Annotated in this window: 45 protein-coding genes, 3 tRNA genes and 2 pseudogenes (1 of these 50 running past the window's edge); 29 read left to right on the top strand and 21 right to left on the bottom strand. The window is 61.2% G+C overall.

Annotated features, from left to right (window positions below; translation table 11 throughout):
* A protein-coding gene (locus ACQ4WS_RS00250; protein WP_436472603.1) for an L-serine ammonia-lyase crosses the window boundary here: on the top strand, positions 1-360 show its final stretch. It extends 1,053 nt beyond the left edge of the window; 360 of the gene's 1,413 nt are visible here — the last part of the coding sequence; the start codon falls outside the window, past its left edge; it ends in the stop codon at positions 358-360.
* A gap of 59 nt (positions 361-419) precedes the next feature.
* On the opposite strand, the gene ACQ4WS_RS00245 is transcribed toward ACQ4WS_RS00250, so the two are convergent.
* Positions 420-1,160 carry an AAA family ATPase gene (locus ACQ4WS_RS00245; RefSeq protein WP_436472602.1) on the bottom strand — a complete coding sequence of 247 codons (741 nt, stop codon included), beginning with the start codon at positions 1,158-1,160 and terminating at the stop codon, positions 420-422.
* Between the two features lie 269 nt (positions 1,161-1,429).
* Here ACQ4WS_RS00245 and thrC point away from each other — a divergent pair, with 269 nt between their 5' ends.
* Genes thrC through moaD form a run of 3 tightly spaced genes read left to right on the top strand, consistent with a single transcriptional unit; the run spans position 1,430 to position 4,405 of the window.
* Positions 1,430-2,911, top strand: a complete 1,482-nt coding sequence (gene thrC, locus ACQ4WS_RS00240) for a threonine synthase (RefSeq protein ID WP_436472600.1) — start codon at positions 1,430-1,432, stop codon at positions 2,909-2,911.
* Positions 2,911-4,137, top strand: coding sequence for a molybdopterin molybdotransferase MoeA (locus ACQ4WS_RS00235; RefSeq protein WP_436472599.1), 1,227 nt, complete (start codon positions 2,911-2,913; stop codon positions 4,135-4,137). Before thrC ends, ACQ4WS_RS00235 begins: the two co-directional genes overlap by 1 nt.
* A gap of 10 nt (positions 4,138-4,147) precedes the next feature.
* Positions 4,148-4,405, top strand: coding sequence for a molybdopterin converting factor subunit 1 (gene moaD, locus ACQ4WS_RS00230; protein ID WP_436472597.1), 258 nt, complete (start codon positions 4,148-4,150; stop codon positions 4,403-4,405).
* 47 nt (positions 4,406-4,452) lie between these two features.
* Here the strand turns inward: moaD and ACQ4WS_RS00225 are convergent, their stop codons facing one another.
* The gene (locus ACQ4WS_RS00225; RefSeq protein ID WP_436472595.1) at positions 4,453-4,695 is read right to left on the bottom strand and encodes a hypothetical protein; all 243 of its coding nucleotides are present in this window, start codon (positions 4,693-4,695) and stop codon (positions 4,453-4,455) included.
* Between the two features lie 155 nt (positions 4,696-4,850).
* Here ACQ4WS_RS00225 and ACQ4WS_RS00220 point away from each other — a divergent pair, with 155 nt between their 5' ends.
* Positions 4,851-6,092, top strand: a complete 1,242-nt coding sequence (locus ACQ4WS_RS00220; RefSeq protein WP_436472594.1) for a TIGR03862 family flavoprotein — start codon at positions 4,851-4,853, stop codon at positions 6,090-6,092.
* 16 nt (positions 6,093-6,108) lie between these two features.
* On the opposite strand, the gene ACQ4WS_RS00215 is transcribed toward ACQ4WS_RS00220, so the two are convergent.
* The 6 genes from ACQ4WS_RS00215 to hpnC all read right to left on the bottom strand — a co-directional run bounded on the left by ACQ4WS_RS00215 (position 6,109) and on the right by hpnC (position 11,162).
* A complete protein-coding gene (locus ACQ4WS_RS00215) occupies positions 6,109-6,915 on the bottom strand; it encodes a head GIN domain-containing protein (RefSeq protein ID WP_436472593.1) in 807 nt (268 codons plus the stop codon).
* A 10-nt stretch (positions 6,916-6,925) separates the two neighbouring features.
* Positions 6,926-7,714, bottom strand: a complete 789-nt coding sequence (locus ACQ4WS_RS00210; RefSeq protein ID WP_436472591.1) for a DUF1700 domain-containing protein — start codon at positions 7,712-7,714, stop codon at positions 6,926-6,928.
* Positions 7,715-7,742: 28 nt separating this feature from the next.
* Positions 7,743-7,898 (bottom strand): hypothetical protein, encoded by a 156-nt coding sequence (locus ACQ4WS_RS00205; protein ID WP_436472589.1) that lies wholly within the window; start codon positions 7,896-7,898, stop codon positions 7,743-7,745.
* Positions 7,899-8,028: 130 nt separating this feature from the next.
* Positions 8,029-9,408: a hydroxysqualene dehydroxylase HpnE gene (gene hpnE, locus ACQ4WS_RS00200; protein WP_436472587.1), complete on the bottom strand. Its 1,380-nt coding sequence runs from the start codon at positions 9,406-9,408 to the stop codon at positions 8,029-8,031.
* Positions 9,401-10,234 (bottom strand): presqualene diphosphate synthase HpnD, encoded by an 834-nt coding sequence (hpnD, locus tag ACQ4WS_RS00195; RefSeq protein WP_436472585.1) that lies wholly within the window; start codon positions 10,232-10,234, stop codon positions 9,401-9,403. Before hpnD ends, hpnE begins: the two co-directional genes overlap by 8 nt.
* Before the next feature lie 46 nt (positions 10,235-10,280).
* Positions 10,281-11,162 carry a squalene synthase HpnC gene (gene hpnC, locus ACQ4WS_RS00190; RefSeq protein WP_436472583.1) on the bottom strand — a complete coding sequence of 294 codons (882 nt, stop codon included), beginning with the start codon at positions 11,160-11,162 and terminating at the stop codon, positions 10,281-10,283.
* Between the two features lie 291 nt (positions 11,163-11,453).
* Here hpnC and ACQ4WS_RS00185 point away from each other — a divergent pair, with 291 nt between their 5' ends.
* The 12 genes and pseudogenes from ACQ4WS_RS00185 to ACQ4WS_RS00130 all read left to right on the top strand — a co-directional run bounded on the left by ACQ4WS_RS00185 (position 11,454) and on the right by ACQ4WS_RS00130 (position 26,319).
* Complete coding sequence (locus ACQ4WS_RS00185; RefSeq protein WP_436472581.1) at positions 11,454-12,608, top strand: efflux RND transporter periplasmic adaptor subunit; 1,155 nt, start codon at positions 11,454-11,456, stop codon at positions 12,606-12,608.
* On the top strand, positions 12,605-15,706 hold the full coding sequence (locus ACQ4WS_RS00180) for an efflux RND transporter permease subunit (protein WP_436472579.1): 3,102 nt from the start codon (positions 12,605-12,607) through the stop codon (positions 15,704-15,706). Before ACQ4WS_RS00185 ends, ACQ4WS_RS00180 begins: the two co-directional genes overlap by 4 nt.
* Positions 15,707-15,715: 9 nt before the next feature.
* A pseudogene (locus tag ACQ4WS_RS00175) lies at positions 15,716-15,910 on the top strand (hypothetical protein); the annotation flags it as partial.
* A gap of 288 nt (positions 15,911-16,198) precedes the next feature.
* A tRNA-Leu gene (locus ACQ4WS_RS00170) sits at positions 16,199-16,281 on the top strand.
* A 724-nt stretch (positions 16,282-17,005) separates the two neighbouring features.
* Positions 17,006-18,346 (top strand): trigger factor, encoded by a 1,341-nt coding sequence (gene tig / locus ACQ4WS_RS00165; protein ID WP_071078369.1) that lies wholly within the window; start codon positions 17,006-17,008, stop codon positions 18,344-18,346.
* 82 nt (positions 18,347-18,428) lie between these two features.
* Positions 18,429-19,046 carry an ATP-dependent Clp endopeptidase proteolytic subunit ClpP gene (gene clpP, locus ACQ4WS_RS00160; protein WP_374106865.1) on the top strand — a complete coding sequence of 206 codons (618 nt, stop codon included), beginning with the start codon at positions 18,429-18,431 and terminating at the stop codon, positions 19,044-19,046.
* A gap of 200 nt (positions 19,047-19,246) precedes the next feature.
* Entirely contained in the window at positions 19,247-20,515 is a 1,269-nt protein-coding gene (gene clpX / locus ACQ4WS_RS00155) for an ATP-dependent Clp protease ATP-binding subunit ClpX (protein WP_010398446.1), read from the top strand.
* Positions 20,516-20,788: 273 nt separating this feature from the next.
* A complete protein-coding gene (lon, locus tag ACQ4WS_RS00150) occupies positions 20,789-23,200 on the top strand; it encodes an endopeptidase La (protein ID WP_436472576.1) in 2,412 nt (803 codons plus the stop codon).
* Between the two features lie 204 nt (positions 23,201-23,404).
* Positions 23,405-23,677 carry an HU family DNA-binding protein gene (locus ACQ4WS_RS00145; protein WP_010398442.1) on the top strand — a complete coding sequence of 91 codons (273 nt, stop codon included), beginning with the start codon at positions 23,405-23,407 and terminating at the stop codon, positions 23,675-23,677.
* Positions 23,678-23,802: 125 nt separating this feature from the next.
* Positions 23,803-23,879: transfer RNA gene (locus ACQ4WS_RS00140), tRNA-Asp, on the top strand.
* Between the two features lie 17 nt (positions 23,880-23,896).
* Positions 23,897-23,973, top strand: a tRNA-Asp gene (locus ACQ4WS_RS00135).
* A gap of 420 nt (positions 23,974-24,393) precedes the next feature.
* Positions 24,394-26,319: a SurA N-terminal domain-containing protein gene (locus ACQ4WS_RS00130; RefSeq protein WP_436472573.1), complete on the top strand. Its 1,926-nt coding sequence runs from the start codon at positions 24,394-24,396 to the stop codon at positions 26,317-26,319.
* 215 nt (positions 26,320-26,534) lie between these two features.
* Here ACQ4WS_RS00130 and ACQ4WS_RS00125 read toward each other — a convergent pair whose 3' ends face one another.
* Positions 26,535-27,224 carry an arylesterase gene (locus ACQ4WS_RS00125; RefSeq protein WP_436472571.1) on the bottom strand — a complete coding sequence of 230 codons (690 nt, stop codon included), beginning with the start codon at positions 27,222-27,224 and terminating at the stop codon, positions 26,535-26,537.
* Here ACQ4WS_RS00125 and ACQ4WS_RS00120 point away from each other — a divergent pair.
* A complete protein-coding gene (locus ACQ4WS_RS00120) occupies positions 27,223-27,975 on the top strand; it encodes an ABC transporter ATP-binding protein (protein WP_436472569.1) in 753 nt (250 codons plus the stop codon). The genes ACQ4WS_RS00125 and ACQ4WS_RS00120 overlap by 2 nt on opposite strands.
* A 119-nt stretch (positions 27,976-28,094) precedes the next feature.
* On the opposite strand, the gene ACQ4WS_RS00115 is transcribed toward ACQ4WS_RS00120, so the two are convergent.
* Positions 28,095-29,639: an NAD(P)H-hydrate dehydratase gene (locus tag ACQ4WS_RS00115; RefSeq protein WP_436472567.1), complete on the bottom strand. Its 1,545-nt coding sequence runs from the start codon at positions 29,637-29,639 to the stop codon at positions 28,095-28,097.
* Positions 29,640-29,771: 132 nt separating this feature from the next.
* On the opposite strand from ACQ4WS_RS00115, the gene ACQ4WS_RS00110 reads away from it, so the two are divergent.
* Positions 29,772-33,344: a hydantoinase B/oxoprolinase family protein gene (locus ACQ4WS_RS00110; protein WP_436472565.1), complete on the top strand. Its 3,573-nt coding sequence runs from the start codon at positions 29,772-29,774 to the stop codon at positions 33,342-33,344.
* Here the strand turns inward: ACQ4WS_RS00110 and ACQ4WS_RS00105 are convergent.
* Positions 33,326-34,282 (bottom strand): AraC family transcriptional regulator, encoded by a 957-nt coding sequence (locus tag ACQ4WS_RS00105; RefSeq protein WP_436472563.1) that lies wholly within the window; start codon positions 34,280-34,282, stop codon positions 33,326-33,328. The genes ACQ4WS_RS00110 and ACQ4WS_RS00105 overlap by 19 nt on opposite strands.
* A gap of 175 nt (positions 34,283-34,457) precedes the next feature.
* On the opposite strand from ACQ4WS_RS00105, the gene ACQ4WS_RS00100 reads away from it, so the two are divergent.
* Together ACQ4WS_RS00100 and ACQ4WS_RS00095 are read left to right on the top strand one after the other, a co-directional pair.
* Positions 34,458-35,510: an NAD(P)-dependent alcohol dehydrogenase gene (locus tag ACQ4WS_RS00100; RefSeq protein WP_436472562.1), complete on the top strand. Its 1,053-nt coding sequence runs from the start codon at positions 34,458-34,460 to the stop codon at positions 35,508-35,510.
* Positions 35,511-36,254: 744 nt separating this feature from the next.
* Complete coding sequence (locus ACQ4WS_RS00095; protein ID WP_436472560.1) at positions 36,255-36,557, top strand: HNH endonuclease; 303 nt, start codon at positions 36,255-36,257, stop codon at positions 36,555-36,557.
* A 371-nt stretch (positions 36,558-36,928) separates the two neighbouring features.
* Here the strand turns inward: ACQ4WS_RS00095 and ACQ4WS_RS00090 are convergent, their stop codons facing one another.
* A complete protein-coding gene (locus ACQ4WS_RS00090) occupies positions 36,929-38,554 on the bottom strand; it encodes a response regulator (RefSeq protein WP_436472558.1) in 1,626 nt (541 codons plus the stop codon).
* 348 nt (positions 38,555-38,902) lie between these two features.
* On the opposite strand from ACQ4WS_RS00090, the gene ACQ4WS_RS00085 reads away from it, so the two are divergent.
* A complete protein-coding gene (locus tag ACQ4WS_RS00085; protein ID WP_436472556.1) occupies positions 38,903-39,967 on the top strand; it encodes a GGDEF domain-containing protein in 1,065 nt (354 codons plus the stop codon).
* A 193-nt stretch (positions 39,968-40,160) separates the two neighbouring features.
* The gene (gene purL / locus ACQ4WS_RS00080) at positions 40,161-44,198 is read left to right on the top strand and encodes a phosphoribosylformylglycinamidine synthase (protein ID WP_436472554.1); all 4,038 of its coding nucleotides are present in this window, start codon (positions 40,161-40,163) and stop codon (positions 44,196-44,198) included.
* Between the two features lie 153 nt (positions 44,199-44,351).
* Here the strand turns inward: purL and ACQ4WS_RS00075 are convergent, their stop codons facing one another.
* Together ACQ4WS_RS00075 and ACQ4WS_RS00070 are read right to left on the bottom strand one after the other, a co-directional pair.
* Positions 44,352-45,380, bottom strand: coding sequence for a toll/interleukin-1 receptor domain-containing protein (locus tag ACQ4WS_RS00075; RefSeq protein ID WP_436472552.1), 1,029 nt, complete (start codon positions 45,378-45,380; stop codon positions 44,352-44,354).
* A 48-nt stretch (positions 45,381-45,428) separates the two neighbouring features.
* Positions 45,429-46,239 (bottom strand): annotated as a pseudogene (locus ACQ4WS_RS00070) (lipid II flippase Amj family protein).
* 323 nt (positions 46,240-46,562) lie between these two features.
* Between ACQ4WS_RS00070 and ACQ4WS_RS00065 the strand changes: the two are divergent.
* A complete protein-coding gene (locus tag ACQ4WS_RS00065) occupies positions 46,563-47,018 on the top strand; it encodes a tellurite resistance TerB family protein (RefSeq protein ID WP_070218685.1) in 456 nt (151 codons plus the stop codon).
* Positions 47,019-47,044: 26 nt separating this feature from the next.
* Here ACQ4WS_RS00065 and ACQ4WS_RS00060 read toward each other — a convergent pair whose 3' ends face one another.
* From ACQ4WS_RS00060 to ACQ4WS_RS00045, 4 genes are all read right to left on the bottom strand, one after another.
* The gene (locus ACQ4WS_RS00060; protein ID WP_436472550.1) at positions 47,045-47,572 is read right to left on the bottom strand and encodes a hypothetical protein; all 528 of its coding nucleotides are present in this window, start codon (positions 47,570-47,572) and stop codon (positions 47,045-47,047) included.
* Positions 47,573-47,635: 63 nt separating this feature from the next.
* Positions 47,636-48,028, bottom strand: a complete 393-nt coding sequence (locus tag ACQ4WS_RS00055) for a hypothetical protein (RefSeq protein ID WP_436472548.1) — start codon at positions 48,026-48,028, stop codon at positions 47,636-47,638.
* Between the two features lie 33 nt (positions 48,029-48,061).
* Positions 48,062-48,511, bottom strand: a complete 450-nt coding sequence (locus ACQ4WS_RS00050) for a hypothetical protein (RefSeq protein ID WP_436472546.1) — start codon at positions 48,509-48,511, stop codon at positions 48,062-48,064.
* A 186-nt stretch (positions 48,512-48,697) separates the two neighbouring features.
* Positions 48,698-49,438: a helix-turn-helix transcriptional regulator gene (locus ACQ4WS_RS00045; protein WP_436472544.1), complete on the bottom strand. Its 741-nt coding sequence runs from the start codon at positions 49,436-49,438 to the stop codon at positions 48,698-48,700.
* Between the two features lie 277 nt (positions 49,439-49,715).
* Here ACQ4WS_RS00045 and ACQ4WS_RS00040 point away from each other — a divergent pair, with 277 nt between their 5' ends.
* The 5 genes from ACQ4WS_RS00040 to ACQ4WS_RS00020 are packed head-to-tail and all read left to right on the top strand — an operon-like array spanning position 49,716 to position 56,225.
* Complete coding sequence (locus ACQ4WS_RS00040; protein WP_436472542.1) at positions 49,716-50,399, top strand: vWA domain-containing protein; 684 nt, start codon at positions 49,716-49,718, stop codon at positions 50,397-50,399.
* A gap of 14 nt (positions 50,400-50,413) precedes the next feature.
* Complete coding sequence (locus ACQ4WS_RS00035) at positions 50,414-51,172, top strand: PP2C family serine/threonine-protein phosphatase (protein WP_436472540.1); 759 nt, start codon at positions 50,414-50,416, stop codon at positions 51,170-51,172.
* Complete coding sequence (locus tag ACQ4WS_RS00030; RefSeq protein ID WP_436472538.1) at positions 51,169-53,511, top strand: hypothetical protein; 2,343 nt, start codon at positions 51,169-51,171, stop codon at positions 53,509-53,511. The genes ACQ4WS_RS00035 and ACQ4WS_RS00030 overlap by 4 nt, the downstream gene beginning before the upstream one ends.
* Before the next feature lie 9 nt (positions 53,512-53,520).
* Positions 53,521-54,867, top strand: a complete 1,347-nt coding sequence (locus tag ACQ4WS_RS00025; protein ID WP_436472536.1) for a toxin-antitoxin system YwqK family antitoxin — start codon at positions 53,521-53,523, stop codon at positions 54,865-54,867.
* Positions 54,852-56,225, top strand: a complete 1,374-nt coding sequence (locus tag ACQ4WS_RS00020) for a toxin-antitoxin system YwqK family antitoxin (protein ID WP_436472534.1) — start codon at positions 54,852-54,854, stop codon at positions 56,223-56,225. The genes ACQ4WS_RS00025 and ACQ4WS_RS00020 overlap by 16 nt, the downstream gene beginning before the upstream one ends.
* 258 nt (positions 56,226-56,483) lie before the next feature.
* Here ACQ4WS_RS00020 and ACQ4WS_RS00015 read toward each other — a convergent pair whose 3' ends face one another.
* From ACQ4WS_RS00015 to ACQ4WS_RS00005, 3 genes are all read right to left on the bottom strand, one after another.
* Complete coding sequence (locus ACQ4WS_RS00015; RefSeq protein WP_436472532.1) at positions 56,484-56,936, bottom strand: HAD domain-containing protein; 453 nt, start codon at positions 56,934-56,936, stop codon at positions 56,484-56,486.
* A gap of 118 nt (positions 56,937-57,054) precedes the next feature.
* Positions 57,055-57,477 (bottom strand): hypothetical protein, encoded by a 423-nt coding sequence (locus ACQ4WS_RS00010; protein WP_436472530.1) that lies wholly within the window; start codon positions 57,475-57,477, stop codon positions 57,055-57,057.
* Positions 57,450-57,671, bottom strand: a 222-nt coding sequence (locus tag ACQ4WS_RS00005) for a hypothetical protein (RefSeq protein ID WP_436472528.1), incomplete at its 5' end; no start/stop codon positions are given. The genes ACQ4WS_RS00010 and ACQ4WS_RS00005, both read right to left, overlap by 28 nt.

The raw sequence follows: 57,671 nt of genomic DNA, 5'->3' as shown, positions 1-57,671 counted from the left end.
GGCGAAGTGGGCGTGGCGTGCGCCATGGCGGCGGCCGGCCTGGTGGCGGCCTTGGGCGGCACGAATGAACAGATCGAGAACGCGGCCGAAATCGGTATCGAGCACCACCTGGGCATGACCTGCGACCCCATCGGCGGCCTGGTGCAGATCCCCTGTATCGAGCGCAATGGCATGGGCGCCGTGAAAGCGATTACGGCCGCCTCGCTGGCGCTGAAGGGCGATGGCACGCATTTCGTCAGCCTCGACGAAGTCATCGAAACCATGCGCCAGACGGGCGCGGACATGCAGGACAAGTACAAGGAAACGTCGCTGGGCGGCTTGGCCGTGCACGTGATCACCGTCAACCACGCCGCTTGCTAAGTGCCGGGGTCAGACCCGCCGGGTCTGACCCCAGATTTCCGCTGCGTCTTATTGCACCCTCACTCCTCCTCAAACAACTGCTCCAGCCTCCTGGGGTAGTTATTCAAGAAATCGCGCGTCACGGCGAAGTGCTCCGTGTCTTCATATGCCACTTCGTGGATGCCGCCACCCGTAAACATCAGGATTTTCGCGTTCGGGTAGGCCAGCAAGATGGGCGAATGGGTGGCGATGATCAGTTGCGAGTCGTCCTGCACCAACTGGTGGATCACGGATAGCGCCGCCATCTGGCGGCTGGGCGACAGGGCCGCCTCGGGCTCGTCCAGCAAATACAAGCCCTTGCCCCGCAGCTTGTTGATCAAGGTCGCCATGAACGCTTCGCCGTGCGATTGTGCGTGCAGCGACTTGCCGCCGTAGCTGGCCAGGTATTCGGGCATGTCGTCCATGTAGGTGGCGACGTTGAAAAAGCTTTCCGCGCGCAGGAAATAGCTGTCCGCGGGCTTCTTGTAGCTCTTGCTCAGGCGCAGATGCGCGTGCAAGCCCGATTCCTCGTCCGATGGCAGGGCGATGCGCACGTTGCGCGTGCCGCCATCCTTGCCGAAGCCCAGCGCCACGGCCAGCGCTTCCAGCATGGTCGACTTGCCGCTGCCATTTTCGCCCACGAAAAACGTCACATCGCGGTGGAAGTCCATCTGCACGAAGTCGCGGATGGCGGGGATGGTGAACGGATAGTGGTCCATGTCGACGATGGCGTCGGGGCGCAGCGCGGCGCTTTGCAAATACGGTTTTTTACTGATCGGCATGGCCGGTTTTCGACTCCATCAATAGTCATGGCAGGGACACTCGGCACAGTGTGGCGCAAATTGGCGGCGCGCGCCAGTGCGTACGCCGGCCATGTGCGCCTAGCTTGATCTCAGACTATTATGGCTTGTTTGATAATGCCCGGGCTCTCCAATTGTCACATCTTGAGCCGGCTGGCGCCACGCGATTCGCCTTGGACGGCGGCTGGCACTATAATATCCGCTGCCATTCATGATCAACCGCACTCAGCTCAACTGGACTCTTCAAATTTATGCACTACGTGTCTACCCGCGCTGATACAGCGCCATCGAATCTGCAGCAATTCTCCGACATCCTCCTGGGCGGCCTGGCCCCCGATGGCGGACTGTATCTCCCTGAACACTACCCGCAAGTCACTGGTGCCGAGCTCAATGCCTGGCGCACATTGTCGTATGCCGACCTGGCATTCGAAATCCTGAAGAAGTTCGCCACCGATATCCCGGCCGCGGACCTGAAGGCATTGACGGCGAAAACCTATACCAAGGCAGTCTACAAGAACGCCCGCGCCGGCGAAAACGCAGCCGACATCACGCCGCTGCGCGTACTCGAAGAAAACGTCGTCAAGGGCGGCCAGACCACCCTGATGCTGCAGGCGCTGTCGAACGGCCCGACCCTGGCCTTCAAGGACATGGCCATGCAGCTGCTGGGCAACCTGTTCGAATACACGCTCACCAAGCACGACGCCGAACTCAATATCTTCGGCGCCACGTCCGGCGACACGGGCAGCGCGGCCGAATACGCGATGCGCGGCAAGAAGGGCATCCGCGTCTTCATGTTGTCGCCGCACAAGAAAATGAGCGCCTTCCAGACGGCGCAGATGTTCAGCCTGCAAGACCCGAACATTGTTAACATCGCCATCGAAGGCGTGTTCGATGATTGCCAGGATATGGTGAAAGCCGTCTCGAACGATTTGCCGTTCAAGGCGAAACAGAAGATCGGCACCGTCAACTCCATCAACTGGGCAAGAGTCGTGGCGCAGGTCGTGTACTACTTCCGCGGCTACCTGGCGGCCACCACCAGCAACGAGCAAAAAGTGTCGTTCACGGTGCCGTCGGGCAACTTCGGCAATATCTGCGCCGGCCATATCGCCCGCATGATGGGCTTGCCGATCTCGAAACTGGTGGCGGCGACGAATGAAAATGACGTGCTCGATGAATTCTTCCGCACGGGCGTCTACCGCGTGCGCAAGTCGGCCGAAACGTACCACACGAGCAGCCCGTCGATGGATATCTCGAAAGCGTCGAACTTCGAGCGCTTCGTCTACGACCTGGTGGGCCGCGACAGTGACCGCGTGCGCGCCCTGTTCACGAAAGTGGAGACGCATGGCGGTTTTGATTTGTCCGGCAAGCCTGGCAGCGACGGCGACGAGTTCAAACTGGTGGCCAAATATGGCTTCAAGTCGGGCAAGTCCACGCACCAGGACCGCCTCGACACCATCCGCGACGTGGCCGACGACTACGGCATCACCATCGACACGCACACGGCCGACGGCATCAAGGTGGCGCGCGAGCACCTGGAGCCTAACGTGCCGATGATCGTGCTGGAAACGGCGCTGGCGGCCAAGTTCAACGAAACCATCCTGGAAGCGCTGGGCGTGGACGCGGAACGGCCAAGCGGCTTCGAGAACATCGAAGACTTGCCGCAGAAGTTCGTCGTGATGGATGCCGATGTCGAGAAAATGAAGGCGTATATCGCCGCCAACACGGGACTGTGATGACAGACGCCAGCACTGTACGCAAACCGATGCTGTCGGTGGCCGAGGCGCAAGCCTTCATGCTGGGCGCGGCGCGTCCGGTGACTGAGGTGGAACTGGTCGACACCATGCGCGCCAACGGCCGCGTGCTGGCGGCCGCGCAGACGTCGACCCTGAACGTGCCCGAGCGCGACAACACGCAGATGGATGGTTATTGCGTGCGCGCGCGCGATTGCGCCAGCGGCGCGGCCAGCCTGCCCGTGTCGCAGCGCATCGCGGCCGGCCACGTGGGCCAGCCTTTGCAACCGGGGACGGCGGCGCGCATCTTCACGGGCGCCTTGCTCCCGGACGGCGCCGATTGCGTGGTGATGCAGGAGCAGTGCACCGTGGCTGGCGGCATGGTGACGGTCAATCACGTGCCGCACGTGGGCGAATGGGTGCGCCGCCAGGGCGAGGATATCCGCGCCGGCGGCGAGATCCTGGGTGCGGGCCGGCGCCTGCGCAGCCAGGAAATGGGCCTGGCCGCTTCGGTGGGCCTGGCGCAAGTACCGGTGCTGCGCAAGCTGCGCGTGGCCGTCTTCTTTACGGGTGACGAGCTGGCCATGCCGGGTGAACCTCTGGCGCCGGGCGCCGTCTACAATTCGAACCGTTTCACCCTGCGCGGCCTGCTGGAAAATTTGGGTTGCGAGATCACGGACCTGGGCATCGTGCCAGACAGCCTGGAAGCGACGCGCGCCGTGCTGCGCCAGGCGGCCCAGGGCAATGATTTGATCATCACCTCGGGCGGCGTGTCCGTGGGCGAGGAAGACCATATCAAGCCGGCCGTGGAAGCGGAAGGGCGTCTGAACATGTGGCAGATCGCCGTCAAGCCGGGCAAACCGCTGGCGTTTGGCGAAGTGCAGGAGGCGTTCTTTGTCGGCTTGCCCGGCAATCCCGTGTCCAGCTTTGTCACCTTCCTGCTGTTCGTGCGCCCGTTCATTTTGCGCCTGCAGGGCGTGGCGGGCAGTCTGGCGCCGCGCAGTTACAAGCTGCCGGCCGCGTTTGAACGCCTGAAGGCGGACAGGCGCAACGAGTTCTTGCGCGCCAAGGTCAATGACGAGGGTGAACTGGAGCTGTACACCAACCAGAGTTCGGGCGTGCTGACGTCCACCGTGTGGGGCGATGGCTTGATCGATTGTCCGCCGGGCCTGTCGATTGCGCGCGGCGACATGCTGCGCTTTATCCCGTTTAACGAATTGCTGTACTAAGGAAGCCTTGATGAAGATCAATCTGCGTTTTTTCGCCAGCGTGCGCGAGCTGGTGGGCACTGGCCAGGAAGTGCTGGAAGTGGCCGCGCCACGGCTGACGGTGGGCGAGGTACGAACGCTCCTGATCGCCCGAGGCGGCAACTGGGAATATGCGCTGGCGCAGGGCCGCGCGCTGCGCATGGCGCATAATCAGGTGATGTGCGATGCCGATACCGTGATTGCGGAAGGCGACGAGGTGGCGTTCTTCCCGCCCGTGACGGGCGGCTGATCCGGCTAGCCCAATGAAACGGCCACTTCATCGAAGTGGCCGTTTTTTCATGACGACTTGGTTTTTGGTTTGCCGGCCGTGCTATCGCTGCAGGTGGCGCAGGCGACGGCTTTGCGGTAGCGCCAGTATTTCGAGCCGATGAAGATGGCCGACGCCACCAGCGACCAGGCCAGCGCGCTGAGGATGTCAGCCTGGCTGGGGGTGCCCTTGCTGTACTCGACCACCGTCAGGATGATGAATAAAATCGAGCTGGCCAGCAAATAACGGGAAATCCAGAATCCTGCACCCATGTGTTTCTCCTCTTGTCGTCTCGTTGTCTCGTGAAGTCAAAGTACTGATCGCTGCGGCATGTCCGCGCAGTATGCATCATTTTTCGGCATTCTTGCCATCTCCGGGCCTTATCTCGACTAAAATGCCGGGGTTTTCACCGTCTTTCCAGCTTGCCATGACCCATTCCAGCCTTCCTCCCTTTCACATCGCCGTCATCGGTGGCGGCCCTGCCGGCCTGATGGCCGCCCAGGTGGCCAGCGACCAGGGAGCCAGAGTGGAACTGTTTGACGCCATGCCGTCCGTCGGCCGCAAATTCCTGCTGGCCGGGCGCGGCGGCATGAATATCACGCATGCGGAAGACTATCAGGCCTTTGTCTCGCGCTACGCCAGGCAGGCGAACCGCCTGAAACCGGCGCTGGACCAGTTCGGCCCGCAAAAGGTGCGCGACTGGGTGCATGGCCTGGGCGTGGAGACCTTTGTCGGCTCGTCGAACCGCGTCTTCCCGACGGATATGAAAGCCGCGCCCCTGCTGCGCGCCTGGTTGCACCGCCTGCGCGAAGCGGGCGTGCAATTTCACATGCGTCACCGCTGGACGGGCTGGCGCGACGGCCAGCTGGCCTTTGCCACGCCGGACGGCGAACGTCTGTGCGCCTTCGACGCCGTGATCCTGGCGCTGGGTGGCGGCAGTTGGGCGCGGCTGGGGTCGGACGGCGCCTGGGTGCCGCTGTTGCAAGAGCGCGGTGTGGCCGTGGCGCCTTTGGTGCCGGCCAATTGCGGCTTCGACGTGGACTGGAGCGCGCATTTCAGCAGCCGTCACGCGGGCGAACACCTGGCCACGGTGGCCATCACGGCGCATGACATCGATGGCTTGACGGTCAAGCGCCAGGGGCAGTGCGTCATCACGGCGGGCGGCGTGGAAGGCAGCCTGATTTACGCGCTGTCGGCCGCGCTGCGCGAGCAGATCGCGCGCGACGGTCATACCACCATCTGGCTCGACCTGGCGCCTGACCATAGTCATGAACGCGTGTTCGAGGAAGTGACGCGTCCGCGCGGTTCCCGCTCCATGTCCAGCCACCTGAATAGCCGGTTGGGCATCAAGGGCGTGAAATCGGGCTTGCTGCGCGAATGCCTGAGCGCCGCCGACTTTGCCGACGAAGCCAGGCTGGCGGCCGCCATCAAGCTGCTGCCCATCACGCTCAAACGTCCGCGCCCCATCGATGAAGCCATCAGCAGCGCCGGCGGCGTGGAATTCGACGGCGTCGACGGCAGCATGCTGCGCGCCATGCCGGGCGTGTTTGTGGCGGGCGAAATGCTGGACTGGGAAGCGCCGACGGGCGGCTACCTGCTGACGGCCTGCCTGGCGCAAGGCAAGGCGGCCGGAGAGCAGGCCGTGGCGTGGCTGGAAGAGACGCGTTAAGGAACTGGCGTCCTCATCAATGCCAGGTAATTTCGCCTGAGCCGCTTTTTTGCGCATCGCGCTGGCGTGGGTTGCCGTGGACGTGGATGTCGCCGCTGCCGCGCAGGGTCAGGTTGGTGGCGTCGCGCACGAAGACGGTGCTCGTGCCCGAGCCTTGCAGGCTGACGCTGGCCTTGTCGGCCGCCAGGTGCTCGGCATCGATGTCGCCCGAACCGCTCAGGTCGGCGCGCAGGAATTTCGTGTTGCCGCTGGCGGCGATGCGCCCGGAGCCCACCATTTCCAGCACCACGCTGTCGCTGTTGCCTGCGTTGATGTCGAGGTCGCCGCTGCCGTTGACGGTGGCGGCAACCTGCTTGTAGCGTCCCGTGAAGCTGACGTCTCCCGAGCCCGTCAATTCCAGGATAAAGCTGTCGCCCGAAAATCCCGTGATCTTGCTGTCGCCATTGCCGTGCACTTCGACGCGCACGAGGGCGGGCAGCACCAGTTCCACCTGCAGCGGCTGGCGATGGTGGAACAGCATGCCTTTCGGGCCGATATGCAGGGTCGTGCCATCGGCCGTGGTGTCGACGTTCGACAGCAGACGCTGCTCGCCGCTCACTTTCAGTGATGGCGTGGCGCCGCGGCGCAGCACCAGGTCGATGGGGCCGGCCAGGTCGATGCTGTTGATATTAGGGGAAATCGGGCGCGTTTCGCTGCGCACGGCGCGGCCGGCAGCGCTGCTGGGATTGCTGATTCCCTTGGCGCGCAGCGCCGCATACGACATGGCGATCAGGACCATGGCCAGCAAGAGCATGGACAGGCCAACTTTGAGCAAGCGTTTCATGGCAGCCTTTCTAGTGACCTTTGAGCAGGGAGACATTCATGGCGACGTAGCGCTTGATGCCGATCAAGGTATAGCGCGTTACGACCAGACTGAGCAGGAAGATGGCGATGCCGCCGAGCAGCATGCCCACGCCGAAGACGGTTTGCGTGGTGCGCGCATCGCGGTCCATGTCGGTGGAGATGCGGATGCCGCCACCGGCCAGCGCTTCGGCCCGCTCCATCATGCGCGAGGAAGCGCCGGGCGCCCCGGGCTCGGGCTCGGCCGGGTCACGCTGCAAGGGACCGGGCAGGTGATCGATTTCGATGCCCGTGTGGCCGATGCTGATGCGCGTTTCGCGCCGTTTGCCGCCTTCATCGTCCTGGATGAAGACGTGGCGCAGCGGGCCATCGAGCACCAGTTCGTTGGCGCCGGACAAGCCGCTGGCCGTGATGGCGATGCCGGCCAGGTAAAAGCTCAGGCCGACGGCGTACAGGGTGGCCAGCAGGGCCGCGTACACGGCAGCAGGCACGACCATGAACAGGTTGAAGATGGCCAGGCCCACCAGCGAGACGAGCAGGCGCAGCAGGTTGACGGGGGTTTTCTTTTGTTCGAAAGCCTGGCGATGCGTGCTGCTGCGCAAGGTGAGGGCGATTTTTGTCGGCTCGCCCAGGTCGTCGGCAATCTCGTGCTCGCTGCGGCCGGCCGCGGCGCCTTCGATGAAGGTCTGTTCGTAATAATCGAGGGTCTTGGCCACCAGGTCCGGTGGCAAGCCTGCCAGCGCGCGCCGCAGAGCGTCGAGATAATCTTGCTTGTTCATCATATTCTTCCTGTGCGTCCGTGTTTCCGCTTCAGCCCATGGCCGGCAGCAGCATGCTTGCCTGGCTCAGCAACAACGGTGCTTGTGGCATTTGCTGTCCGTGAATCACGATCAAGGTGGCCAGCACCACACAAGCGAGCAGCGCCAGGGCTTTCAAGCTGTTTTTCAAGTGCAAGGTGGTGTGCATGGTATTCCCCGTGGCATGGCCGTTGTCGATGATCAGACTGTACCCAAGCGCACGCGAGCGCACCAGCGCGGTGCGACAGAATGCAATTTTGCGGGGGCGAGCGACACCAGGGGAGGATGCACCGTTAAGTCTACTTTGCCGCCTTGCCCTTGGCGATGGCCTTGGCCGCCGCCACGCCGCTGCGCACGGCCGCCTCGATGGTGGCCGGATAGTCTTGCGTCCGGTCATCATTGGCAGTGTAGTCGCCCGCCAGCAGCAAGCCCGGCACGCCGCTGGCGTTGCCGGGGCGAGCTAGGTCGGGGGTGCAGGCAAAGGTGGCGCGCTTTTCCGTGATCAGCTGGGTCCAGACGGGCTGCGCCAGTTCCGGACGCTGCAACACCTGTGCCAGCTGCGCCGCGATGGCTTGCGCCAGCGGTCCGTGGCCTTGCTCGGCGGCAGGGCCGGAGGCGCTGATGACGACAGCCAGCAAGCCCGCCTGATTCGTGTCGAGCTGACCCCGGTCGAAGACGAACTGGCCCCAATGCTGCTGCTCCGGCGTATCGACGAGGGCGTAGAACGGCAAGTCCAGGCGCACCGAGGTGTCGTACTGCAGATAGCAGGTGCTGATGGCTTCCGGCGTGAAAGCTTGCATTTTGGTAATAACATCATCGAGGCGCGCGTCCTGCAAGCCTTGCAGCAGGCTGGCTGCCTGCACGGACGAGGTGGCCACGATGACACCGTCAAAGCTTTCGCCGTCATAGCCGCCGCCATCGAGTCGCCAGCGGCCATCGGGCAAGGCGTGCAAGGCGGCAACCTTGGCGCCCGTGCGCACTGCGCCGCCATGCTGCGCCAGGTAGCGGCTTGCCGCGTCGGGCAGCAGGCTAGTCAGGTCCACTTTCGGGATCAGCATGTCGGAGGCGCTGCGGCGGCTCGCCCCCAGACTGTCGCGCAGCACGTTGAGGAAGACGCGGGCCGAGGCCCGCTCTGGCGGGGTATTCAGCGCGGCCAGGCACAAGGGGTGCCACATCAGCCGGTTCAAGCGGTCCGTCTGGTCGAAGCGCTGCAGCAATTCGCTGACCGTGCAATCGTTGTACAGTTGCCAGCCCATCCATCGCATGGCGGTGGAAAAACGCATCAGGGCCAGTTTGTCGGCGCGCAATAATCCTTTGGCGCGCAGCAAGGCCCATACCAGGTGCAGGGGCGCGGGCAGGCGGGGCGCGATGAAATCCATGCCGCCAGCATCCGCCGGGTAGCGCATTTGCAGGGGCAGGGTGAGGATCAGCTCTGCCGGGTCTTGTCCTGCCAGTTTGATCAGGCGCAGGGTTTCCGTGTAGGCGCCCAGCAAGATGTGCTGGCCGTTGTCGAGCACCGTATTTTCTCTTTCGACACGCCGCGCGCGTCCGCCCAGGGTGCGCGCCGCCTCGAACACGCTCACCGAGTGACCGGCGCGTGCCAGCTCCATGGCCGCCGCGCAGCCGGCCCAGCCGGCGCCGATGACGGCGTAGCGCTGCTTCACGCTACTGTCAGCCACGAACCCAGGTCTTCCAGGCCAGCCACAGTTTGCGGATCGGCGTGAGCGAAATGCGCTGTTTCAGCACGTGATAGCCGTCGCGCTCGACTTCATTGAGCAAGGTGCGATAGATGGCGGCCATGATCAGGCCGGGGCGCTGGGCGCGGCGGTCTTCGGCTGGCAAGAGCGCGAAGGCTTCGTCGTACGCCTTTTGCGCACGTGCCACCTGGAAACGCATCAGATTTTCAAAGTTTTCGCTGTGGCGCGCGTTCAGCAGGTCGGCTGCCGTCACATTGAATTGCTGCAATTCGCTGATCGGCAGATAGATGCGCCCCTTGCGCGCATCTTCGCCCACGTCGCGGATGATGTTGGTCAGCTGGAAAGCGTGGCCCAGTTTTTCCGCGTACAGCAGGGTTTCCGGGCGCGTCGCGCCGAAGATGCTGGCCGACAAGATGCCCACCACGCTGGCCACGTGCCAGCAATAGCGGCTCATGGCCTGGTAATCGAGGTAGCGGGTCTGGTTCAAGTCCATCTCCATGCCGTCGATGATGGCCTGCAAATGCTTTTCTTCCAGTGTATAGGCGTCCAGATGCGGCTGCAGTGCGCGCATCACGGGATGCGTGGGGTTGCCCTCGTACATGGCTTTGACTTCCTTGCGCCACCAGACCAGCTTGGTGCGTGCCACCGCTTCGTCCGTGCATTCGTCGACCGTGTCATCGACTTCGCGGCAGAAGGCGTACAGGGCCGTGATGGCCTTGCGGCGTTCGGCAGGCAGGAACAGGAAGCTGTAGTAGAAGCTGGAGCCGCTCTGGGCGGCCTTTTGTTGGCAGTATTCGTCGGGAGACATAGTCAAAAGAGCAAGGGTTGCAGATCGAAGCCGCTATTCTATCGTCTTACAGAGTGGGCGACGGGGGAAAAGCCGTTTTTACTTGTGTCTCTTGATGCAAGCTTTTGCGCGACATGCGCAGGGCGCGCCAGAAAATGATCAGCCAGTCGCGTTTCTCCAGCTTGGGGCGGCGCCGGAACACGTCGTAATTGACGGCTTCGATGGCTTCGAGGATGCGCAATCCCCCTTGCACCACGAGACGCAACTCCCAGCCGATGCGCCCCCGCAAACGCAGGGCCAGCGGCGCGCCCGACAGCATCAGGGCGCGCGTGCGGGCCACCTCGAAGCGCATCAGGGCGCTCCACTTGCCGTGCGCCTCGGGCCGCTCGAAGGCGGCGGCGGAGACGGCAAAGCGGCTCAAGTCTTCCATCGGCAGGTAGATGCGCTCTTTTTGCTGGTCGATGGCGACGTCTTGCAAGAAATTAATTAGTTGTAAAGCTGAACATATGGCATCGGAATCGCGTACATTCTGTTCATCGGCCGCGCCATACAGGTGCAGCATCAGCAGCCCCACGGGGTTGGCCGAGCGGGCGCAGTAATCGAGCACGTCTTCGTAGCTGGCGTAGCGCGTCGTTTCCACATCCTGCTTGAAGGCGGACAATAAATCGTGGAATGGCTTCAGCGGCAACTGGTGTTTGGCGATGACGGCGGCCAGGCGTTCGAACATGGCGGCGTTCTCGCCGGCATGGCCTTCGTGGCGGGCGATGCGGCCCAGCGCCTCTTCATAGGCGTGCAGGGCTGTCAGGCGTTCGGCCGGCGTGGCGTCGCCTTCATCGGCCAGGTCGTCGGCGCTGCGGGCGAAGGCATAGATGGCTTCGACGGCGGGCACCAGGCGGCGCGGCAGTAAAAATGATGCAACAGGAAAATTTTCGTAATGGTCTACAGGCATGAACACACTTCTCTAGTCTTGCGTTTGTCCGGCACCCACTCAAACACTGGAATGTGGCCGGGCGTTGTACGTCTCAAGATTAATGACGCATAAGTCACTAAAAACTTTTACGCACGATTATAATTAATAACCAGAAAGTCATTAGGCGCAGAGTACCCGCCGCCACGACCAAGCTGATATTGTCACAAATTTAAGGATATCGCGTGCGAAAAAGTTTGGCTTGGCCCAAAGGACAAGCAAAAAGTTTCTCCGCATAAAAATATTACAGCCCGCATAGTAAAGGAAAATACCTTGTTTGCCCTGAAAACCCTGCGCCGCGAGACCGGCGCATCCGCACTTCCTGCCCTGCGGCTGATTGCCGCCGCTACCCTGGCGCTGACCCTGGCGGCCTGTTCCAAGCCTGCCGTCAAAGTGGAAGACGTGCGCCCCGTGCGCGCGATCGTGTTGTCTAGCAGTAATGTTGACGTGAGTGCCGAGCTGGCGGGCGAGGTCGTGCCCCGTGTCGTATCGCAGCTGGGCTTCCGCGTGGGCGGCAAGATCGTCGCGCGCAAGGTGGACGTGGGCGCCAGCGTCAAGAAGGGGCAAGTGCTGATGCAGCTCGATCCTGTCGACTTGCAATTGTCGCAGGCGCAGGCCAAGGCGTCGCTGGTCAGCGCGGAAACGAGCCGCGACCTGGCGCGCGCGGAATTGAAGCGCTACCAGGATTTGCGCGAGAAAAATTTCGTCAGCCAGGCCGTGCTCGATGGCAAGGATGCCACCTACAAGGCGGCGCAGGCGAACGTCGAAGCGGCCCAGGCCCTGTACCGGGGCCAGGCGAACCAGTCCGGCTATGCCAGCTTGCTGGCTGACGTCGATGGCGTCGTCACGCGCATCGAGGCCGAGGTGGGGCAGGTGGTGGCGCCCGGCGCGCCCGTGGTGCAAGTGGCCAGGAGCGGCGAGAAGGAAGTCGTGATCGGCATTCCCGAAGACAAGGTGGAGACCTTGCGCGGCGTCAAGGATGTGGTGGTGCGCCTGTGGGCCGACCCGAAGCAGGCGCTGCCTGGCAAGATACGTGTCGTGTCGCCCGTGGCCGATGCCGCCACGCGCACCTACCTGGCCAGGGTCAGCATCCCGGACGCGCCGCAAGCGCGCCTGGGCATGACGGCCGTGGTGCAGTTCGCCTCGCAGACGGCCACGCCGCAGATCAAGGTGCCCTTGACGGCCCTGTTCAATGAAAAGTCGCAAAGCTCCGTGTGGGTGGTGGAAAACGGCGCCGTGAAGCTCGTGCCGGTGACGGTGGGTGGCGTGGCAGGCAATGAGTTGCTGCTGACCTCGGGCGTGAAAGCGGGGCAGACGGTGGTGACGGCCGGCGTCAACTTGCTCAAGCCTGGGCAGAAAGTCGCTATCCTTGGTGCCGAGCTGGCCAGCAAGCCTGCCGCCGCAGTCAGCGTGGGTGCTGCCAAATGAAGGGCGGCTTCAATCTGTCGCGCTGGGCCCTCGAACATATCCCGCTGACGCGCTACCTGATGGCCGTGCTGCTGATCGGCGGCATGCTCAGCTACGCCAGCCTGGGCCAGGATGAAGATCCTCCGTTTACCTTCCGCGCCATGGTGCTGCAAGCGTACTGGCCTGGCGCCACGGCGCTGCAGATGGCCGAGCAGGTGACGGACAAGCTGGAAAAGAAACTGCAGGAAACGCCGTATATCGACGAGATCACCAGCTATTCGAAGCCGGGCGAAACCTTGATCCTGCTGGAGCTGCGCGAATCGGCGCCGCCCAAGGAAACGGCCGCCGCCTGGTACCAGGTGCGCAAGAAGATCGGCGACATCCAGGGCACCTTGCCGGCTGGCGTCGTGGGCCCGTTCTTCAATGACGAGTTCGGCGACACCTACGGTTCCATCTTCGCCCTGTCCGGCGACGGTTTTACGTACGCGGAAATGAAGGATTACGCGGACAAGGTGCGCCAGGAACTGCTGGCCGTGGGACAGGTATCAAAGGTGGAACTGTTCGGCGTGCAAGACGAAAAGATCAATATCATCTTTTCGCACAAGAAATTTGCCCAGCTGGGCATTCCTTTCGACGCCATCGTGCAGCAACTGTCCGCGCAAAACAGCATCAACGCCACGGGCGTGCTGGTGACGCCGACGGACAATCTGCAAGTGCGCGTGACGGGCGCCATGGTGACCGTCAAGGACCTGGAAAACCTGGAACTGCGCGCCAACGGCACCACTTTCCGCCTCGGTGATTTTGCCACCGTGAAACGCGAACTCGTCGATCCTCCCAAGGACAAGATGCGTTTCAATGGCAAGGAAGTGATCGGCCTGGGCGTGTCGATGGAAAAGGGCGGCAACATCATCGACATGGGCAAGGCCTTGCAGGCGACGGTCACGCGCATGAAGAGCGAGTTGCCGGTGGGCATAGAGTTGCAACGCGTGTCGAACCAGCCGGAAGCCGTGTCCGCATCCGTGGGCGAATTCGTGCATACCCTGATCGAAGCCATCTTGATCGTGCTGGCCGTCAGCTTCGTCGCGCTGGGCTTGCACACGAAACCGCTGCGCATCGACGTGCGCCCGGGCCTGGTGGTGGCGCTGACCATTCCCCTGGTGCTGGCCGTCACCTTCCTGTTCATGCGCCTGCTCGACATCGACTTGCACAAGATTTCCCTGGGCGCCCTGATCATCGCGCTGGGCTTGCTGGTCGATGACGCCATCATTGCCGTCGAAATGATGGTGCGCAAGATGGAAGAGGGCATGTCGCGTTTCGACGCGGCCACCTTCGCCTATACGTCGACGGCCATGCCCATGCTGACGGGTACCCTGATCACGGTGGCGGGCTTTCTGCCCATCGGCCTGGCCAAGTCGGCCGCCGGCGAATACACGTTCTCCTTGTTCTCCGTCAATGCGCTGGCCCTGATCATTTCCTGGGTGGTGGCCGTCGTCTTCACGCCCTACATCGGCTACGTCTTGCTGAAAGTGAAACCGCATGCGCATAACGACCATGAATTGTTCGATACGCCAAACTTCCGCCGCTTCCGCCGTGCCGTCACCTGGTGCGTGGAATGGCGCAAGACGACGATCGCCGCCACCCTGGTCATTTTTGCGCTGGGCATCTACGGCTTTAACTTTATCGAAAAGCAATTCTTCCCCGATTCCAGCCGTCCCGAACTGATGGTGGAACTGTGGTCGCCCGAAGGCACGACCTTTGCCGCGAACGAGAAACAGGTGAAGAAATTTGAAGCTTTTGTGGGCAAACTCGACGGCGTGGAAAGCGTCACCAGCTACGTGGGCACGGGCAGCCCCCGTTTCTATCTGCCGCTGGACCAGATATTCCCGCAGACCAATGTGTCGCAAGTGGTGGTCTTGCCGAAGAGCCTGGCTGAGCGGGAACGCTTGCGCCAGCAAATCGTCGATGTCTTCAAGAAGGATTTCCCGGAAGTGCGGGGCAGGGTAAAACTGTTGCCGAACGGGCCGCCGGTGCCGTATCCCGTGCAGTTCCGCGTCACGGGACCGGAAGTGGCGGGCGTGCGCGGCATTGCCGACCAGGTCAAGGACATCCTGCGCGCCAATCCGAACACCCTGGGCGTCAATGACAACTGGAATGAATCGGTGAAAGTATTGCGCCTGGACCTGGACCAGGACAAGATGCGCGCGCTGGGCGTCACCTCGAAAACGGTGATGCAGGCGGCCAATACGATTCTGTCGGGCACCGTCATCGGCCAGTTCCGCGAAGACAACAAGCTGATCGATATCCAGGTGCGCCAGCCCCTGGAGGAGCGGGCGACGATTTCCGTGTTGAATGACACGAATATCCCGACGGCGACGGGCAAGTCCGTGCCCATCTCGCAGCTGGCCCGCGTGCATTTCGTGTGGGAGCCGGGCGTGGTTTGGCGCGACAAGCGTGAATGGGCCATTACCGTGCAATCGGACGTGATCGATGGCATCCAGGGCGCCACCGTGTCGACGCAGCTGGCGCCGCAGCTGGACGCCTTGCGGGCCAAGTTGCCGGCCGGCTACCGCATCAATGTGAAAGGCGTGGCGGCCGACAGCGGCGAGGCGGAAGCGTCGATCTCGGCGAACTTGCCGCTGGCCATCTTCATCATCTTCACCTTGCTGATGTTGCAGTTGCACAGTTTCTCGCGCTCCCTGCTGGTGTTCCTGACGGGGCCGCTGGGCGTGGCGGGCGCCGCGTTTGCCTTGCTGCTGCTGCACCGTCCGCTGGGCTTCGTGGCCAACCTGGGCGTCATTGCGCTGTTCGGCATGATCATCCGCAATTCGGTGATCCTCGTCGACCAGATCGAGCAAGACATCAAGGATGGTTCGGCCCCATGGGATGCCATCATCGACTCGGCCGTGCGCCGTTGCCGCCCCATCGTGCTGACGGCGGCAGCCGCGGCGCTGGCCATGATCCCCCTGTCGCGCTCCGTCTTCTGGGGCCCGATGGCGGTCGCCATCATGGGTGGATTGATCCTCGCGACGGCCTTGACCTTGCTGTTCCTGCCAGCCCTGTATGCGGCCTGGTTCCGGGTCAGAAAGCCGGAGCCGCTGGACAAGGATGGGGGGGGCTAGGGAAGTAAATCCTCCGCTCTGGTGATGATCCCGCTGTCGCGCTCCGTGTTCTGGGGCGGATCACGCAGGGCGGTCGCCATCATGGGCGGCCTGATCCTGGCGACGGCCTTGACCTTGCTGTTCCTGCCGGCCCTGTATGCGGCCTGGTTCCGGGTCAAGAAGCCGGAGCCAGCGGCAAGAGAAGCGAGTACGCCAGCTGTGTAATGCCCTGGAGCGCGGCCACCTGGCGCGTACGCCAATTCACCCGAACGGCGAAAATGCCGGGGTCGTACCCTCAGGGTACGACCCTAGTGCTTGCTTTTGGGGTGAACATGCCGCCAACTGAGCGGTGGCGCGCTCTGAGTCATAGCAAAAAAAGGCGGCATTCCTCTGGGAAATCCAGTAGAATGCCGCCTTTGCTTTACCGAGGGCTTGCTCTATCAGTCCACGGTAGCCAGATCGCTCCCGAGTTGTTAAAATCAGGGGAGCGAGTAGTGCAAAGTAGTACAAAATGCGGATGTGGTGGAATTGGTAGACACGCTGGTCTTAGAAGCCAGTGCTTCGGCTTGGGAGTTCGAGTCTCCCCATCCGCACCAATCCGGGTTGTTCCAGCCCGGAGGTGCAGCACCATCAAGTTGTTCTTCAGCCTCGTTGCAGGCGTCTTTCCTGTTTTTCTGATGTTTCGCCTGTATTTCCGTCATTCGGGATGCTGTTGTTTGCGGCATTTTTCGCCCGAAATCGGACGGCAGGACAGGGCTTGGGCGGTGATTTGCCTGAAAAATGGCCAAATTGAGGTAAATCAAAGGTTTTTTGCCCGAAATCTTCGCTGTGAGCGCATTTCTTTGTTTCGGACGGAGCGCCAGTTCGCATATACTAATGAACGAAGCAGGCTGGAAAGCCTGTCTCTGGTGAAATAAAGAATGCCGGGGCAAGAGTAAAGACAGGGCCATCCAGGCTGTAGCGATTCGTTCGCCGCCGCTCGTATCCTCTGTGGCCGGGCTGCAAAGCCAGCCACTTTCCCGAAGTCCTTTGTTATAATGCCACGCTTTACCGAATGATGGCCGGCCTTGCATTTACTTGGAAGCAAGGCTGGACGCTCGGAGCCCTGTCGCAGTACCGGAAGCGGCGGATTGTTTGGTGCCTGGTGCGGGTTTTTCCCTCAGCCGGGTAGACCAGGTCCATTGTCCTGCTTTCAGTGCTTTTACAGATGAATATGCGAGCGAGTGAAGCTGGACCCATGTCTTGTCGCCAGTGATGGCGCAAGGGGTCGGGTCTTCTTTTCTCGCACCAACAGTGTTTATTTTTTGGACGATTTTTTACATGGCAACTGCAGTCGAAACCTTGGGCAAACTCGAACGTCGTATCACGATCTCCTTCCCGCTGACGGACGTCCGCACGGAAGTTGAGAAGCGCCTGAAAGTGCAAGCCCGTACGGCTAAGGCACCGGGCTTCCGTCCGGGCAAAGTGCCGTTGAAAATGGTCGCAGCACAATACGGCTACCAAATTGAATCCGAAGTGCTGAATGACAAAGTCGGCCGCGCGTTCAACGACGCCGCCAACGAAAACAATCTGCGCGTGGCCGGTTTCCCGAACATCGTGCCGAAAGAAGAAGCAGCCGAAGGCCAGCTGGCTTTCGACGCAACCTTCGAAGTGTATCCGGAAGTTGCCATCGGCGACTTGACGGCCGTTGAAATCGAAACCGTGCAAGCCGACGTGTCGGAAGCCGAAATCGACAAGACCATCGACATCCTGCGCAAGCAGCGCGTGCACTTCCACACCAAGGGCGAAGCTGGCGAACACGGCGACGGCGGTGAGCCGATCGCTGCCAACGGCGACCGCGTGACCGTCGACTTCGTCGGCTCGATCGACGGCGTTGAATTCCCAGGCGGCAAAGCTGAAGGCTACGCTTTCGTGCTGGGCGAAGGCCGCATGCTGCCAGAATTCGAAGCAGCGACCCTGGGCCTGAAAGTGGGCGAGTCCAAGACTTTCCCATTGTCGTTCCCTGAGGACTACCATGGCAAGGACGTCGCCGGCAAGACCGCGTCGTTCACCATCACCCTGCAAAAGCTGGAATGGGCGCACCTGCCAGAAGTCGATGCTGAATTCGCCAAGTCCTTGGGCGTTGCCGATGGCGACTTGGCCAAAATGCGCGAAGACATCAAAGTCAACCTGCAACGTGAAGTTGCTGGCCGCGTAAAAGCACGCAACAAGGAAGCCGTCATGGACGCGCTGATCAAAGTTGCTGAGCTGGACGTGCCAAAAACGCTGATCGCTCAGGATTCCGAGCGCCTGGCCGAAATGACCCGTCAAGACATGGCGCAGCGCGGCATGAACGTCAAGGACGTGCCTTTCCCAGCAGAACTGTTCGCAGAAAAAGCCGAGCGTCGCGTACGCCTGGGCCTGATCCTGTCGCAACTGGTGGGCGACAACAACCTGCAGGCAACGCCTGAGCAAGTCAAAGCGCAAATCGAAGATTTCGCCCAAAGCTACGAAGATCCACGCGAAGTGCTGAAGTACTACTACAGCGACCGTCGTCGTCTGGGTGAGATCGAAGCCCTTGTATTGGAAGAAAACGTCGTCACTTACGTGTTGGGCCTGTCGAAAGTCACGACGAAAGCAGTTGCTTTCGACGAACTGATGGGAAGCAACGCACAAGCGTAAACCAGTTGGTGTTGGGATGCCGTGTTGCCGCAAGGTGGGGCGGCGTCCCCTAACTGCTTCACAAGGAAATGAAATGACAGGTATGAACCGTAATCCGGCGCTGGACACAGAGATGCTCGGCCTGGTGCCGATGGTGGTGGAACAAAGCGGTCGCGGCGAGCGCTCGTATGATATTTACTCGCGCCTGCTGAAGGAACGCTTGATTTTCATGGTCGGCCCGGTCAATGACCAGATGGCCAACCTGGTTGTCGCCCAGCTGCTGTTCCTGGAAAGCGAAAATCCGGAAAAGGAAATCTCGCTCTACATCAACTCGCCAGGTGGTTCGGTCTCGGCCGGCATGGCCATCTACGACACCATGCAGTTCATCAAGCCGGACGTCTCGACTCTGTGCACGGGCATGGCTGCTTCGATGGGCGCTTTCCTGCTGGCCGCTGGCGCCAAGGGCAAGCGTTTCTCGCTGCCGAACTCGCGCATCATGATTCACCAGCCGTCCGGTGGTTCGCAAGGCATGGCGTCCGATATCGAGATCCAGGCGAAGGAAATCCTTTACCTGCGCACCCGCTTGAACGGCATCATGGCCGAGCGCACGGGCCAGTCGATCGAACAGATCGCCAAGGACACCGACCGCGACCGTTTCATGTCCGCCGACGAGGCCGTTGAGTATGGTTTGATCGACAAAGTGTTGACCAGCCGCGCTTGATGAGCCCCTACCGGTATTGCTAAGCTTGTAAGTAAACGCCCGGGCGATCAAACGTTCGGGCGTTTCGCTTTTATTTCGGGTAGCATGGAGCTTGTGCACGTTGTTGACTTGCGCCATGGGTGGCTGCCTTTGCTGGCAGCAACCATTATCCGGCTTGCGATTTTGCAATATTGTTAATGCAGTTCCAACCAAAATGCCTTATGTCAGACAAAAAATCCTCTAGCGGCGAAAAATTACTGTATTGCTCGTTCTGCGGCAAAAGCCAGCACGAGGTGAAGAAACTCATCGCCGGCCCGTCCGTGTTCATTTGCGACGAGTGCATCGACCTGTGCAACGACATCATCCGTGATGAAACGTCGAGCATCGAGACGGTGACCGGTACCAAATCCGACCTGCCGACGCCGCAAGAAATTGCCGCCTTGCTCGATCAGTACGTGATCGGCCAGCAGACTGCCAAGCGCATCCTGTCGGTGGCGGTGTACAACCATTACAAGCGCCTCAAGCACCTGGGCAAGAAAGACGACATCGAACTGGCCAAGAGCAACATCTTGCTGGTCGGTCCTACCGGCTCGGGCAAGACCCTGCTGGCACAGACCCTGGCGCGCATGCTCAACGTGCCGTTCGTGATCGCCGACGCCACCACCCTGACCGAAGCCGGTTACGTGGGTGAAGACGTGGAAAACATCATCCAGAAGCTGCTGCAAAGCTGCAACTATGACGTCGAGAAAGCCCAGCGCGGCATCGTCTACATCGATGAAATCGACAAGATTTCGCGCAAGTCCGACAATCCGTCCATCACGCGCGACGTGTCGGGCGAGGGCGTGCAGCAAGCCTTGCTGAAACTCATCGAAGGCACGATGGCTTCCGTGCCGCCACAAGGCGGCCGCAAGCATCCGAACCAGGATTTCGTGCAGATCGACACGACCAACATCATGTTCATCTGCGGCGGCGCCTTCGACGGCCTGTCGAAAGTGATCGCCAACCGTTCCGAAAAGAGCGGCATCGGTTTCTCGGCCACGGTGCGCAGCAAGTCGCAAAGCTCGGCCAGCGAACTGATGTTGCAAGCGGAACCGGAAGATCTGGTCAAGTTCGGCCTGATCCCGGAACTGGTGGGCCGTCTGCCCGTCATCGCCACCCTGGCGGAATTGACGGAAGAGGCGCTGATCCAGATCCTGGTCGAGCCAAAGAATGCGCTGATCAAGCAGTATTCGAAGCTGCTCGAGATGGAAGGCGCGGAACTGGAGATTCGTCCCGCCGCCCTGCATGCGATCGCCAAGAAGGCGCTGGCGCGCAAGACCGGTGCGCGTGGCTTGCGTTCCATCCTGGAACATGCTTTGCTGGACGTCATGTACGAACTGCCGAGCGAACAAAATGTGGTGAAGGTCGTCATCGACGAAAATACCATCACCAGTGGCGCCAAACCTTTGTTGATTTATCAAGAGACTGCCAAGGCCTCCGGAGAAAATTGATTACTGCCGAGACAAATGCATAAAAAGGGTTTTGATTCCTTAATGCATGGCAGTACAATTTAAATCAATGAGTGCAGGCTTCAATCGTAAAGCCACTCGCGGCGCTTAGCTGCGCGTGGCTTTTTTACTGTTAAAACTGCATTTGTTACAGTCATGCGGGTGTGTTTTGCGAAATAGACTTTATGTTTGTTTCACAGAATTATTTATTCTCGCCGGTCTTGTGTTTTGGCAGCGAGCGCCAACATCGTAAACACGCTTTCTATAAGGTACGCCATGACAACTTCCAAATTAACTGAGCAAACTCAACTGCCGTTATTGCCGTTGCGGGATGTCGTCGTTTTCCCGCATATGGTGATACCGCTGTTCGTTGGCCGTCCAAAGTCGATCAAGGCGCTGGAAGCTGCGATGGAGCAGGGCAAGAGCATCATGCTTGCCGCTCAAAAAGCAGCCGCGAAGGACGAGCCGTCTCCTTCGGATATCTATGAAATTGGCTGTGTCGCCAATATTCTGCAAATGCTGAAGCTGCCCGATGGCACCGTCAAGGTGCTGGTCGAAGGCGCGCAGCGTGCCCGTATCAACCATATCAGCGATGCGCCGACGCACTTCATCGCCGACCTGACGCCGCTCGAGTCCGAGCCGGGCGACGAGTCGGAAGTCGAAGCCATGCGCCGCGCGATCGTGCAGCAGTTCGACCAGTACGTCAAACTGAACAAAAAGATTCCACCAGAAATCCTCGCCTCCCTGTCGGGTATCGATGATGCCGGCCGCCTGGCCGACACGGTGGCCGCGCATCTGCCCCTGAAGCTGGAGCAAAAACAAGTCATCCTGGAAATTTTCAGCGTGGCCAAGCGCCTCGAGCACCTGCTGGGCCAGCTCGAAGGCGAGCTCGACATTCTGCAGGTGGAAAAACGCATCCGCGGCCGCGTCAAGCGCCAGATGGAAAAGTCGCAGCGCGAGTACTACCTGAACGAGCAAGTCAAGGCGATCCAGAAAGAACTGGGCGAGGGCGAAGATGGTGCCGACCTCGACGAGCTGGAGAAAAAAGTCGCTTCGGCAAAAATGCCGAAGGAAGCGCTCGACAAGGCTACCAATGAACTGAAAAAGCTCAAGCTGATGTCGCCGATGTCGGCCGAAGCCACCGTCGTGCGCAACTACATCGACACCCTGGTCAACTTGCCTTGGAAAAAGAAATCCAAGGTCAATAACGACCTGGCGAATGCGGAAAAAGTGCTCGAAGGCGACCACTACGGCCTCGACAAGGTCAAGGAACGCATCCTGGAATACCTCGCGGTGCAACAGCGCGTCGACAAGCTGAAAGCGCCTATCCTGTGCTTCGTCGGTCCTCCGGGCGTCGGCAAGACCTCGCTGGGCCAGTCCATCGCCCGCGCGACGAACCGCAAGTTCGTGCGCATGGCCCTGGGCGGCGTGCGCGACGAAGCCGAGATCCGCGGCCACCGCCGCACCTACATCGGTTCGATGCCGGGCAAGATCTTGCAATCGCTGGCGAAAGTCGGCGTGCGCAATCCTTTGTTCCTGCTCGATGAAGTCGACAAGATGGGCGCCGATTTCCGTGGCGATCCTTCGTCGGCCCTGCTGGAAGTGCTCGATCCGGAACAGAACCACACCTTCTCCGACCATTACATCGAAGTCGATTTCGACCTCTCCGACGTGATGTTCGTGGCCACCTCGAACTCGTACAATATTCCGCCAGCCTTGCTTGACCGCATGGAAGTGATCCGTCTGTCCGGTTACACGGAAGATGAAAAGACCAGCATCGCGCAGCGCTACCTGCTGCCGAAGCAGATCAAGAACAATGGCTTGAAGGAAGAGGAAATCTCGGTGGCCGAGTCGGCCCTGCGCGACATCATCCGCTACTACACGCGGGAAGCCGGTGTGCGTTCGCTCGAGCGGGAAGTGTCGAAGATCTGCCGCAAGGTGGTGAAGATGCTGCTGCTGAAGAAATCTGACAAGAAAGTCATCGTCAACTCGAAGAACCTGGATAAATTCCTTGGCGTGCGCCGCTATGATTTCGGCGTCGCAGAGAAAGAAAACCAGGTAGGCCAGGTGGTCGGTCTGGCATGGACGGAAGTGGGCGGCGATCTGCTGACCATCGAAGCCGTGTCGATGCCGGGCAAGGGCGGCATCATCCGCACGGGTACCCTGGGCGACGTCATGAAAGAGTCGATCGAGGCAGCCCGCACGGTGGTGCGCAGCCGGGCACAGCGCCTGGGCATCAAGGCGGACGTGTTCGAGAAGAGCGACATCCACATCCACGTGCCGGAAGGCGCGACACCGAAGGACGGTCCTTCGGCTGGCGCAGCCATGACGGTGGCCATGGTATCGGTCTTCACGGGCATCCCCGTGCGCGCCGACGTGGCGATGACGGGCGAGATCACCTTGCGCGGCGAAGTATTGCCGATTGGCGGCCTGAAAGAAAAGCTGCTGGCGGCCCATCGCGGCGGCATCAAGACGGTCCTGATTCCAGAGCAAAATGTGAAGGACCTGGCCGATATTCCGGACAACGTCAAGAACAAACTGGAGATCGTACCGGTGCGCTGGATCGACAAAGTGCTGGAAATCGCCCTCGAACGCATGCCTGAAGCGCTGGCGGACGTCGCTGCGGTGGAGGCTGTCACGGCCGCCGCAGCCAAGCCTGACGTGGCCGGCGAGGTAGTAAAACACTAACGTTTTACCCCTGCTTTCCCCAAACAAGCGCTTTTAGAGCGCTTGTTTTATATTGAAACGTGAATTGCGCCCCCAAAGCGCTTGACACATATACAGTGTGGCTTGTTTAATACGCCTGCACATTTTTTTCGCCGGACAGCTGTGGTGCCAAAAGTGCCGCAACGATACGGTAAACGTTTTATACCTTTGTAATTGGGGATGCTAGTGAACAAGACTGAATTGATCGACCACATTGCTGAAAAAGCTGACATTTCCAAAGCCGCCGCTGCGCGCGCACTCGACGCTGTTATCGGCGGCGTGACGGAAACTTTGAAAAACAACGACAGCGTGACGCTGGTTGGTTTTGGCACTTTCTCGGTCAGCGAACGCGCTGAGCGTACCGGCCGCAATCCGCGTACCAAAGAAGCGATCACGATCGAAGCTGCAAAAGTTCCAAAATTTAAAGCTGGTAAAGCTTTGAAGGATGCTGTAAACTAACGGACTTCGGTGAGGTGACAATCACCGGAAACATTTGGCGGCGCCCCCGGGTGCCGCGATTTCAGGGTTGAAGTTCTGCGAATCGCAACCTTGGATGCAAATGCATGCAGTACTGTGTATTTTTCGGAGTGGTAGTTCAGTTGGTTAGAATGCCGGCCTGTCACGTCGGAGGTCGCGGGTTCGAGTCCCGTCCGCTCCGCCAAAAAAATACGCTCTTAAGGAGTGGTAGTTCAGTTGGTTAGAATACCGGCCTGTCACGTCGGGGGTCGCGGGTTCGAGTCCCGTCCGCTCCGCCAGAATATTGAAGCCCGCGCTGCTGAATAAGTAGCGCGGGTTTTTCTTTTTCAGCGCCAGATTATCTCGGTGCGCTGTCTTTTAAAATCCCATCCTGCCGTTTTGAATAAAAAGTGCCTGTATTTAAATCCGCTTTAAGCTTCGGCGGGTTTAATATCGAGGCTGGCGCCTTGCCGGCATGGCTGTGCGGCGCGCGGCGCTGGGGCAGGGCGCGCCCTGATTTACTCTTGCTATAGCGCTATGGGCATTGTAGAATCAGGAGATAATGGCTTGGGCGTCAGAATCCTGCTTTAGTTCCAGCGCCAAGTTGTTGAATCTAAAGGGGAAGTGGACATCTGTCCCGTCCATTCCGCCGAAGAAATCAAGGCGAACGCATGTTCGCCTTTTTTTATAGTGATCCACTCATCCCGAATTGGCTGACCATGTTTGAATTTATTCGTACCCATCGACGCTTGATGCAGTTTCTCCTGATGCTGGTCATCGTCCCGTCTTTTGCACTGGTCGGTATCAGCGGCTACCAAAGCTTCGGCGATGAAGCGAACACCATCGCCAAGGTCGGCGACCAGGTCGTTACGCAGCAGCAATATGAAGAAGCGCAACGCCAGCAGATCGACCGCTACCGCCAGATGATGGGCGAGCAGTTCGACCAGAAAATGTTTGACACGCCGGAAGCGCGCCAGAGCATCCTCGACAACCTGATCGCCGAGCGCGCCGTGGCTGCTGAAGTGGGCCGTAGCCACCTGGTCATCAGCGATGCCGCGCTGCAAAAGGAAGTACTGGAAATTCCAGGCTTGACCTTGCCGGACGGTAAATTCGACCTGGAACGCTACAAGGCCATGCTGGCTGCCCAAGGCATGACGCCGCAGATGTACGATGCGCGCCGCCGCAGCGACATGGCGCTGCAGCAACTGGCTGGCGCCGTGCAAGGCACCGCCTTCGCGCCGGGCACCGTCTCCAAGCGCCTGTCCGACATCACCTCGGAAGAGCGTGAAGTGCAGGAACTGCTGCTGCCGATCGCCCAGTACGTGCCGGAAGTCAAAGTGACGGACGCCATGATCAAGGCTTTCTATGACAAGAACAGCAAGTTCTTCGAAATCCCGGAGCAAGCCAAGGTCGAATACGTCGTGCTGGACGACAGCGCCGCCGGCGAGCAAGTCGACGTCACCGACGCCGACGTGACCGGCTACTACGCGAAGAATCAGAAAGCCTACACGACGCCAGAAGCGCGCCAGGCCAGCCACATTCTGGTAGCCGTCAAGAAAGATGCCTCGGCCGCCGACAAGACAGCTGCCAAGGCCAAGGCTGAAGCCATCCTGGCTGACGTGCGCAAAACGCCTGCCAGCTTTGCCGCCGTGGCGAAAGCCAAGTCGGAAGATCCGGCCTCCGCCGAACAGGGCGGCGACCTGGGCGTGATTGGCAAGGATGGCTTGCCTACGCCATTGCTCAATGCCGTAGCGAAACTCAAGCAAGGCGAAATCAGCGATGTCGTCGCTTCCGACTTTGGTTTCCACATCCTGACCGTCACCTCGCTCAAGCCACAGCACGTCAAGGCACTCGATGAAGTACGCGGCGAAATTACGGCTGACCTGCGCAAGCAATTTGCTGCCAAGAAGTATTCGGAAATGGCGGAAACGTTCACCAACACGGTCTACGAGCAATCGGACAGCCTGAAGCCGGTGGCCGACAAGCTGAAGCTGAAAGTGGAAAGCGTCGCCAACCTGTCGCGCACGCCATCGCCAGCACTGGGCAAGGCGCCGTTCAACAACGCCAAGTTCCTGACCGCCATCTTCTCGAACGACTCGCTGAAAGACAAGCGCAACACGGAAGCCGTGACCGTCGCACCTAACGTGCTGATCGCTGGCCGCGTGGTGGAATTCAAGCCAGCCAGCAAGCGTCCGCTGGCCGAAGTCGAAGCGATGATCCGTCAGCGCGTGACGATGGAAGAAGCGGAAAAGCTGGCCAAGAAAGCGGGCGAGACCAAGCTGGCCGCCTTGAAGGCATCCGGTGACGCCAGCGGTTTCGGTGCCGCACAATGGGTATCGCGCAGCAAGCTTGACGGCATCAACCGCGCCGCCATCGCGCAAGTCATGAAAGCCGACACGAGCAAGCTGCCAGCCTATGTGGGCGTGGACCTGCCAGCCCTGGGCTACGGCATCTACCGCATCGCCAAGGTGCAGCAGCCGGCGCAAGTGGACGCAGCGCGTCGCCAGCAAGAGAAAGACCAGATCAGCGGCATCCTGGCACAACAGGAAATGTTCGATTACGTGGAATACCTGAAAGCCAAGGCCAAGGTGAAGATCGTCAAGCCGGTCACCGCCCCGGCCGCCGCAGCGCCGGAAGCACCGTAATCAGTTTTAGCCCATAAAAATAGCCGCTCCCAGAGCGGCTATTTTTTTGTCTGCGAGTCGGGCACTTTATGTAACCCAACTGCGTAAGACTGGGGTCGGTCACTTCGTGATCGGAATACGCTCCATTGGAGCGTATTCCCCCTGAGGGTCCGACCCCGGCAGTTCGACCTTCGGGGTGAAAACGGGGTGAAAATTAAGTGAGCTTATGAACCGGCTTACTTGGCTTTCAACAACGGCGCTAGTTGCGGCCAGATATTCTTCAGGATCGTTGGATGCGCCTGCGCATTTGGGTGCATGCGGTCGGCCTGGAACAGTTGTGGCTGGTCGGCGATGCCTTCGAACATGAAGGGCACCAGCGGCGCCTTCCATTCCTTGGCCAGCTTGCCGTACACGCCATAAAACTGCTCGCCATAGGCGCGGCCATAGTTGGGCGGCATGCGCATGCCCACCAGCACCACCTGCGCGCCCGTTTTCCTGGCTGCCTCACCCATGGCGCGCAGATTCGCTTCCGCCGCTTGCACAGGCAAGCCGCGCAAGCCATCGTTGGCGCCCAGTTCGATCAGCACGACATCGGGCTGGTGCTTCGCCAGCAGGGCGGGCAGGCGGGCGCGGCCGCCGCTGGTGGTCTCGCCGCTGATGCTGGCGTTGACGATGCGCGTGTCGTTCTTTTGCGCTGCCAGCCGCTGTTCCAGCAGCGCTACCCAGCCAGTGCCCCGTGCCAGGCCATACTCGGCCGAGAGGCTGTCGCCGAGCACCAGCAGCGTTTTTGGTGCAGAATAGGCGTTCGCCATGCCGGATACCAGCAGCAGGGCTGCCGCAGGAAGCAAGGACAGCGTGCGCCGCCGCATGCGGCTGCTGCCCTTGACACTTATTTGTTCACGAAATTTTTTAAGATAGATCAGCATGCCCGAATTCCCTAAAGCGACTTCCACCAGTTTTCTCCCGTCAGAGACAGCGGCCCAGCGGCCCGCCGCACCCAACAGCCAAAATGCCCAGCCGGCCATCGAAGTGGTCCAGTTGGCCAAGCGCGTACCCGATGCCGATGGTGAACTGACCATCCTGCATCAAGTCGATTTTACCGTGCAAACGGCGGAGACGCTGGCCATCGTCGGCGCCTCCGGTTCCGGCAAGTCCACCTTGCTGGGCTTGCTGGCCGGCCTGGACACGCCCAGCGAGGGCAAGGTTATCCTCGATGGCACCGATATCTTCGCCCTCGACGAAGACGGCCGCGCCGGTTTTCGCAAGGAAAAGCTGGGTTTCGTGTTCCAGTCCTTCCAGTTGCTGGCCCACCTGACGGCGCTGGAAAACGTCATGCTGCCACTGGAATTGCGTGGCGACCCGGACGCGAAGGAAAAGGCGCAAGCCATGTTGGGCAGAGTCAAGCTGGGCAGTCGCCTGAAACACTATCCGAAATACCTGTCCGGCGGCGAGCAGCAGCGCGTGGCCCTGGCGCGCGCCTTCGTGACGGAACCGCCGCTGCTGTTTGCCGACGAGCCGACGGGCAGCCTGGATGCGGCCACAGGCGAAGCCGTGATCCAGCTGATGTTCGAGCTGAACCGCGAACGGGGCTCGACCCTGGTGCTGGTCACGCACGACAGCTCGATCGCGGCCCGCTGCGGGCGAACCATCACGATTGCGGCAGGCAGGCTGGTGTGATTGCTGGTGGTGGTTGTCGGATTACGCGCTGCGCGCTAATCCGACCTACCCGACCTACCCGACCTCCGGGCCGTAGGTTGGATTAGCGCAGCGTAATCCAAGGCACCCACGCCATACGCTTATACCGACAAGGCATTGATCAACTTGCGGATGGCCGGGATCAATTCCCCCGCCGTCAACCCGATGGGGCCGTTACCTGCGGCTACCAGCGCATCGGCCGCCGCGCCATGCAACCAGACGGCGCCAAGCGCCGCTTCCCATTCCGGCCAGCCCTGCGCCAGCAGGCTGCCGCACAGGCCGGACAACACGTCGCCCGTGCCAGCCGTCGCCAGCGCGGGACCGCCCGTATTGTTGATCACCACGGTCCCATCCTGCGCGGCGATGACCGTGCCCGAACCTTTTAGTACGACGATGACGCCCAGCTGCGCCGCCAGCTGGCGCGCTGCGCCCAGGCGGTCCGCTTGCACTTCGGCCAGCGTCATGTCGAGCAAACGCGCCGCTTCCAGCGGATGCGGCGTCAAAATCGTCGCCCCCGCGCCCGTGCGCACGGCCAGCGCCGATTGCAGCTCCGGCTCGGCCGCCATCAGGTTCAGGGCGTCCGCGTCCAGCAGCAGCGGGCTGTCGCTCTCGAACGTCCGCTGCAGCAGCTCCAGCGTATCGACGTCGTCACCGAGGCCTGGCCCCGCCACCAGCGCGGCAAAGTGCAGGCCCGAGAAATCCACGTCCCTGGCGTGCCGGCACATCAGTTCCGGCTGGCCGCTGTCAAACGCTGGCGGTGCGTCGGGAAAGGCGATATACACTCTTCCCGCGCCCGCATGCAAGGCCGTGCGGGCCGCCAGGATGGGTGCGCCGGCCATGCCTTGCGCGCCGCCAATGATGGCCACGCTGCCGTAACTGCCCTTGTGCGTGTTTTGCCGGCGCGGCTGCAGCTGGCGGGCGAACAGGTGCAGGCCGCCCAGCTGGGCCCTGGCAGGCGGCAGCATGGAAGGGGCGATGGCCAGCGCCGCCACTTCCACTTCCCCCGCGTAGTCGCGGCCATTCGCCGTGTGCAGGCCCGGCTTGTCGCCGATGAAGGTGAGCGTATGCGTGGCGCGGATGGCGACGCCGTCGATGGCGCCCGTATCGGCGTGCAGGCCGCTGGGCACGTCGAGCGCCAGCACGGGGCATGCGAGCTTGTTGACCAGTTGCGCCATTTCACGGCATTCGCCGTCCAGAGGGCGCGACGCGCCGATGCCGAACAGGCCATCGATGACGAGGTGCCATGGCGCCGCGCCCACTGCGGCCGAGGCCATGGAGGTTGCCGCCTCCATGAAGCGCGCGGTGCTGTTGCGCGCGCGGCTCAGGGCCTGTTCGCGCTCGGGCGATGTGGCTTGCGCCTCGGGCGCCAGCCAGACGAGCACCTCGGTGCCGCTGCCGGCCAGGTGCGCAGCCGCTTCCAGCGCGTCGCCGCCGTTGTCGCCGGGGCCGGCCAGTACCAATACGCGCCGGTGGCCCGCGCCGTCGCCATCTTCCTGGGCGTGCAGCAGCTTCAGGGCGGCACTGGCGGCGGCCTGTCCGGCGCGCTGCATCAGCAGCCCTTGTGGCAGGTCGCGCATGGCCGCTTGTTCGATGGCGCGCAGTTCGGCGATGGCGTACAGCGGTGTTGCAGAGTCGATCAGGGGCATGGAGTGTATTCCGTTAGTCAGCATGTCTTCAACATAAGGCCGAAGCGGGCGAAAGGCAAGGCGCGCACGCCTGAAACGCGTCCCTGTTTGGCGGCTACAATAGCCATCTCACATAAGTACGGGGGCTTGACGATGGACTGGCAATTCTGGATCGACCGGGGCGGCACCTTTACGGACATCGTGGCGCGCCGTCCTGACGGCAGCCTGGCGACGCACAAGCTGCTGTCCGAGAACCCTGGCCAGTACCGCGACGCGGCGCTGGCCGGCATGCGTCAGCTGATGGGCCTTGCGCCTGGCGTGCTGCTGCCCGCCGAACAGGTGGGCGCCATCAAGATGGGCACGACGGTCGCGACCAATGCGCTGCTCGAACGCAAGGGCGAGCCCACCGTGCTGGCCATCACGCGCGGTTTTCGCGACGCCTTGCGCATCGCTTACCAGAACCGCCCGCAGCTGTTCGCGCGCCAGATCATCTTGCCCGAGCTGCTGTACGGCGACGTGATCGAGATCGATGAGCGCGTGGGCGCCCACGGTGACGTCGTGACCCCGCTCGACGAGGCCGCCGCGCGCGCCGCGCTGGCACAGGTCTATGCGCGCGGCGTGCGCGCCATCGCCATCGTGCTGATGCACGGCTATCGCTACCATGCGCACGAGGCGCGGGTGGCGCAGCTGGCGCGCGAGGCCGGTTTTACGCAGGTGTCCGTGTCGCACGAAGTGAGCCCCATGATGAAACTGGTGGCGCGCGGCGACACGACCGTCGTCGACGCCTATCTGTCGCCGATTTTGCGCCGCTACGTCGACCAGCTGGCGGCTGAACTGCCTGGCGTGCACCTGCAATTCATGCAGTCGAACGGCGGCTTGACGGATGCGCGCGCCTTCCAGGGCAAGGACAGCATTTTGTCCGGCCCCGCCGGCGGCATCGTCGGCATGGTGCGCGCCAGCGCGCTGGCCGGTTTCGATAAAGTCATCGGCTTCGACATGGGCGGCACCTCGACGGACGTGTCGCATTACGCGGGCGAGTTCGAACGCGTGTTCGAAACGCAGATCGCCGGCGTGCGCATGCGCGCGCCCATGATGAGCATCCATACGGTGGCCGCGGGCGGCGGCTCCATCCTGCACTTCGACGGCGCCCGCTACAAGGTGGGGCCGGACAGCGCGGGCGCCAATCCCGGCCCCGCCAGCTACCGGCGCGGCGGCCCCCTGGCCGTCACCGACTGCAACGTCATGCTGGGCAAGCTGCAGCCCGCATTCTTTCCCTGCGTTTTCGGCCCTGACGCGAATGAAGCGCTGGACGCGGCCACCGTGCGGGCCCAGTTTGAGGCGCTGGCACGCACGGTGAACTCCACGCCGGAGCAGGTGGCCGAAGGCTATATCGCCATCGCCGTCGGGAACATGGCCAACGCCATCAAGCAGATTTCCGTGCAGCGCGGTCACGACGTCACCGAATACACCCTGACCAGCTTTGGCGGCGCGGGCGGCCAGCATGCCTGCCTGGTGGCCGACGCGCTGGGCATGCGCACGGTCTTCATCCACACCCTGGCGGGCGTGATGTCGGCCTACGGCATGGGTCTGGCCGACCAGAGCGCCATGCGCGAACAGGCCATCGAGGCGTCACTGGGCGCGGATCTGGCGCGCGATTTTGCGGCGCTGGGCGAGCTGGCGCGGGGTGACTTGCTGCGCCAGGGCGTGGCGCAGGGGCGCATCGCGCTGGTGTCGCGCGTGCACCTGCGCTACGAGGGCACGGATTCGGCCCTCGTCGTGCTGTTCGATACGGCCGCCAGCATGCAGGCGCAGTTCGAAGCGGCATATAAAAAACGCTTTTCCTTTCTGATGCCAGCGCGCGCCTTGATCGTCGAAGCCATATCCGTGGAAGCCATCGGCGCCTCAAGTGCGCCGCAGCCGGCCACGCCGGAGTATGCGACGCGCGCGGGCGCGCTGGCGCCCCTGCAGACGGTGGCCATGTACTGCGCCGGTGCGTGGCGCGCCAGCGGTCTGTATGGGGCGGACAGCCTGCGCCCCGGCGATACGATACACGGCCCGGCCATCGTCAGCGACGCCAATGCCACTACCGTCATCGAGCCGGGCTGGCGCGCGGAAGTAACGGCGCACGGCCATCTGATCTTGCGCAGGGGCGCCGCTCTGCAAGAGCGGCGCGCCATAGGGACGCAGGCCGACCCCGTGATGCTGGAAATATTCAATAATCTGTTCATGTCGATTGCCGAGCAGATGGGACTGCGGCTGCAAAACACGGCCCATTCCGTCAACATCAAGGAGCGGCTCGATTTCAGCTGCGCCATCTTCGACGCGCAAGGTCATTTGATCGCCAATGCGCCGCACATGCCCGTACACCTGGGGTCCATGGGCGAGAGCATCCGCACGGTCATGACGCGCAATGCGGGCGCCATGCAGCCGGGCGACGTCTTCATGCTGAACGACCCGTACCACGGCGGCACGCATTTGCCCGACGTGACGGTGATCTCGCCTGTGTTTGACGAAGCGGGCGACGCCATCCTGTTCTATGTCGGCTCGCGCGGCCATCATGCGGACATCGGCGGCACCACGCCAGGCTCCATGCCGCCCGACTCTACGCGCATCGAGGAAGAGGGCGTGTTGATCGACAATTTCAAGCTGGTCGACGGCGCCACGGGGCTGTTGCGCGAGGCGGAAACACTGGCCCTGCTGGCGGGCGCCAGCTGGCCTGCGCGCAACCCGCAGCAGAATTTGGCTGACCTGCGCGCGCAGGTGGCGGCCAACCAGAAGGGGGCCGAAGAATTGCACAAGATGGTCGCGCATTTCGGCCTGGACGTGGTGCAAGCGTACATGGGCCATGTGCAGGACAACGCCGAGGAAGCCGTGCGCCGCGTCATCACCACCCTGAAGGATGGCAGCTACGCGCTGGACCTGGACAACGGCGCACAGATCAAAGTGGCGATCAGGGTCGACGCGGCGCGGCGCAGCGCCGTTATCGACTTTACGGGGACATCATGCCAGCTGCCGAACAACTTCAATGCGCCGTCCGCCGTCTGCATGGCGGCCGTGCTGTACGTGTTCCGCACGCTGGTCGACGACGACATTCCGCTCAATGCGGGCTGTCTGAAGCCTTTGACCGTGATCATTCCGCCCGGCTCCATGCTCAACCCGCAGTATCCGGCCTCCGTCGTGTCTGGTAATGTGGAAACCTCGACCTGCATCACTAACGCCCTGTATGGCGCGCTGGGGGCCATGGCGGCCTCGCAGGGGACGATGAACAATTTTACGTTCGGCAGCGCAAAGTATCAGTATTACGAGACGATATCGGGCGGCTCTGGCGCCGGTCCCGGTTTTGACGGCACAGACGTGGTGCAGACGAACATGACCAATTCGCGCCTGACGGATCCGGAAATCCTCGAGTGGCGCTTTCCCGTGCGCCTGGACAGCTACAGCATCCGCGCAGATTCGGGCGGGGCGGGGCGCTGGCACGGCGGCAATGGCGGCGTGCGCCGGGTGCGCTTCCTGGAGCCGATGACGGCGGCGATTTTGTCGAACAACCGCATCCATCCTCCTTTCGGCATGGATGGTGGCGCGCCGGGCGCGCTGGGGCGCAACTACGTGGAGCGCGCTGACGGCACGGTGGAGCACCTGGCGCATATCGGCAAGACCGGCATGCAGCCAGGCGACGTCTTCGTCATCGAGACGCCGGGCGGTGGTGCTTACGGCAAGACGGAATAGGCTTTGCCAGCGCTGGCGCTGGCACCGCTGAGCTGCGCACGCACCTGGCCCACGTCGCGCATGGGCGCACGGCCGAACTGGCGGCTGTATTCGCGGCTGAACTGCGATTCGCTGGCGTAGCCGACTCTGTAGCCGGCCGTGCCCGCGTCGATCTGCTCGACCAGCATCAAGCGCCGCGCTTCCTGCAGGCGCAGCAGCTTCTGGTACTGCATCGGCGTCATGGCGGTAATCGCCTTGAAGTGGTGGTGCAGCGACGACATGCTCATGTTCGCCATGCCGGCCAGGTGCTCGATGCGCAGCGGCTGCGCGTAGTGGTGCTTGATCCAGTCGATGGCTTGCCCCACCTGGTGCGACTGGCTGCTGGCCAGCGCCATGTGGCGCAGGCGCGCGTCGACAGGGCCGTTCAGCAGCCGGTAGGTCAGCTCGCGGCGGATCAAGGGCGCCAGCGCGGCTATTTCCTGCGGTTTGTCGAGCAGGCGCACGAGGCGCAGCATGGCGTCGAGCAGCTCGGGCGACACGTCGCTGACGGATATGCCGCGCGTGGCGGGCAGGATTTTCTGCTGCGCGGTACCGCCGCCGCTGGCGCTTTCGCTATCGAGCAGCGCCGCCACGTCGGCGATGTCGATGCCCAGCACCACGCACAGGTGCGGCTTGTCCACGCTCGCTTCCACCACACGCACCTGTACCGGCAAGTCGACGGAGGTCAGCAGATACTGCATGCGGCTGTAATGGAAGGTTTCACTGCCCAATGTGACGTCCTTCGCGCCCTGCGCGATCAGGGCCACGCTGGGGCGCGCCGCATGGAACAGCGATTCCGTCACGGACGACTGGCGGTGGAACGTCAGGTTGCCGATGGCCGTCGCGTAGTCGCCCGTGCGCGGCGCGTGGCGGATGATCAGGGCGGCGATTTCATCTTGCGGGGGGATCTGTGTGGACATCGGGCGAGTAGGCGTCAGGCGAGGAAGGGCAGGGCTTGATCTTACGCAGATTTGGAGGATCGTGCAAAGGTCTTGCAGGATCGCGGTAACGGCGGGCGGGCTTCTCGGGCACACTTGTGCAATCGCATGCACGGCACGCGCCTCTCTCGTTCGCAATACCACCCAAGGAGTTTTCATGACCACCATCGCCAAAGGCTACGCCGTACTGGGCCCGACTTCCGCACTGCAACCGTTCACGTTCGAGCGCCGCGCGCCGCGCGAAGACGACGTAGCCATCTCGATCAAATACTGTGGCGTGTGCCATTCCGATATCCACCAGGCGCGCGACGAATGGGGCGGCGCCGCCTTCCCGATGGTGCCCGGTCATGAAATCGCCGGCGTCGTCACGGCCGTTGGCGCCAATGTCAGCAAGTTCAAGGTGGGCGACCACGTGGGCGTGGGCTGCTTCGTCGATTCCTGCACCACCTGCAAGACGCGCAACGTGGACCTGGAACAGTACATGCCAGGCCTGATCCAGACCTACAACGGCGTCGAAGCGGATGGCAAGACGGCCACCCAGGGCGGCTACTCGGACAGCATTGTCGTCAAGGAAGGCTATGTGCTGTCGATTCCCGACAACCTGCCGCTGGACGCCGCCGCGCCGCTGCTGTGCGCCGGCATCACTCTGTATTCGCCGCTGAACCACTGGAAGGCCGGCCCTGGCAAGCAAGTCGCCATCCTGGGCATGGGTGGCCTGGGCCACATGGGTGTCAAGATCGCCCACGCCATGGGCGCCGAAGTGACGGTGCTGAGCCAGACCCTGTCGAAGCGCGAAGATGGCCTGCGCCTGGGCGCCACGCATTACTACGCCACCAACGACGCGGAAACGTTCAGCAAACTGGCCGGCACGTTTGATTTGATCATCTGCACCGTGGGCGCGTCCATCGACTGGAATCAGTACATCAATCTGCTGAAAGTCGATGGCAACATGGTCATCGTTGGCATCCCGGAAGGCGCCGTGCCGCCCGTGAACGCCTTCGGCCTGGTGGGCGCGCGCCGCAGCCTGTCCGGCTCCATGATCGGTTCGATCAAGGAAACCCAGGAAATGCTGGACTTCTGCGGCAAGCACAATATTGTGTCTGACATCGAGATCATCCGCATCCAGGATATCAATGAAGCGTTTGAGCGCGTGGTCAAAAGCGATGTCAGATATCGCTTCGTCATCGACATGGCGTCGCTGGCTGAGTAATTTGACAAGGGGTCGGACCCGTCGGGTGCGACCCCAGCTTTTCCGGTGCTGAGCCCTGAGCATCATTGGGTACTCCGAGCGACGCACAAGGCTGGGGTCAGACCCATCCGTCACGGGCGCGGCCGCCGTGCCGGCCGTGGGCCTGACCTGGTACGAACACGGCCCGCAAGTGGGGCACGCCTTGATCCTGCGCCTGCTGGAACAGCAGCGCGCCCAGGGCCGCATCGCGCCCGATACCTCGTTGTCCAACCTGCCGCAAATTAATTCGACCTACCGACTCGAATGTTGCCGTGTACGCCCGCTTTCGCCCCAGACTGTGTGAAAACTCCAAATCTCAAAAACTTCGTGGGTAGGATAACCATTCCCGACACCGAGAAAACGGCGTAGCGCGCGTTTTGAGAGGGCGATTTTTGAAGGGCCAGAATTTTTCTGCGTTTTCACACAGCCTGGGCCGTAAGCAGTGTCATCATCATAAAGCGGAGTCTTGCGGGTTGACGGTCCAGAATGAACTGCCCGCAAGATGCAATACTCTACCCGAAATGACTAGTCGCCTCATTACTTGGAGCACACTAAAGTGTAGTGGCCAGCGCAAGCTTCTGCTTTGGCCAGACGCCAGCGGCCATGTTGCGCTGATCGTGATGGCAATTCCCTCACAGGTGCTCTGGACTCGCTCCGCCCCCGGGTCGCGTTGCGCCAGGGGCGAATGTTATAGTGGCGGAAATGTATACACTGAAAGAAACTACCATGAAAAACGACGCAACCGCTCGCCCGCAAACAAACCAGGCACCTGTCAGGCTCAGCAAAGGTGACTTCGTCATCGCACTGCGCAAGCTGCTGCAAGAAGCAGGAAATGCCGGCAAGACCAGTGTGGACGTACGCGCTGCGAACCTGCACACCGACGTTGGCATTTATCCGGCGCGCGGCCACTCAATGCCGACCTGTTGCACGGTGATGCATGAAGAGATGCAGCCGGGTGACGAGATACTGCTGACGCCACCCGGCGGCAAGGGACCGACGCTGCTGGTACGGTATAAATTGCCGCGTTGATGTAGGCGATGCAGTGGCAGCGAACCCATTGCCTGGCAAATCATGTTCTCTGCTACGTCAAGGCGCTGCGCGCAATCACGCCCCCAGCGTCGATAACTGATCGGGCAACGAGCGCAAGGAACTGCAGCGCGTGCTTGCGATGGCGGAGAAAGGCGAGTCCGAGAAGCCGGTCTGCACGCTCAGGGGGGAGAGTTAACCGAAGCCCGTGCGCATGCTGGATGCGCTTGCCGCCGTGCCGGCAATTGATCGAGGAGCTGATCGAGCTTGCTGACTACGCGAATGATCGGAAATGAGCTGTGCATTTTTGACGCCAACGCACGTCACGACGCCTCTGAAAACCGTAGCAGCAGGTTTGCAGTGCGTCGCTCAGATCAGGTAGCAATACCGTATTTGTGCTGCGTCGCCGCGTACTGCTGCTTGAGCGACTCCAGCTTCGGATGCCTGGGGTCGATCTTGCGGATCACCTGCATCTGGTGCTGTGCCTGTTCGGCCAGCGGGGCTTCCCAGCCCAGCATGTTGAGCTGGCGCAAAATGGCCTCGACGGAGGCAAACAGCACGGGCAGGTTGCCGGGCGTTTTGCGCAAGGCCTGGCGCAAAATGAATACCGCCCCCTTGAGTTCTCCGCTTTCCGACTTGCTGGCCGCATCCTGCATCAGTTCCTGGACCTGGTTGCTGATCTGTTGGCCCATGCCTTGCGCCAGGTCATGGCGTCCCGCCTTTTCAAATACGTCGACGGCTGCTTCCATCGTCACCTCGCTGTCCGCTTCGTTGACGAGTTTCATCATGACGTCCGACGCTGCCTGCTCCAGGTTGTTTTTCAGGCAGCTCTGCACCAGGCCCACCTTCAGCTGCGTCGACAGCCCCCGCGCCGTGTCCAGGGCGGCGGCGGCCAGTTGCAGTTCGCTGGCGGCGGCGATGTCGTTGCCCGACAATTCATGCAGCATGGCGGCCGAGATGGCGCGGCACGCTTCCACGTTGGCGCCGCCCCGCAGCGAGCGTTCCATGTCGCGCAGCACGCCGCTCGCCTGCGGCGCATCGCCTTTCTTGACCAGCGTCTTGACCAGGTTGACGTGGTCTTCCGGGTCCCGGAATTCGGAGTACTTCGCTTTCGTCACCACCTGCTTGTAGGCCCGTTCGGCCGCGCCGATGTCTCCCGTGTCATAGGCGATGCCGCCCAGGTGGCGCAAGCGGCGCACCATGTGCGGCGAAATGGCTACGGCGTCCTCGAGGATTTTCTTGGCCTGCAGCTGCTGGCCCATGGCTTCATGGTTTTGCGCCAGCAAGTCGTAGGCAGCCATGAAGCGGGGATAGGCCTCCACCAGTTCCAGCAGCGCATCCTGCGCCTCTTCGTGGCGCTGCTGTTCGAACAGGGTGCGCGCCAGTCCCAAATGAGCCCAGGCCATGGGGCGCGTGGCCAGCATGTCGGCGTACAGCTGCTCCGCTTCCTTCCATTCGTCGAGGGCGATGTGCAGTTCGGCGCGCAGGCGGGTGAAATCGGCCGCCAGGCGCGGGTGTTGCAGTTCGGCCGTGCGGCAGCTTTTCACGGCTTCGCGCAAGTCACCCTTGTCGATCAGCTGATACGTGGGCAGGAAAATGGCGCGCCGTTCGATGGCGCGCGCGATGCGTCCGCTCAGCACGTCGACGGTGAACGGTTTCAGGATGTAGTCGGACGGGATCAGTTCGGCCGCGCTGATCACCTTGCTGTGGATGGCTTCGGAGGTCAGCATGATGAAGATCGTCCACAGGCCGATCAGCTTGTGGTGGCGCAGGTCTTCCAGCAATTGCTGGCCGTCCTGACCGTCCGTGCCGCTACCAAGATCGTATTCGCACAGGATGATGTCGAACGGTTTCTTCGTCAGTAAGCGGATGGCCGTGCCGGAATTGACGGCATATTCCACCTTGGTGATGGCCGCCTGGTTCAGCATATTGTGCAGATTGCCCCGCATGCTGGGGTTCGGGTCGACGATCAGGACAGATAAGTCGCTAGTTTCTGGCATGGTTCAGCTCTCGTTCATCTGTTCGGTCATTTGCGGGAACTCTCTTATATGTCTCTGCCCGGCAACATTATTTCTTATCAGCATACTGCAAAGCTGGCTGGCACTGCCAGCAAAATGCACGCAATCGGGCGCGCTGCGCGAGGGCAGGCGCGTCCGGCGTCGTCCAGCGTTGTATTTCATGACACAGGCTTCACTTGTGGCGGTGCCAGCACCTGTTTTTTCGTTTATTTAGTGACTAGCGTGATAGTATTTTATAAATGCAACAAGTGTTGCATACCGCGCCATGTCGCGGCCAGGCATGCGCAGGCTGTATGGGCGCCTTCTCACTCTCTGGTATTGATACCCGTCATGCGCTTACCTGATCTGTCTACCCTGCGACGCATTGCCGTTCCGCTGGCATTTGGCGGCAACAGCGAACAGCAGCATACCTATTTTGCGGAACTGCACCGTGTCGGCATGGTTACGCAGCTGCTGGGCATCATCGCTTACAGCATGACCTGGCTGCTGATGCCCGAGCCCTATCATCCGAATCTGGTGCACGCCTTGCTGGCGCTGCTGGGCATGCTGGCCAGCCTGGTGGTGCGCTACCGCTGCACCACCTTGCCCGTGCTGACCATTACCGGCGCCTGCGCTGTGCTGACCTTGACCTTCGGCCTGCGCACCATGGCCGACGCCGTCCTGCACGCCAGTTTCTGGGTCTTGCCCGTGGGTGTCTTCATGACCCTGGCGATCGCCTCCATCTTCAATGGCGGCCTCAGCTACCTGGCCGTGGTGGCGGGCGTGTGGTGGAATGTGGGCCACGGCCTGTACCCGGTGAACGCGGGCTTGCCAGACCAATCCTGGGCGCCCTTGATGATCGCCGTCAGCGTCCTGTTCGGGCTGGCGCTGAATGTCAGCTTCAGCTTATTGCGTTTGCGCAACTACCACGCCAAAGTGGAGTTGACGCGGCTGGCCTTCCAGGACGGCCTGACGGGCCTCAACAACCGCCGCATGTTCACGCAGCGCGCCCAGCAGATGCATGGCGCGGCCCACGGCGGCATGCTGTATTTCCTGATGATCGATATCGACGATTTCAAGGTCATCAACGACCAGCAGGGGCACGATGCGGGCGACGAGGTGCTGGTGCGCACGGCCGCCATCATCGCCGACAAGGCGCAAGGCCATTTGTGCGGGCGCCTGGGCGGCGAGGAATTCGGCGTCGTCTACGCGGGGGATAGCGAGGCTGTGCGCGACTTCGCCGGCGCCCTGGTCGAGGCCGTCAGGCAGGCTTTCCATGCGGCGCAGTTCGTGTCGATCAGCGTGGGTGTGGCTGAGCTGGACCGGGGCAAGGAACTGGGTCACAGCTACCGGCTGGCAGACGAGGCGCTGTACCTGGCCAAGCGCCAGGGCAAGAACCGCTACGTGATCGCCTGAGGTACGGCTGAGGGTGTTGTTGTCGTGTCAAAAATGGCCGCTGTGCGGGGCAAAAGGGTGGCAAAGCCCCAAGTTGCGGTCATAAGGCAGGGGTAAAACGGGTATAATGCGCGCAAAGGAAATTTGCCGTACGAAAGATATTGTCATACCTACCTTTAACCCGCAGCCACGCTGCATCAACCACCTTCCAATCATGTTGATACTGCCGGGTTCCAATGCCCTGTCCCAATTCCGTAGCCACCGTCTGTTAAGCCAACTGCAAGCCGTTTCGCCTGCGATTGTTGCCGTACAAGCACGCTATGTCCATTTCATCGATGCCAGCGCGCCTCTCACCAACGACGATAGCACGCGCCTTGGCGCCTTGCTGACGTACGGCGAGCCAGCCCACGCTGACAATACGGAAGGCGCTGCCGAAGAATTCTTCGTCATCCCCCGTTTCGGCACGATTTCGCCGTGGGCTTCGAAAGCCACCGACATTGCGCACAACTGCGGCATGGCGCACATCAAGCGCGTCGAACGCGGCATCGCTTTCCGCATCAACCTGAAATCGGGCATCCTGGGCAGCGCCATTGGCGCCGGCAAATTGACGGACGAGCAGGTGCAAGCTGTGGCCGACCTGCTGCATGACCGCATGACGGAATCCGTGCTGCGCAGCGCCGACGACGCCAAGGACTTGTTCCGCACCCTGGAAGCGCGTCCACTGGAATCGATCGACTTGCTGGGGCAGGGCAAGCGTGCCCTGGAAACGGCGAACACGGAACTGGGCCTGGCGATGTCGGAAGACGAAATCGACTACCTGGACGCCGCCTTCACCAAGGCCGGCCGCAACCCGACGGACGTGGAACTGATGATGTTCGCGCAGGCGAACAGCGAGCATTGCCGCCACAAGATCTTCAACGCCGACTGGACCATCGACGGCGTAGCGCAGCCCAAGTCGCTGTTCGGCATGATCAAGAACACGCATGAACTGCAGCCGAAGGGCACCGTCGTCGCCTACAGCGACAACTCCTCGATCATGGAAGGCGCGACCGTGTCGCGCTTCTACCCGCGCGGTGCAAACCACGAATACGCGGCATCGACGGAACTGACGCACACCCTGATGAAGGTGGAAACGCATAACCACCCGACGGCGATTTCTCCGTTCCCTGGCGCCTCCACGGGCGCGGGCGGCGAGATCCGCGACGAAGGCGCAACCGGTCGCGGGGCTAAGCCTAAGGCTGGCCTGACCGGTTTCACGGTATCGAACCTGTCGTTGCCGGACGCCGTGCGCAGCTGGGAAACGGCCGCTTCCGTGACGGCGCCATTGGCCTCGCGTACTGATGCAGATCAGTATGGCAAGCCGGAACGCATCGCTTCGCCCCTGCAAATCATGATCGAAGGCCCACTGGGCGGCGCCGCGTTCTCGAACGAATTCGGCCGTCCGGTACTGGGCGGCTATTTCCGTACGTATGAACAGAACGTGGGTACAGACAAAGACGCCGTATTCGGTTACCACAAGCCGATCATGATCGCGGGCGGCATCGGCAATATCTCGGCGCAGCACACGCACAAGAACGACATCCCCGTCGGCAGCCTGCTGGTGCAGCTGGGTGGCCCGGGCATGCGCATCGGCATGGGCGGCAGCGCCGCCTCGTCGATGACCACCGGCAGCAACACGGCCGACCTGGACTTCGATTCCGTCCAGCGCGGCAATCCGGAAATGGAACGCCGCGCCCAGGAAGTCATCAACGCTTGCTGGCAAATGGGCGCCGACAATCCGATCATTTCCATCCACGACGTGGGGGCGGGCGGTTTGTCGAACGCTTTCCCGGAAATCACCAACGACGCCAAGCGCGGCGCGATTTTCGACCTGCGCAAGATCCCGCTGGAAGAATCGGGCATGGCGCCGAAGGAAATCTGGAGCAATGAGTCGCAGGAACGCTACGTCCTGGCCATCGCGCCGGAAAGCCTGCCCCTGTTCAAAGCCATGTGCGAACGCGAACGCTGTCTGTTCGCCGCCGTGGGCGTGGCCACCGAAGAGCGTCAACTGAAACTGATCGACCCGGAACTGGGCAACGAGCCAGTCGACATGCCGATGGACGTCTTGCTGGGCAAGCCGCCGAAGATGCAGCGCGACGTGGTCCACGTGGCCAACGATTTCCCGGCGATTGACCTGACGGGCATGGACCTGGTTGATGTAGCGCAAAAAGTGCTGCTGCTGCCGACCGTGGCCGACAAATCCTTCCTGATCACCATCGGCGACCGCAGCGTGGGCGGCATGACCGTGCGCGACCAGATGGTGGGACCATGGCAAGTGCCGGTGGCCGATTGCGCCGTCACCACCATGAGCTTTGAAGGCTACCTGGGCGAAGCGATGGCCATGGGCGAACGCACGCCGCTGGCCGTCATCGACGCCGCCGCCTCGGGCCGCATGGCCGTGGGCGAAGCCGTCACCAATATCGCCGCCGCAGCGATTGCCGACATCTCCGACATCAAGCTGTCCGCCAACTGGATGGCCGCCTGCGGCCAGCCTGGCCAGGACGCAGCCCTGTACGACACGGTAAAAGCCGTCGGCATGGACCTGTGCCCGGCGCTGGGCATCAGCATCCCCGTCGGCAAGGATTCGCTGTCGATGCGCACGACGTGGAAAGACGACAGCACGGGCGCGGCCAAATCCGTCACGTCGCCGGTGTCCTTGATCGTGTCCTCGTTCGCGCCAGTCAGCGACGTGCGCAAGTCGCTCACGCCGCAGCTGAAGACGGACAAGGGCGACACCTCGCTGATCTTGATCGACCTGGGCCGCGGCAAGAACCGCCTGGGCGCTTCGGCCCTGGCGCAAGTCATGGGCCAGTTGGGCAATGAGACGCCGGACGTGGACAGCGCGGAAGACCTGAAAGGCTTCTTCGCCGCCATTCAAAAGCTGAACAGCGACGACAAGCTGCTGGCCTACCATGACCGTTCGGACGGCGGCCTGTACGCCACCCTGACGGAAATGGCCTTCGCCGGCCACACGGGCATGTCCGTCAACTTGGACATGCTGACCATGGAAGGCGAGCACTCCAGCGACTGGGGCGACGCCAAGAACTGGACGGGCCAGGTAGCGGAACGCCGCAATGAACTGACCCTGCGCGCCCTGTTCAGCGAAGAGCTGGGCGCCGTGATCCAGGTGCGCGCGGAAGAAAAGTCGCTCGTCATGGACGTGCTGCGCACCTTCAACCTGGGCGCCTGCAGCCATATCATCGGCAAATTGAACGACCGCGACGTCATCGAATTCACGCGCGACGCCAAGCTGATTTACACCCAGCCGCGCGCGGATCTGCACCGCCTGTGGAGCGAAACGAGCTGGCGCATCGCCCGCCTGCGCGACAATCCGGCCTGCGCGGACGCCGAATACGACCGCCTGCTGGACGTGCAAGACCCGGGCATGTCGCCGATCGTCACCTTCGACCAGAACGACAACATCGCCGCGCCATTCATCGCCACCGGCGTGCGTCCGCGCGTCGCCATCCTGCGCGAGCAGGGCGTCAACTCGCACATCGAGACAGCGTACGTGATGCACCAGGCAGGCTTTACGGCTGTCGACGTACACATGAGCGACCTGATTGCAGGCCGCGTGAAGCTGGACGACTTCCAGGGCGTCATCGCCGTGGGCGGCTTCTCGTACGGCGACGTTCTGGGTGCGGGCGAAGGCTGGGCGAAAACGATTCTGTTCAACGCCAGCCTGGCGGAACAGTTCGCGCGCTTCTTCAACCGCACGGACAGCTTCGGTCTCGGTATCTGCAACGGCTGCCAGATGATGAGCAACCTGAAATCCATCATCCCCGGCGCCCACGCCTGGCCTAAATTCACGCGCAACAAGTCGGAGAAATTCGAAGGTCGCTTTGCCATGGTCGAAGTGATGGATTCCCCATCGATCTTCTTCAACGGCATGGCCGGCACGCAAGCCGGCATCGCCATCGCTCACGGCGAAGGCTACGCCGACTTCTCGCAAACGGGCGACATCACCCAGGTCACCAAAGCCATGCGCTTCGTCGACAACAAGGGCGCCGCCACGGAAGCGTACCCGTACAACCCGAACGGCTCGCCGGAAGGCATTACCTCCGTCACCACGCCAGACGGCCGCTTCACGGTGCTGATGCCGCATGCGGAACGCGTGTTCCGCAGCGTTCAACAGTCCTACCACCCTGAAGCGTGGGGCGAGGATTCGCCTTGGATGCGCATGTTCAGGAATGCGCGGAAGTTTGTGGGGTAATTTGCTATTTGCGGCGCAGCGTCTTGGTTCAAGACGCTGCTGCTGGGGTAGGAATGAGAAAGCCGCTGTCGGGAGACAGCGGCTTTCTATTTTCCATAATTCAATGATTTAAATATTTTTATTGAGTAACATAATTTTTATTGTATTGCACGTTCAAAAATTATCTCTTTCAATTAATGCGCGTAAAAAATATGGAAGTTCTCTGCCCATCATCCATATATCCTTGTCTGGGGAATAGATATCTCTCATCATTGGATTTTCAAAGGTAAAACTTACTAACTGAGAGAATTTTTCTATTGTTCTTTCTTTTTTCTCTCTTGATAGAGTTAAACTACGAAGACTTTTTAAGGTTTCCATTCCAGAATCGTAAAGCCAGGGGAAATCTTCTTTTAATAAACTTATTGCAATCTGAAATCCAGTGAATTTATCCAGGAACGTATGGCTGTTGTTTAATAATTCCTCAAAGAACATCGGATGAAATCTGCGATTTTTCCTCATTCTACGTGGTTCTCCATCAAAATCCATTCGCTTTGCCACTTTGTCTACAGCTATTTTTATGGACTCGACTTCTTTAGTGAATTCCCCATCGGGATTTCTTAAGAGTTTTTGATTGCTTCTTGTTAAATCCAATATTTCTTCTAGTATTTTCCCTGTCGTATCAATGATTTCTTCTTTTTCTTCATTGAATGACGACTCAATATTAATTTTGTGCAGCGAATTAAGTTGTTCTTCAAGTGTTGGGTACCATACTGAGAATGCTTTTTCTAGCCGTTCTTCGCTTAAGCTTTCAGCAGCGCACGCTCTGTTTAATGATGATATTAACTTCCTAATATCTTCTTTTTCGAAAATTGTCGACTGGAATTGCAGAATTGGGCCGCTAACTTCTGACCGTTTTATGTCGAATAAGAAAGGGCTAACAGATGCCTTTTCCATTGTTTTTGATAGCGCCCCTGCTTCAAATGTTAGCCACGGAGCATGAACATTTTCTTTTGTTACGCATAATATCCCAAAGCTGGAATCCTCTAATTCTTGAGCAATGTCCGTGCTCCACCTTGCTCCCTTGTCAATGTCCTCAGAAGACACATAAGGGACAATGGACTGAATGACTGATGGTAACCAATCTCTAAAAATTATGGCAGTCTTATGGCTTGTTATGCCTGACCAGCTAAGAAAAACCTTCATGTTTGCCTTTAAATTTCTTTAATAAAATTGTATTTCAGAAAATTGCGTTTACAACTTATTGGCCACCCCCACAATCACCACCGCCGACGGCACCAGCAAAAACTGCGCAATCAGCGTCCCAGCCAATCTGCTCCCCACGAGCCACACCACCGCACGCCGGAATTGCGATTCTTCGATCTTTCCCTCGATGACGTCATCCGTCATGCCTGACATGTGCGGGTCGATGAAGACGGCCATCATGATGGTGGCGCCGCCGTTGATGATCGATGAAAGCGTGCTGGAGGTGACGCGCACGCTGGGGTCCAGCACGCCCGCGTACAGGGCGGCGGTGTAAGGTGGATAAAGATGCGCCCACCGTCCACAGGGCCGTGGCGATGACGATGGAGACGGAGACGCCGGATTTTTCGCGCAGGCCCGTGACGTTGGCGGGCTTGGGCAGGCTGGCGGAGGTCTTCAGGTAGGACAAGCCGCCTTTGAAGACGGCGTGCAACAGCAGTTTGGGCACGGAGCGGTGCACCTGGAAGTGTTCGACGGCGCGGCAAAAGGCGCGCTGGAACGTGGGGATCAGTATCGCGCCGAGGATGGTCGCCAGGCTGGCGGAGAATAGCAGCCAGCGGAAGTCTATCAATAGCGTGCTGGCGGCAACATGCTGGTCGATGCCTGTTTCCACCCGCTTGGCGAGGAATGGTCCCAGGAAAGAGTTCGAAGTGCGTGACAGCAGCATCAAAATGCTGAACAGTGCCAGCGACACGGCGATGCGCCGCGTGCGGATGCCGGCGATGCGCACGGAATAGGCGAGGGTGCCGATGATGTGGATGATGAACGTCAGTGCGCAAATCAACAGCAATTGCTTGTCCATCACAACCTTGCAGTAAAGAAAATGTCATTCCATGCTGCCATGAAGTTACTTATTTTTCAACTGCAAAGAAGATGATTTTTATGTGATTGGGGTTTTACGGTGTTTTGTGCGGGTTTGCGTAGAGTTGGCTGAATTTCACCCCAAGGCAGAAACTGGGGTCAGACCCGACGGGTCTGACCCCGGCTTTTGCCTGTGGGTGAGATAAATACCGCCAGTGAGCGTATGGCGTAGTTCATTGCTTGTATTTCAAGCTTGCACCCTCAACTACCGCACATGGCGGCGTGTCTTGCCGCACTGATGAATGACCAACCCGGAGAACCACCATGAGTTTCGATTCCTTTTTGTCCAAACTGAAGTCCAAAGCAAGTGAACTGAAAACCGAAGCACTGAAGTACAAGAACAAGGATTTCCTGAACGCCGCGATGGCGGGCTCGGCCTTGATCGCCATGGCCGATGGCAGCGTCAGTGCGGAAGAGAAGCAGAAGATGGTGAAGTTTATTGAAAGCAATGACGCGCTGTCCGTGTTTACCACCACGGACGTAATCAAGGCTTTCCAGGACTATGTCGGTCAGCTGGAATTCGACAAGGATATCGGCGAAGCCAAGGCGTATCAGGCGCTGGGCAAGATGAAGTCGAATGTGGAGGCGTCGCGCCTGCTGGTGCGCATGATTATCGCCGTTGCTTCGTCGGACGGCAATTTCGATGCCAACGAGCAGCGCGTGGCCAGCAAGATCGCGCGCGAGCTGGGCTTGACTCCTGCGGAGTTCGAGTTGCAATAAAGCCGGGCCAGCCGGCCCCGGCTGGCTTAACTCTTGTCCCACCACGGCGGCGTGCCCGACGACCAGGGGCACGCCATCTCCACTTCGCTGATCCTGTAGCGTATCTCGATCACCTGGCCATGGTGAAACGGACCGCGTCGCCAGTTGCCGGAATCAAAGACGTAGCCTTTTCCCTTGATGCAGAGGTCGGTCGGATTGTTGCCGATGGGGCCGGTAGAGTGCAGGGTGACGCGTACTTCGCCATTGGCGTCCAGCGGGGCGTCGCCGCCCATGAAGAGTACATCCGAGCCGATGTCGCAGACACGGGTGCTGCCGATCTTGCTGCAATCCTTGATATACGTTTCCTGGCGCGCCTGGGCCAGGTAATCGTCATGCCGCATGGGCTTGCCATCGTCATAGGTAAAGCGCAAGATGACTTGCGTGGGCTCGCTGGCAGGATGGCGCGTGGTGCTGGTGCAGGCGGCGCTGACCAGGGCCAGCAGGGGCCAGGCCAGCAGGCGCAGACCGCCGCGCAGCAGCGTTGAGATCGGGTTGTTGCGGGATGGATGCTGCATGTGGCGTTGCCATTTGTGTCATGAACGGGGCGCCGATCATAGCATGCGAAGGCAGAGGTTTCGCTAGGAAGCGCCGCGATTCAATTCCTGTAACACTTTCTTGCACAACACCCCATAGCCCACGCCAGTACCCCGTTTGTGTGCGGCCAGGTCGACGCCGGCGCTGATGTCGTCCCACGCCACGCTGCCGGGCAAGGGGCGCAAGTTGTCGTCCAGATCCATCTCGAAATGGATGAAGTGGCCGTCGGCGCTCAGCAGCTTGCCGACCACGGCGGGCATGTCGGGCCAGGCCAGTTGCAGCTCAAACATGAGGGCCGTGCCCAGCGCCACGCCATGGCTGGCGGCGCACTGGCGCAAGGCGTCGGGCAAGGGGCGGGCGCGCCACCAGGCCGCCGTCTGCTTGATGGCGGCCAGGGTCAGCGCGTTTTGCTGTTGCACAGAATACTGTTTGCTCATGGCTGCCACCCATGTCGAATGCGGCTAGCAGCCTCAGCGCGATGCCAGGCCCATGCTTTGCACGTGGGCGGGCACGATCTCGCCGCTGGCCAGTTTTTCGGCCGGCACCCGCATCAGCACTTCGCCGCCCACGCTGCCATCGTCGCGCAAGTCGATGCGCATGGCCAGTTGCCGGTCGAGCGCCACGAAGCTGTCGCGGCCGGTGGCGATGATGCGGTGTTCTTCCTGGTCATCGATGCGCGCATACATGATGGCGCCGATGCTGCTGGTATTGCGCAGGTAGAGCACTTGCCCGTTCGACAGCTCATAGCCGCCGCGGAACGGGGCAAACGTCTCCGCATTCATGAAATGCCTGTGTGCCGGCAGTTCTATCGTGTGCAGGCGTCCGCCGGGAATGGTGACGGTCTGGCTCTCCGGGAGCGTTTGCGCATTTGCCAGCAGGGCGCAGACGCCCAGGGTGCCGGCCAAGATCCATGTTTTCATTTTCCAGCCCATCCTCGAAGTGTGGTGCCGCCCGCTGCCAGCGCGGCGATGTTGATGTGGGTGCCAGGGAAACCGAGCCGGCTGGTCCGCAAGCGCTGCTGTCACACTGGCAAGGTGCGGCCTACCGGTCTTGCCAGTGTAGGCAGGCAATATGCACCGCGCATCATCCGATCGGATGACACGGCCTCATGCATCAAGTACGGCCAGGTGCGCCGTGGCGCCGTGGATCAGGGCGATCAGCTCGCCCTGGCGCCGCGTATCCGTCTTCAAATAGGTGTGGTGCAGATGGGTTTTGACGGTGTTGACGCTGATGCCGCCCTGCGCCGCGATTTCCTCGATGGTGGCCCCTTGCGCCAGCGCCTTGCCCACTTGCGCCTCGGCTTGCGTCAAGTCAAACAGCTGGCGCAGGGCAGGAACGGAGGTACACGTTTGTGTCGGGTCGCGCGCGATCAGCAGTGCGCATGGGGGCTGGCAATCGGCAAGCGCGGTGACGCTCAGGGCCAGCGCCGCTTGCTGCTTGCGCGCCAGACGCAGCGACTGGCATTGCTGTGCGCCGCCGGCGCTGGCGCTGGCGATAATCAGGCGCACGGCGCGCGCCAGGGCGGGCGGCACGGAGGGTTCCAGTTGCGCCGCATGCAAGGCGTGGCCGGCGGGGGTGGCGAAACGCAGTCCGAGGTTGGCGTCGAGCATCAGCACGGCGGCGCCCATGGCGTCGAGCGCCGCCAGCGCGCAGTGGCTGGCCAGTTGCGCTTCGCGCAGGCGCTGCTGCAGGCACAGTGCGCGTTGCAGATGCGGCAAGAGTTCCTGCCATTGCTGGCCGCTCAGGCCCGCGCTGTCGAGCTGCGGCCAGTCGCCTGCGCCGCAGGCTGAGTCGTACATGGCGCCGATCAGTTTGCCCACATCCGCCGTTGCCGTACCTGTGTCCATGCGTGCCCCCAATCCTGATGACATCAGTGTGCCGCCGGCGTGCAGGTGCGGAACTGGGTAAGGGCGGTGTTGCGCAGCGAAGCACTCCACCTTTGTGAGGAAGGGACTGGTCGCTGCCATCTGTCCTGGGCCACTATCAAGATAGTACAAAGATATCGGTGCTGCAATGGTGCGCGCAAATCTGCCTGGATAGTGTTCTGTAGGAAACTCGCGCGGCTAAAACACGTCCATGATGTAAGATTCGCACTATGTTCGATTTCACATTTACCGATTGCCCATGAGTTCAATAATGATTCCCGATGTCGCCCTGGTCGACAATACCGAACAACGCACGCCGCTGGTGCTGGTGCTGGACTGCTCCGGCAGCATGGATGGTGAACCCGTCTCGCTGCTCAACGAAGGCCTGGCCTTGCTGGAACAGGAACTCAAGTCCGACGTGATCGCTGCCAAGCGCGTGCGCATCCTGGTGATTCAATATGGCGCCCACGATGAAGCCGTGGTCGCCAGCAACTGGTGCGACGCCATGGATTTCACGGCGCCCCACCTGGAAGCGAACGGCACCACGCCGACCGGTGCGGCCGTCGAACTGGCCCTGGCCGAAATCGAGCAGGAAAAGCAGCGCTTCCGCCAGGCAGGCGTGGCCTACACGCGGCCGTGGCTGTTTTTGATGTCGGACGGCGAACCGACGGACCGCTGGCAGCACGGCGCCGAACAGGCGCGCGCGGGCGAGCAGGCGAATAAAGTGGCGATTTTCCCCATCGCCGTGGGCGACCACGCGAATATTGATACCTTGGGACAGTTTTCCAGCCGTGGCGAGCGCGGCGTGAAGCAGCTGAAAGGCTTGCAGTTCCGCGAACTGTTCCTGTGGCTGAGCGCCAGCATGCAGGTGGTGTCGCAATCGCGTCCCGGCGCGCAGGCGCAGCTGGCCTCGACGGACGGCTGGTCTGTCGTGAATACGTGAAAGCCCGCTGATCCATGGCGACAGTAGACAAGCATTGGCGCGTGTTTGGCGCGTCCGTCACGGGCAAGGCGCACCTGGATAAAGATATCCCATGCCAGGATGCGCACGCGCACGCCGTCGTGGGCGACGTTTTGGTGGCCATCGTCTGCGATGGCGCCGGTTCGGCGCGGTTGAGCGAGCAGGGCGCGCAGTTTGTTGCTACGCACACCGTGCAGGCGCTGGCTGGACGGCTGGAGCAGGGTGCCAGCGTGCAGGATTTACATGATGGCGCGCTGGCAGGCACCCTGGCGCAAATCCGCGCCGCGCTGGACGACATCGCCCGCGCCGCCAACGCCACGCTCGACGACTATGCCAGCACCGTGGTGGGCGTGGTCATGGGACAAGATACCGGCTTCTTCTTTCACCTGGGCGACGGCCTGGGCGTGGCGCAGCTGGGCGATGGAGGCGAACTGATCTCGCTACCCGCCAACGGCGAATACGCGAACGAAACCTACTTTATCAGCGGCGAGCGCTGGCGCGAACAGCTGCGCCTGTTGCCGATTCCCCAGTCCGTGCGCGGCGTCGTGCTGATGTCGGACGGCTGCATGCCCTTTGCCATGAGCAAGAACAATGCGGCCCTGTACGCGCCCTTCATGGATGCCGTGCAAGGCTATCTGCGCACGGTCGACAGCGTCGAGCTGGGCAACGAAGCGCTGGCGTCCACCCTGGCCGACCCGCGCACGCACCAGATCACGGGCGACGACAAGACCCTGCTGCTGGCCTTGCGCGCATGAGCCAGAAGCAGGGTGTGACACCGGGCCTGAGTCCGGGTGGAAAAATTTGGCTGGATAAAGTCCGTAGTTTGATCCTGGGCAAACTCGTCAAGAGCGGCGGCGCGGGCAGCGTGTATCTGTTGCCCGGCGCGCCCGCGCAGGTGGCCAAGCTGTACCACCCGCACCTGGACCGGGCCGCCAACCGGCGCAAGCTCGAAGCGATGCTGGAATTGTCGCCCGAGCTGCCCGATCAATTGGAAAACGGCAAGCGCTACGTGCAGATCGCCTGGCCGCAAGCGGCCGTGTTCGACGGCCAGGGCGGCTTTGCCGGTTTCGTCATGCCCTTGCTGGACATGGCGCAGACGGCCGAGCTGGAACAGATTATGCAGGAGCGCCAGGCGCGCGCGGCCGGCTTGCCCACGGGGCTCGGTCCCAAGCTGACGCTGGCTGCCAACCTGGCCGCCGTCATCGATGCGCTGCACCAGCAGCAGCATTACGTGGTCGATTTAAAGCCCGTGAACCTGCGCTTTTACCGCGATTCGCTGTACATCGCCATGCTCGATTGCGACGGTTTCAGCATCCAGGGCCATGCCGAGCGCTTTCCTGCCGAGCAATTCACAGCCGACTACCTTGCGCCGGAATTCCAGCGCAAGGGCATGCCGGCGGGCACGGAAATGGCGCAAGACCGCTTTGCGCTGGCCGTCGTCATCTTCCAGTTGCTCAACTTCGGCATCCACCCGTACAGCGGGCGGCCCGGCAATGCGCAAGTGGCGACCGATATTCCCGGGCGCATCCGCGACGGCTGCTATGCGTATGGAATAAAACGCCACAAGCAGCTGGCGCCGAACGCCACCAGCGGCCACGCGCTGATGCCGCCCGAATTGCGCGCCATGTTCGACCGCGCGTTTTCCCAGTCGCCAAATCCCCAGCGGCCGTCGGCGGCCGACTGGGCACAGTTGCTGCGCGGCTATGCACAGCGCAGCGGCGGCAAGTTGACCGTTTGCGCCGTGAATCCCGAACACCAGCATTTTGCGGGCCAGGGCTGCGCGGCCTGCGCGCGCGACAAGGTCATCGTCGCGGCCGGGCAGGCGTCCGTGCAGGCGCAGCAGCAGATACTGGCGCAGTCTCAGCCTCAGCCGCCGCAGCGCAGTACGCGCCGCACGGCGCCGGGGCAGGCGCCCGCCGCCATTCCAGTGGCGGGCAACACTGGCGGCGGCATCACGGGCAAGGGCTGGGCCGTGGTGGTGGTGCTGATCGTGCTGTTCCTGATCGGCTTTACGGCCTGGACCTCGTCGCCCGATGAAACCAAGGCCAAGGCCAGCTTGCAGGCGCAAGCCGAGCAGGCGGCTGGCCTGGAAGTGTTTCGCTGGCGCACGCGCAAGGCGGCCGGTTTCCAGCCGTCGGACGCGCGCAAGGCCGTGCGCAGCCTGTCGCAAGCGATCAGCAAGGGCGACGATGACGCCGTGACGCGCCGCTTGCAGTTGTTGTACCGTTCCGGCCAGGAAAAGCCGTCCGGCTACGGCGGCGACAGCACACAAGCGCAACTGCGCGCCTCGTTGCTGGAGGGCCTGGGCTGGGTGCCCGGCTATGAGCCGGGGCTGGTCGCGACCTATCTTGACCTGCTGCAAGCGAACCCGCGCGACCATCTGGTGGCGGCGGCCATGGGCCGCATGCATCTGAGCCTGAACGAACCGCAGGCGGCGCGCCAGTACTTCGAGCAAGCCGTGTGGGCGCACCCAACGGATGGCACGGCCTGGCTGGGCATCGCGGCCGCGGCGCAGCTGCGCGGCGGCGACGAGGGCGATGCCGTCAACCTGGTGGCGCTGGCGCAACTGACGGCTTACCGCTACGCCGTGGAGCATGCCTTGCCGGCCGAGCCGGGTCAGCCGGCCGACAATGGCGTCGCGCGCATGACGCAGCGCATGGATATGAACGCCAAGGTGCTGCGTCTGGCGCAGCCGGGCGCTTACCAGAAACGCTGGGAGAAGGTGCTGGCCGATGGTGCGCTGCTGGCAGCCAGGCTGAAGGCCTTGCCGCCCTTGCGGGACCAGGTCGGCAGTGTACAGCGCGAGACGATGACGACGGTTGCGTATGGCGTGCTGGACGAAAAGCACGCAAGGGGTGAAAACCGCCTGACCCTGACCATCGCGGCCGACGGCACCCTGACCTATGCGGCGGCCGAGTTGCCGATGGAGCCGATGCTTAACAAGGTGCTGCTCGATAGCGTCAAGCGCTGGACCTACTTGCCGGCCGTGCAGCACGGTCAATTGCGGGATGCCGAGGTGGTGGTGCTGGTGCGCTACCGCGATGGCCGGGTCAGCTTCGTGCCGGGCGGTGTGGCCGTCACGGCGGAAAATTAAAGGAATAGCATGAAAATCAAGATCTTATGCGCGCTATTGGGCGCTTGCTTGTTGTGCCCCAGCCTGGCGCAGGCGGAAATCGTGCAGCGCCAGGTGCTGGCAAGCATGGCCAGCGAGAAGGATAGCGAGGGCGGCGATGTGTTTACTATTGCGGGCACGACGGCTTGCGGCGGCAAGCAGATACGCATGGATGCCCACTCGGTCAGGCTGGACGAGGCACCGTACGAGGCGCTGAAAGCCGATCTGGCCCGGCACATCCGCGCCAGGACGCCCATGCTCGTCGGCCTGAAAAAATGCCCGGAGGATGGGAGCGTGCCCATCGTGCGGCAGATCGCCGTCTGTACACCCACCAGCTGCACCGATGGCCGGGCGCGGCTGTACCTGCACGAACGTTTCTTTCCCATCGAGCAGGAAAAGGCACCGAATGTACTGCTGTTGCCCTTGCCAAAAGGCAAGCTGCCGGGCACGTGGAAGGTTGACGTTTACAGCGTGGCGGGCCACAAGCTGCGCCTGTCCGGCCATGTCAACAAGGCCGATTATGTATTCCGTGAACTGGTGGGCGGTTATGTCTCGTATTACCCGAATGGCAAGATCAAAGAACGGGTAGCGCAGGATGGGCAGGGCCAGCAGCACGGCATCAGCAGTGAGTACTTTCCCGATGGCACCCTGGAGTTGCGCGGCGACTGGCGCCATGGCTTGCCCGAGGGAGAACACCAGCGCTATCACGCGACGGGCAAGCTGAGCGAGGCGACGGTCTACCGCGACGGCAAGCAAGTCGACGGGCCCGTGCAGACCTTCGACGAGAATGGCAAGCTGAGCACCAGCTACACTATGCGCGACGAGCGCATCGAAGGCGAAATGTTTACGTATTTCTCTGATGGGAAAATCTCCAGCCGCTCGGAAGTAAAGCAGGGCAAATCCAATGGCTTGACGACGAGTTACTATCCCGATGGCGCCGTGCGCAGCACCATTTCGAAAGTCAATAAGATACCCACGGGCGAGGCGCTGGGGTTCTATCCTGACGGCAAGGTGCAAAGCCGCCAGCAGTATGGCGACAAGGGCGTGCTGCTGAGCGTCCAGCGCTACAGCCCCCGGGGCGTGCTGGTGTTGGAACGAAAATGGGACCAGCAACTGCGCGAGCAGGGCACGTCGCGCTCCTGGTACGAAAGCGGCAAGCCCGAGCATTCCATCGACTACGTGAACGACGAGCGCGATGGTTGGCGCCGCAGTTGGCGCGAGGATGGCAGCTTGCAAATCGAATGCCAGTATGTAGCCGGCAAGGCCCAGGGCGACTGCGGCGAAGCGCCGCCAGCGCGGGAGCTGTTGCGCAGGGAGCAGGCATGGCGCGCACTTTGAAACATTTGTTTGGCGCCATGCTGCTGTTGCCGGCGCTGGCCAGCGCCGAGATTGAGCAGCGGCAAGTAGTCACCGCGATCAAGGCGACGCCCGACGGCGATGTGCTGGCCCTCGCCAGCGACAGCGGCTGCGGCGGCAGGCAGGTGCTGATGAATGCCGTTTCCGTGCGCCTGGATAAGGATCAGTATGTCGCCATGAAGCATCAATTGGCTCCCTTGATCCGCAACAAGACGCCCTTGTTGATGCGTATCACATTCTGTCCCGCGCCAGGCAAGGTGGGAGGCGAAGCGGGAGCGCTCGCCATGCCCGAAGTTGGCAAGCTGGGCCGCTGCGAGCCGCAGGCCTGTGCCGACGGCAAGCCGCGTTTGTACCTGAATCACAATCTGTCGAGCGGCGAAGTCAAGGAACATGCGCGCTATGCGCTGGTCCTGCCGCTGCCGCCAGGCAAGACGCCAGGCACCTGGCAAGTTGAGGTTTATCATGTGCGCGAAGGCGAGCCGAAGCGTCTGACGGGCCAGGTCAACGATCGCGATTACCTGCGCGGCAAGCTGGTGGGCAACTACAGCATGTATTACCCGCATGGACAGCTGGAAATGCAGGTTGAGCAAGATGGGCGAGGCGTGCAGCAGGGGACGCAGACCCGCTATTACCCTGACGGCAAGATGTCCATACGCGGCACGTGGCGCAACGGCGTGCAGGAGGGGGAAGAGCAGACCTATCACCAGAATGGCAAGCTGATCGAGTCGCGCACCTACCGCAACGGCGCCCGTGCCGATGGCCTGGTGGAAACGTTCGACAAGGATGGCAAGCTGCGCACGCGCATGACGCGGGTCAAGGGCCAGACGGAGGGCGAATTGCTGCTGTTCTATCCGGACGGCACAGTAGAAAGCCGCAGCCTGTATGTGAACGGCATCCAGACGGGGCCGAGCACCAGTTATTTCCCGGATGGCAAGGTGCATCGCACAGGCAACTATGTCGACGGCAAGCCTGCCGGCGAAAGCGTCGAGTATTATCCGGACGGCAAGGTCGCCAGCAAGCGCACGCACAGCGGCCACTATGTCATGCGCAGCGAACAGCGCTTCAGCCGGGCCGGCGTATTGATCGTGCACAAGCAGTGGAACGCAGACGGGCGCGAGGAGGGCGCGCTGCGTTCCTGGTATGCCGATGGCAAGCCCCGGCAACTGATCGAATACGTGGATGGCGAGCGCCAGGGCTGGACGCGGCACTGGCGTGCGGACGGTAGTGTGGAAAGCGAATGCCGCTATGTTGCCGACGTGGCGCAGGGGGAATGTACCGGCGAGTCAGCCAAGTTTTCTTACACGGAAGATGGCATCGAGTTTGACAAGCCGGAACCCTGAACAGGGAAAGTCACTGCCGTCCGATCACTGGTGCGTGACTAGCCTTTTGCGAGGCATGTACAGGTACTGGAGTGACACTGGATGGCGCCCAGAGCTCGTCCGGCCGCAGCACCGTGGTCGTGGCGGCATTTCGCATATAAATACCGTTGGCTGCCTGGACTGATCCGTAGCGCATGGCTGTTTGTGCCGAGCAGGACCTTTTGTGGGCGGCAGCTTTCGCCCCAAAGCAGACGGTGGTCCACATGCATCGTTTGAATTTCACTTTGAAATACCCAACCAGATTGGGATCATTGCAGTGTCATGATCAGTGAGTCCGCTGACCCCATCGACAAGATACAAATTTGGACAGGTTGAATCGAAATATTCTTCTATGTCGTCCAAAATTATGTAAGGTTCGTCGGTAACTTCGTTTTCAACCAACCACGACTCAATCTCTCGTTGACGGATACCGGGTACATAGTCAGTCGTACTTTCCATGATTGGAGTAACGCCTATGAAACGATTAGAGAAGTGCTCACCTCCATGACCTTTCAATAGTTCTACCAATTGTGCCAAAGAAAATTGCTCACGCCAGGTTGATGTGATGACTACTGAAATCTCAGGAATTTTTTCCAAGATTGTCCATAGTGACGGAGTCGCTGAAAAATGACTGCTGGTCGACGTCATCGGAAATGGATGGAGTACACCATCAAAGTCTAAGAAAAGTATCATTCTGTGGTCACTAAGTTGAAAGGCAGACTGTCTGCTTCTGGCCGGTTGCCGCTGTTGGCGGGGTCCGCCCCAAAGCAGACATAGATCTGACGCATTCGACATATGACACCGCAGCCGATTAAACGTCGTGATAAACAACGCCGTATGTGTCGAACATCGCTCCAGCTAGCTCGACCATACTTAAGCCGCTGCGCTCCCAAAACATCAGAAAGTATTCCAACTTGTCGTAAGGAGCTTCAGCGTCCATGCCGTGCAGCGCACAAATCGTGGTTCTGACACGCAACACCTCAGGGTCATTCGACATATCGCGTCCTCGGATGGTCTCCCAAAGCCTCTCCCGGACAGCCAAGGCCTCGCTATCCGTTGCCGCGCCCTCAAGATATCGTTTAGCAGCCAAAACAGAAGATTGCGCGGTAACGGGTAGACATTCGATCACCCGAGCCAGGGCGTTAACCATAAAGCGTTGAGCATCATCGTGCTCTGCCGGATCATCCAGATCAACGGTGGATGAAATTACATCAAAAGGATCACGGTAAGACATGCTGACTTTCTGAGTAAAGCTTGATTGGTCAATTGCCGACTGTCCGCTTCTGGCCGAACGCGGCCGTCGGCCCCTAGGGAAGCGCTGATCAATTCGGTTTTCTGGCGAGGTTGGCGCGCCAAATGGGCGACCGATGAGCCGTTCAAGCCCATTTTTCGTTCAAGTTGACGCGATGCTTCGCGTCTTTCTGCAAT

Origin of the sequence: Janthinobacterium leeuwenhoeki (genome assembly GCF_051380795.1) — a bacterium.
Taxonomy (GTDB): Bacteria; Pseudomonadota; Gammaproteobacteria; order Burkholderiales; family Burkholderiaceae_D; genus Janthinobacterium.
The sequence above is the reverse complement of the archived record's forward strand: the minus strand, read 5'-3'. Positions and strand labels throughout refer to the sequence as shown.

Coding starts and splice junctions, on each gene's coding strand:
- ACQ4WS_RS00060 (WP_436472550.1), bottom strand. CDS start 47,572: ATGCAGCATCCATCCCGCAACAACCCGATCTCAACGCTGCTGCGCGGC.
- ACQ4WS_RS00220 (WP_436472594.1), top strand. CDS start 4,851: ATGACCCATTCCAGCCTTCCTCCCTTTCACATCGCCGTCATCGGTGGC.
- ACQ4WS_RS00180 (WP_436472579.1), top strand. CDS start 12,605: ATGAAGGGCGGCTTCAATCTGTCGCGCTGGGCCCTCGAACATATCCCG.
- ACQ4WS_RS00115 (WP_436472567.1), bottom strand. CDS start 29,639: ATGCCCCTGATCGACTCTGCAACACCGCTGTACGCCATCGCCGAACTG.
- ACQ4WS_RS00215 (WP_436472593.1), bottom strand. CDS start 6,915: ATGAAACGCTTGCTCAAAGTTGGCCTGTCCATGCTCTTGCTGGCCATG.
- ACQ4WS_RS00090 (WP_436472558.1), bottom strand. CDS start 38,554: ATGCCAGAAACTAGCGACTTATCTGTCCTGATCGTCGACCCGAACCCC.
- ACQ4WS_RS00120 (WP_436472569.1), top strand. CDS start 27,223: ATGCCCGAATTCCCTAAAGCGACTTCCACCAGTTTTCTCCCGTCAGAG.
- hpnC (WP_436472583.1), bottom strand. CDS start 11,162: ATGCCTGTAGACCATTACGAAAATTTTCCTGTTGCATCATTTTTACTG.
- clpX (WP_010398446.1), top strand. CDS start 19,247: ATGTCAGACAAAAAATCCTCTAGCGGCGAAAAATTACTGTATTGCTCG.
- ACQ4WS_RS00105 (WP_436472563.1), bottom strand. CDS start 34,282: ATGTCCACACAGATCCCCCCGCAAGATGAAATCGCCGCCCTGATCATC.
- ACQ4WS_RS00205 (WP_436472589.1), bottom strand. CDS start 7,898: ATGCACACCACCTTGCACTTGAAAAACAGCTTGAAAGCCCTGGCGCTG.
- moaD (WP_436472597.1), top strand. CDS start 4,148: ATGAAGATCAATCTGCGTTTTTTCGCCAGCGTGCGCGAGCTGGTGGGC.
- ACQ4WS_RS00085 (WP_436472556.1), top strand. CDS start 38,903: ATGCGCTTACCTGATCTGTCTACCCTGCGACGCATTGCCGTTCCGCTG.
- lon (WP_436472576.1), top strand. CDS start 20,789: ATGACAACTTCCAAATTAACTGAGCAAACTCAACTGCCGTTATTGCCG.
- ACQ4WS_RS00245 (WP_436472602.1), bottom strand. CDS start 1,160: ATGCCGATCAGTAAAAAACCGTATTTGCAAAGCGCCGCGCTGCGCCCC.
- ACQ4WS_RS00025 (WP_436472536.1), top strand. CDS start 53,521: ATGAAAATCAAGATCTTATGCGCGCTATTGGGCGCTTGCTTGTTGTGC.
- thrC (WP_436472600.1), top strand. CDS start 1,430: ATGCACTACGTGTCTACCCGCGCTGATACAGCGCCATCGAATCTGCAG.
- ACQ4WS_RS00035 (WP_436472540.1), top strand. CDS start 50,414: ATGGCGACAGTAGACAAGCATTGGCGCGTGTTTGGCGCGTCCGTCACG.
- ACQ4WS_RS00065 (WP_070218685.1), top strand. CDS start 46,563: ATGAGTTTCGATTCCTTTTTGTCCAAACTGAAGTCCAAAGCAAGTGAA.
- ACQ4WS_RS00235 (WP_436472599.1), top strand. CDS start 2,911: ATGACAGACGCCAGCACTGTACGCAAACCGATGCTGTCGGTGGCCGAG.
- ACQ4WS_RS00075 (WP_436472552.1), bottom strand. CDS start 45,380: ATGAAGGTTTTTCTTAGCTGGTCAGGCATAACAAGCCATAAGACTGCC.
- ACQ4WS_RS00225 (WP_436472595.1), bottom strand. CDS start 4,695: ATGGGTGCAGGATTCTGGATTTCCCGTTATTTGCTGGCCAGCTCGATT.
- ACQ4WS_RS00050 (WP_436472546.1), bottom strand. CDS start 48,511: ATGAAAACATGGATCTTGGCCGGCACCCTGGGCGTCTGCGCCCTGCTG.
- ACQ4WS_RS00055 (WP_436472548.1), bottom strand. CDS start 48,028: ATGAGCAAACAGTATTCTGTGCAACAGCAAAACGCGCTGACCCTGGCC.
- ACQ4WS_RS00010 (WP_436472530.1), bottom strand. CDS start 57,477: ATGTCTTACCGTGATCCTTTTGATGTAATTTCATCCACCGTTGATCTG.
- ACQ4WS_RS00100 (WP_436472562.1), top strand. CDS start 34,458: ATGACCACCATCGCCAAAGGCTACGCCGTACTGGGCCCGACTTCCGCA.
- hpnD (WP_436472585.1), bottom strand. CDS start 10,234: ATGTCTCCCGACGAATACTGCCAACAAAAGGCCGCCCAGAGCGGCTCC.
- ACQ4WS_RS00125 (WP_436472571.1), bottom strand. CDS start 27,224: ATGCTGATCTATCTTAAAAAATTTCGTGAACAAATAAGTGTCAAGGGC.
- clpP (WP_374106865.1), top strand. CDS start 18,429: ATGAACCGTAATCCGGCGCTGGACACAGAGATGCTCGGCCTGGTGCCG.
- ACQ4WS_RS00015 (WP_436472532.1), bottom strand. CDS start 56,936: ATGATACTTTTCTTAGACTTTGATGGTGTACTCCATCCATTTCCGATG.
- ACQ4WS_RS00130 (WP_436472573.1), top strand. CDS start 24,394: ATGTTTGAATTTATTCGTACCCATCGACGCTTGATGCAGTTTCTCCTG.
- purL (WP_436472554.1), top strand. CDS start 40,161: ATGTTGATACTGCCGGGTTCCAATGCCCTGTCCCAATTCCGTAGCCAC.
- ACQ4WS_RS00040 (WP_436472542.1), top strand. CDS start 49,716: ATGAGTTCAATAATGATTCCCGATGTCGCCCTGGTCGACAATACCGAA.
- tig (WP_071078369.1), top strand. CDS start 17,006: ATGGCAACTGCAGTCGAAACCTTGGGCAAACTCGAACGTCGTATCACG.
- ACQ4WS_RS00030 (WP_436472538.1), top strand. CDS start 51,169: ATGAGCCAGAAGCAGGGTGTGACACCGGGCCTGAGTCCGGGTGGAAAA.
- ACQ4WS_RS00020 (WP_436472534.1), top strand. CDS start 54,852: ATGGCGCGCACTTTGAAACATTTGTTTGGCGCCATGCTGCTGTTGCCG.
- ACQ4WS_RS00110 (WP_436472565.1), top strand. CDS start 29,772: ATGGACTGGCAATTCTGGATCGACCGGGGCGGCACCTTTACGGACATC.
- ACQ4WS_RS00095 (WP_436472560.1), top strand. CDS start 36,255: ATGAAAAACGACGCAACCGCTCGCCCGCAAACAAACCAGGCACCTGTC.
- ACQ4WS_RS00045 (WP_436472544.1), bottom strand. CDS start 49,438: ATGGACACAGGTACGGCAACGGCGGATGTGGGCAAACTGATCGGCGCC.
- ACQ4WS_RS00210 (WP_436472591.1), bottom strand. CDS start 7,714: ATGATGAACAAGCAAGATTATCTCGACGCTCTGCGGCGCGCGCTGGCA.